Genomic DNA, 57,671 nt, shown 5'->3' on the forward strand with positions numbered 1-57,671 from the left:
TTACTCAAAGTTAAGTGACGATAGCCTAGGAGATACACCTGTACCCATGCCGAACACAGAAGTTAAGCCCTAGAACGCCGGAAGTAGTTGGGGGTTGCCCCCTGTGAGATAAGGAAGTCGCTTAGCTTTAATCCGCCATAGCTCAGTTGGTAGTAGCGCATGACTGTTAATCATGATGTCGTAGGTTCGAGTCCTACTGGCGGAGTATGTAGACGTTCCTTGGAACGTCTTTTTTTTATGTGACTTTCAGTCTGTCTTGCACCTCACGGAGCGAGACAAATAAACCACCCGCTATGCGGGTGCGCGTCGAAGGTTATACAAAAAAACTCCAAACGCGATACAATAAAGGTGTTCAAGCCAATTGTAAAGCGAAAGGAGAAAAATATGGCACAAAAGGCACATAGTTTATCGCACACAAAGTGGCACTGTAAGTATCATATTGTGTTCACCCCTAAGTATAGACGAAAAGTAATCTATAATCAATATCGAAGTAGTTTAGGCGAAATATTTCATCGCTTGTGTAGTTATAAAGGAGTTGAGATTATCGAGGGTCACTTAATGCCAGACCATGTACAATTGAGTGTAAAAGAATATGAGGATCCCTTTAGGGATAGTGGTAAGTAATACCAAGGCCTCTTTAAGAGGCGAGTGACGAGCCAGCTTGAATAAGGTGAAAGCCAGCGTCTTTAGGCGCTGGCTGGTAATTTGGGCTTATAGTCCTGGTTCAAACCACCTGTTAGACGGGTTGTCATTATTTATCTTTCAGAGGTCATTTTTGTCTTTTTATATTTGCCACTTTATTAATATTTAATATTTTTATAAGTTTGTTAGATTTGAGTGTTTTATTTTAAGTTTTTTTTAATAGGTCTTATAAGTAATTCTTTAGTGGATTGTGTGGTCTTGCCATCATAGTTTAGACAGTATTTGTTTCTCTTTCATTAGGAAAATTTTAGATCTTTTTTTGAAATGTAGTATTGTGCACCTGATCTGTTAGTTGTCTTTATCTGTTATTTATTTGAATATTCATTATAGTACATGATAGAAGTATCTTCCCTGGTTCTTCTATTTTTTTGTTATACTCATTTTATCAATAGAAATGGAGTCAAATAAAATGATTGAACAGATTTATGAACAATATCTTGATTTTTATGATGTTATTGAAAAGGAATATAGTTATTTAGTAGATAATGATTTAGAATGGGAAGTTTTTCATCTTAGATTTTTACTCTATTATTTAGCTCGGTACAAGTTTGATATTATGCATCCTTTATTTTCTTACCACTATAGAGCTTGCTACCGTTTGTACATTGAACAGTTATTGATTTCAAATGACTGGGTTGGGGGATAATTTATAATTTTCATATTTCCGAACGATTTTATAGTTTTTTCTTTTCATAATATAAATTTACAATATTTTTTTGATATTAATTTTCTAATTTTCTCTAATTCCCTAATGTTTCTGGTTTTTGGTCTTGAAAAAATTGAGAATCTTTATTATAATAAATTGTAAGATATAATTGCAGGTGAGATTCCTGCCATGTATGTGAGAAAGGAAGAGCCTAAGGGCTCAGACAAGATTATGACTTCAGTTGTTGTTGTAGGTACCCAGTGGGGTGATGAAGGTAAAGGGAAGATTACAGACTTCCTCTCAGCTAATGCAGAAGTGATTGCACGTTACCAAGGTGGTGATAATGCTGGTCACACAATTGTGATTGATGGAAAGAAATTTAAGCTGCACTTGATTCCTTCTGGAATTTTCTTCCCTGAAAAAATTTCTGTCATTGGGAATGGGATGGTTGTAAATCCTAAGTCACTTGTGAAAGAGTTGAGCTATCTTCATGATGAAGGTGTTACAACAGATAATCTACGTATTTCTGATCGTGCGCATGTTATTTTGCCGTATCACATCGAGTTAGACCGTCTGCAAGAAGAAGCTAAGGGTGAAAATAAGATTGGTACTACTATCAAGGGTATTGGTCCAGCTTATATGGATAAGGCTGCTCGTGTTGGAATCCGTATTGCAGATCTTTTGGATAAAGAGATTTTCCGTGAGCGTTTAGAACGTAACCTTGCTGAGAAGAATCGTTTGTTTGAAAAATTGTACGAAAGCAACCCTATTTCAATTGATGATATTTTTGAAGAATATTATGAATATGGTCAACAAATCAAGCAATATGTCACAGATACTTCTGTTATCTTGAATGATGCACTTGATAATGGCAAACGTGTTCTTTTTGAAGGTGCACAAGGGGTCATGTTAGATATTGACCAAGGAACTTATCCGTTTGTTACTTCTTCAAACCCTGTTGCTGGTGGTGTGACAATTGGTTCTGGTGTTGGTCCAAGCAAGATTGACAAGGTTGTAGGTGTATGTAAAGCTTACACAAGTCGTGTTGGTGATGGTCCATTCCCGACTGAATTGTTTGATGAAGTGGGAGAACGCATTCGTGAAGTAGGTCATGAGTATGGTACTACAACAGGTCGTCCACGTCGTGTAGGTTGGTTTGATTCAGTGGTTATGCGTCATAGTCGACGTGTTTCTGGAATTACGAATCTTTCTTTGAACTCTATCGACGTTTTGAGTGGTTTGGATACAGTTAAAATCTGTGTAGCCTATGATCTGGATGGTCAACGTATTGACTACTATCCAGCTAGTCTTGAGCAATTGAAACGTTGCAAACCTATCTACGAAGAATTGCCAGGTTGGTCAGAAGACATCACTGGAGTACGTACTTTGGAAGATCTTCCTGAAAATGCACGTAACTATGTTCGTCGTGTTAGCGAATTAGTTGGCGTTCGTATCTCTACTTTCTCAGTAGGTCCTGGTCGTGAACAAACAAATATTTTAGAAAGTGTTTGGTCATAAGAGATTTTTAAGATTTGTTTAAGATAGTTCAGCTATACTATAGACAGTTACAAGAAGACCTCCTAACTTGTTGTAACAAATATCCTAAACTTTTCTTTTTCATAATAATCTCCCTATAAAGTCACCGCATTCGGTGGCTTTTTTTATGTAGTGAAACATGGTATAATGATAAAATTGATGATAGTCAGTGAAAATTAAAGAGTAAATTAGTTATGAATCGATAAAAATATTATTTTGAAGTTGCAGATGTTAGTATTACATTATGCTAAGGGAATTCTGATATATTTGGAAGAGATTTTAAAAGATAATAAGCAGGAAAAGAGAGAAACTATGGATTATACAGTTGAAGAAAAAGAAGCATTTATGAGAGAGGCCTTGAAGGAGGCAGAGATTGCTTTAGAGCATAATGAAATCCCAATAGGTTGCGTAATTGTAAAGGATGGAGAAATCATTGGTAGGGGCCACAATGCACGTGAGGAGTTGCAACGTGCGGTCATGCATGCGGAAATTATGGCCATCGAGAATGCGAATCTGAGGGAAGAGAGCTGGCGTTTGTTGGACTGCACACTTTTTGTGACCATTGAGCCTTGTGTCATGTGCAGCGGGGCGATTGGGCTTGCCCGTATCCCAAAGGTAGTCTATGGGGCTAAAAATCAGAAATTTGGTGCAGCTGGAAGTCTGTATGATATCTTGACAGATGAGCGTCTTAATCATCGTGTGAATGTTGAGACGGGGATTTTAGAGAGTGAATGTGCAGGTATTATGCAGGAATTTTTTAGAAATCGACGGAAAAAATAATTTCTCTTTTAAAATCTTTGGGAATGTGGTATAATAACTAATGGAGCAACAGTTCTGCGTGAAGCGGGTCAGGGGAGGAATCCAGCAGCCCTAAGCGAAGTGAATTGTGTGCTCTTTTTTTGTGCTTTAAAGAAAATAGTTTAAGTGTGGCTAAAAAAGAATGAGTTTGTTAATAGAAGGGAAAATAAGTGACACTTGAAATATCTTTAAATTTTTTTGTATGATTTTATTGTTTGCTTTTTGATAGGACACTTTTCTTGCTAAATTCCCAAACTAAGTTCCACTGGTTTTAATAATGCTTGATTTCATCGTTTTTGTATCCGAAAAGAATCGAAAAAAAGAGCGCACAAAATCCCCACATCTGAAAGCGTTTCAAATTAAGTTCTGCTATGGTGGAAGTTAGTGTGAGACGTTTGAATGGGGTTGAAGGTTAGTTTTTAGATCTTATGTTGGAGTAATTTAGAAGACTGACAGACGTCTTCTGCAGGTATTTTAGAAATGCCGAGAAGCTTAGGAATTTCTTCTCCGTAAGTAAAAGCAAAGAGTTCATAGGCTGATTTTCCATTCAAAGCAGCGCGCTTGACGCTATTGACATGTGAACAAACGAGATTGATGTCCTCTTGAGTTAAATTGTTAAAGGAAGTTCCCTTAGGTAGAATGTCGCGAATCAACGTGTGATTTTTCTCAATTCTCCCTTTCTGGTCAGAGCGATTAGGGTCACAAAAGAAGAGTTTACTCTCTCCTCGGACATCCATTTCGATGCCATCGACCCTGGCAAACTCACCACCATTATCTGTGAGGATGACAGGAAAGAGTTGGAAGAAATCTTTGTCCGCTTGGTGAAGAGTGTTCTTGATTTTATAAAGGTGTTTGGTAACCTCAAGGGCAGTTTTATTCTCCAGAAGCCTAGCGAAGATAAAGTTACAGAAAGACAGGTTGAAGGTAAGTAGGACTTTACCTCCCATTATGCCCATAACTGTGTCCATTTCCAACCAAGAGTCTAGTTGATTAAGTGCTAAATAGTTTTGGAAATCCTCATAGGAACGGCCTTCTTTAGCTTCTTTAGGGATGGAAGGTAGCTTACTTTTTCTTCTTTCTTTAAATTTAACGGCTCTGGCTAGATCAATAGGAGCGATAGACAGGTATCCTTTTCGGATGTGTCTATAGACGGTTGAGGAGCTGACATTAAGGTTATGAGTCTTGAGGATATGATAGATGTGTTGGCCCTTTTTAACCCCATCAGAAATGACTTTGTCCATGTCCCAGAGAGTCTGAGAGTTGAGAGGAGTTCCTTCACGAGCTTCGACAAGAGTTTGTTCGTAGTGCTTTTGAGCTTGTTTAGCGAGGTAGAAGATTTTTTGATAGCCACAGTTTTGTCTTCTTTTAGAGCACCCATTACAGACAAAGGGAGCTTTATCAAGTAGAGGGCAAGGAAGGTTGTTAGAGGTAGAGTCTCTAATTTGTTTGTTTCGTTTGACTTCTTTAGAAACAGTAGTCGGGTCTTTTAGAATAAGTTGCCCAATAGCTTTGAAGGTTTCACTGCGCTCTAAACCTAGTTGGATATCATGACGGTCTGAAAGTGTAAGGTGTTTATGTTTTGTCATAGTGGACCTCATTTCTAACTCAAACGTCTCACACTTAATTCCACCATAAAAATCCGTTTTAGACTGATTTCCACTTTGGTCAGGAAAGTGGAAGTTACTTTGAGAAATTACCGGACGCTTTTCTTTATTTTATATAGAAGATTTTTCGTGCTTTTTTCGAATAAATAAGATAAAATAGCCTAGAATGAAAGATTAAAAAGAGGGAAAATATGAAAATTCGTGGTTTTGAATTAGTTTCTAGTTTTACAGATGAGAGTTTGCTACCGAAGCGTGAGACAGCACATGCAGCTGGTTACGACTTAAAGGTTGCTGTGCGTACGGTCATTGCTCCAGGTGAGATTGTCCTTGTTCCGACAGGGGTCAAGGCTTATATGCAACCGACAGAAGTGCTTTATCTCTATGATCGTTCTTCAAACCCTCGTAAGAAGGGCTTGGTTTTGATTAACTCTGTGGGTGTCATCGATGGGGATTACTATGGTAATCCTGGGAACGAGGGACATATCTTTGCACAGATGAAAAACATTACTGACCAAGAAGTGATTCTTGAAGTTGGGGAACGCGTGGTTCAGGCTGTCTTTGCTCCATTTTTGATTGCGGATGGCGATGCGGCAGATGGTGTTCGGACCGGTGGATTTGGATCAACTGGGCACTAAGATGAAGATTATCTTTGTACGTCACGGGGAGCCAGATTACCGTGAGTTAGAGGAGCGTTCCTATACTGGATTCGGGATGGATTTGGCGCCCTTATCAGAGGAGGGAAGACAGCAAGCTCAGGAACTGAGCAAAAATTCTTTGCTACACTCAGCTGATCTACTAGTTTCTTCTGCAGTCACAAGAGCTTTAGAGACTGCTAGCTATGTGGCTTGTGCTACTGGACTTCCTTTGAGAGTGGAGCCATTATTGCATGAATGGCAAGTCTATGAAAGTGGCGTAGAGAATTTTGAAAAAGCTCGTACTCTGTTTCTAGGAAATAATGGGGAGTTATCTCCTAATAGTCCTATTCAATATGAGACAGCTGAGGAAATGAGGTCTCGGTTTCTAGACTCTATGCGCAAGTATCGAGACTATCAGACAGTCGTTGTTGTCACTCATCGAATGCTCATGCGCCAGTTTGTGTCAAATGAGAAGATTGATTTTTGCCAAGTGATTGAGTGTGAGATAGAGATATAGAAAGAAGCACAATTAAATGAGCTATAAGGATTTTCAAGCTTTTACCGCAGAAAATTGTCAAGGGTATAAGAAGGTGTCTGAGATTAGTATTGGAGGTTTTCTTTACTTGGCTTTTCTTCCAGTAGACTATCAAAAAATCCTTTGCATTTCTTCAGAATATATGTCCATCATCGATAGTGAAAAAAGTCAAGTCACTCTAATAGATGGGGATTACGATGAGATAGAGTTAGTAGCTATGTGTGAAGGTTACGATTCTCCTATCCCTATCGCTGGACAATATGGTGGAAGCCTTCCTTTGTATAATGGTAAAGACATCCGAGTGACAATGGATAAAGACCAATCTGAAGAATATCCGATTTTAACCATTTATTGGGAAGAGAATAAAGAAACTAGGACTCAAATTTATAAAGGTTATTTACCCTATATTTTTGGATTTAGTCCTGATGGGGAGTATTATGTCCATGTGGATGATGGTGGACTGATTGTTCTGAAAAGAAATAGTTACTGATTTGGAAAATTAATAAGAGATTTTAAAAATGAAAGGATTAGAATCATCGCAAAGAAAAAAGCGACATTTATATGTCAGAATTGTGGATATAATTCCCCTAAATATTTAGGACGTTGTCCAAACTGTGGGTCTTGGTCTTCTTTTGTTGAGGAAGTCGAGGTTGCAGAAGTCAAGAATGCGCGTGTGTCCTTAACAGGTGAGAAAACCAAGCCCATGAAACTGGCTGAAGTGACCTCCATCAATGTCAATAGAACCAAGACTGAGATGGAGGAGTTCAACCGAGTTCTTGGTGGAGGTGTAGTACCAGGAAGTCTTGTCCTTATCGGTGGGGATCCTGGGATTGGGAAATCAACTCTGCTCTTACAAGTCTCAACCCAGCTGTCTCAAGTGGGGACAGTCCTCTATGTCAGTGGGGAGGAGTCTGCTCAGCAAATCAAGCTACGAGCAGAGCGCTTGGGTGATATTGATAGTGAGTTTTATCTCTATGCTGAGACCAATATGCAGAGCGTGCGGGCAGAAGTAGAGAGAATCCAGCCAGACTTCCTCATTATCGACTCTATCCAGACCATCATGTCTCCTGAGATTTCTGGAGTTCAGGGTTCTGTTTCCCAGGTACGTGAGGTGACTGCAGAACTCATGCAGCTGGCCAAAACCAATAACATTGCCATCTTTATTGTCGGGCATGTGACCAAGGAAGGAACCTTGGCGGGACCTCGTATGTTGGAGCATATGGTGGATACGGTGCTTTACTTTGAAGGGGAACGCCACCATACCTTCCGTATCTTGAGGGCGGTCAAAAACCGTTTTGGTTCGACAAATGAAATTGGGATTTTTGAGATGCAGTCAGGTGGCTTGGTTGAGGTGCTCAATCCTAGTCAAGTTTTCCTAGAAGAACGTTTGGATGGAGCGACTGGCTCATCAATCGTTGTGACCATGGAAGGAACCCGTCCTATTCTTGCGGAGGTTCAAGCCTTGGTAACACCGACTATGTTTGGTAATGCCAAGCGGACTACAACAGGCCTTGATTTCAATCGTGCTAGTCTGATTATGGCTGTTTTGGAGAAACGTGCAGGGCTTCTCTTGCAAAATCAGGATGCCTATCTCAAATCAGCTGGTGGTGTCAAATTGGATGAGCCTGCCATTGACTTGGCTGTTGCGGTTGCCATTGCTTCGAGTTACAAGGATAAACCAACCAACCCTCAGGAATGTTTTGTGGGAGAGTTGGGCTTGACTGGAGAGATTCGGCGTGTGAATCGTATCGAGCAGCGCATCAATGAAGCAGCAAAACTTGGATTTACAAAAATCTATGTACCAAAGAATTCTTTAACTGGAATCAAACCACCTAAAGAAATTCAGGTGATCGGAGTGACCACTATTGGAGAAGTCTTGAAGAAAGTATTTTCCTAATAGTCTTACTCAGTTTTAGATTGCAAAACACTTTATAGCCAATATTTATTAAAAACAAGGAGGAATTTCTGATGAAATTTTCTATGGACAGTCATATGCAATTTCCTTTGGTAGAGTTGTCACTCAATCAAGGAGAAACCGTCTATATCCAGCGAGGTAGTATGGTCTACCACACGCCTAACGTAAGCCTCAATACCCAGCTCAATGCCAGCGGTTCTGGTTTGGGACGTTTTGTCAAAGCTGTAGGACGTTCAATGGTTTCTGGCGAAAGCACCTTCATTACTCAAGCAGTTGCAGAGTCTGACAACGGCAACCTTGCTTTAGCACCAGATACTCCCGGTCAAGTGATTGCTCTTGAACTAGGTGAAAAACAATATCGACTGAATGATGGGGCTTTTCTAGCTCTTGATGGTACAGCTTCCTATACTATGGAGAGTCAGTCTATTGGTAAAGCTCTGTTCGGAGGGCAAGGAGGTCTCTTTGTGATGACTACCCAAGGTCAGGGAACTCTCTTGGCCAATGCTTTTGGCTCTATCAAGAAAATTGAGCTACAAAACCAAGAAATAACCATTGACAATGCCCATGTGGTGGCTTGGAGTCAATCTTTGGACTATAATATCCACTTAGAAAATAGCTTCTGGCAGTCTATTGGTACAGGCGAAGGAGTGGTGAATACCTTCCGAGGAACTGGTGAGGTCTACGTACAAAGTCTCAATCTTCAGAGCTTTGCAGGATCGCTCAATAAGTATATCCAAAAAGGTTCATAAAAATAAAACTAGGACAGAAGCCCAAGCTAGAAGCTGGATGTCTCTGTCCCAGTTTTTTTATATGAAGGTTGACAACTGACAAGACAAAGAAAAGATGGTAAGATAGGATATAAATAATTTGGTGTTCAAATTATCTTAAAAGTAAGAAAGTGTGTTGTCATGTCGTATTTTGAACAGTTTATGCAAGCCAATCAGGCTTATGTTGCCCTGCATGGGCAGTTAAATCTGCCAATCAAGCCAAAAACAAGAGTAGCCATTGTGACTTGTATGGACTCACGTCTGCACGTTGCACAAGCTTTGGGGTTGGCTCTGGGAGATGCTCATATTTTGCGGAATGCGGGTGGTCGAGTGACGGAGGATATGATTCGCTCGCTTGTGATTTCCCAGCAACAAATGGGAACAAGAGAGATTGTGGTTCTTCACCATACAGACTGTGGTGCTCAGACATTTCAAAACGAAGAGTTTCAAGAACATTTAAAAACAGAATTAGGGGTTGATGTCTCGGGTCAAGATTTTCTTCCCTTTCAAGATGTTGAGGAGAGTGTTCGTGAGGATATGCAGTTACTTCGAGAATACCCATTGATTCCAGATGATGTGGTTATTTCAGGGGCTGTTTATGATGTGGATACAGGTAGTATGAGAGAGGTCTACTAACGTTTCCTTTTTGAGTTCCTATCTTCCCATGAGATAGAATGTCTAAGTTGTCACATTTCAGCTTGAATATAAGGAATATAAATGAGCACAAGGCAAGGGTATAAATGTCTACTATTGTCTTATTTTTTATTGAAAAATCAAGAAAAAAGCGCTACAATGGTAGTTGGAAAAATGTTGTGAAAAAACACAAGTGATACATAAATACTGGAGGAAATCATGTCTTTTTCTGATTTAAAGCTGTTTGCCCTTTCTTCAAATAGAGAATTGGCAGAGCGTGTGGCGCAAGAGATTGGGATAGAGTTGGGAAAATCGACTGTACGTCAATTTTCAGATGGAGAAATTCAAGTTAATATCGAAGAATCGATCCGTGGGAAACACGTCTTTATCCTACAATCAACTAGCTCACCTGTAAATGACAATCTGCTAGAAATTTTGATTATGGTAGATGCTTTGAAACGCGCCAGTGCAGAATCTGTCAACGTTGTTATGCCTTACTATGGCTATGCACGTCAGGATAGAAAGGCGAGAGCGCGTGAGCCAATCACTTCAAAACTTGTGGCAAATATGCTTGAAGTGGCTGGAGTGGATCGTTTGTTGACGATTGACTTGCATGCTGCACAGATTCAGGGATTTTTTGATATTCCTGTCGATCACTTGATGGGTGCTCCTTTAATTGCAGACTACTTTGAGCGTCGTGGCATGGTTGGTTCTGACTATGTGGTTGTCAGTCCGGACCATGGTGGGGTGACTCGTGCTCGTAAATTGGCAGAGTTTTTGAAAACTCCGATTGCCATTATTGATAAACGTCGTAGCGTGGACAAGATGAATACCAGTGAAGTGATGAACATCATTGGTAAGGTAGAAGGTAAGACTTGTATTTTGATTGACGATATGATCGATACAGCTGGAACTATTTGCCATGCGGCGGATGCTCTTGCAGAAGCTGGTGCTGTCGAAGTTTACGCAAGCTGTACGCACCCAGTTCTTTCAGGGCCTGCTATGGACAATATCCAGAAATCAGCGATTAAAAAATTAGTTGTTTTGGATACCATCTACTTACCAGAAGAACGTTTGATTGATAAGATTGAGCAAATCTCTATTGCTCACCTTCTTGCGGATGCTATCGTCCGTATCCACGAAAAACGTCCTCTATCTCCATTATTTAGTATTGAGAAAAAAATCTAACGAATTCATTGGATAAGACAAAACTCCTAACAAAGTGATAGACCTTGTTGGGAGTTTTTTGGTAGCAGAATTCTGCAAACCCTTTCAAAATATGCTATACTGATGAAAAAGGAGGATTTTTATGACTCAAGAATTTATCAATCCAAGTGATGGTGTGATTCGTCAGTATCTAGCAACTAGTAAGACTCTAGCAGTAGTGGGCTTGTCTGATCGTGAAGAAACAACTAGCAATCGAGTGACAAAGGAAATGCAGGCTCGTGGCTATAAAATCATACCAGTAAACCCCAAGGCTGCAGGTGGTGAAATCTTGGGAGAAAAGGCTTATGCCAGCCTAGCTGAGATTCCTTTTCCTGTAGATATCGTTAATGTCTATCGTCGTAGTGAGTTTCTACCAGATGTGGCACGAGATTTTCTCAAGGCTGATGCTAAGATTTTCTGGGCGCAATTAGGACTTGAAAGTCTAGAAGCGGAAGAAATCTTGCGTGCTGGAGGTTGCGATGATATCGTGATGAATCGTTGTATTAAGAGAGAACATACACGCTTAATTCTTGAACAATAAAAAGGTAGCTTGCGGGCTACCTTTTGTGTTATACTCAATGAAAATCAAAGAGCAAACTAGGAAACTAGCCGCAGGCTGTACTTGAGTACGGCAAGGCGACGTTGACGTGGTTTGAAGAGATTTTCGAAGAGTATTAGAAAATATCGATAAGGGTCTGCATGCCAAGACTAGTCAGGATGATGGCAATCCAGCAGAGAGCTCCAAGCAGAATGGATTTACCGCTGGACTTAATCATAGCTACAAGATTGGTTTTTAGACCGATAGCACTCATGGCCATGATGATGAGGAATTTGGAGAGTTGTTTGAGAGGTGAAAAGAAGTTATTGCTAACACCGAATGATGTGAGAAGAGTAGTTAGCAGAGAAGCTAGGATAAAGTAGAGAATGAAAACGGGGAAGATTTTTTTGAGTTTTACTCCTTGGTTATCACCTTGTTGACGGCTTTGCCAATAGGAGAGGAAGAGAGTAATAGGGATAATAGCCAGAGTGCGGGTCAGTTTGACAATAGTAGCAGATTCGAGAGTATTGCTTTGGTAAAGGCTATCCCAGGCGCTAGCTGTGGCTGTTACAGAGGAAGTATCGTTGACCGCAGTACCCGCAAAGAGAGCAAAACCCTCGTTGGAGAGATGAAGCCAGGTTCCTAGCGTTGGAAAGATAAGAGCTGCTAAGAGATTAAAGAAAAAGATTACTGAGATGGCTTGGGCCACTTCTTTTTCCTTGGCGTGGATGACGGGAGCGGTCGCTGCAATGGCAGAACCGCCACAGATAGAAGAGCCTACACCAACCAAGGTAGCTAGCTTAGTATCCAGATTAAAAAAGCGTTGGAAAAAGAAAGCTATAATCAAAGCAATTGAAATAGTTGAGAGGATGACAGGAAGGGAAGATTTTCCTACTGCAAAAACTTGAGAGATATTGAGTCCAAACCCAAGCAAGATAACAGCATACTGAAGCAATTTCTTGGAGCTGTAAGTCAAACCAGCATCTAGTTGTTTATAGGAAGTGAGAAATGGGTGGAGAATCATGCCAATAAAGATGGCAAAAACAGGAGCTCCTACAACAGGCAGAAAGCCTCCTAAAACCCAAGAGATGATAGAAATGATCAGACAGGCTAACAGTCCTGCCCAATTTTTTGATAGAAATGACATAAAAACCTCCGAAAATAAATACTCCTTATTATAATCTTATCTCGGAAAAAAGTAAATAGAAAGCCTTTGGAAGGCTAATTCTAGATGTAATTTTGCGGTCAGAGATCTTTTGTAGTATAATAGACATATGTTCTTTGATCAAGGAGGGTATCTATGGACTTAACCAAACGCTTTAATAAACAATTAGATAAGATTCAAGTTTCCTTGATTCGTCAGTTTGATCAGGCCATCTCTGAGATTCCTGGGGTCTTGCGTTTGACCTTGGGAGAACCTGATTTTACAACGCCAGATCATGTCAAGGAGGCGGCCAAGCGAGCGATTGACCAGAACCAATCCTACTATACAGGGATGAGTGGTTTGCTGACTCTACGTCAGGCAGCCAGTGACTTTGTTAAGGAAAAATACCAACTGGACTATGCTCCTGAAAATGAAATCTTGGTTACAATTGGGGCGACAGAAGCTTTATCTGCTACTTTGACAGCTATTTTGGAAGAGGGAGACAAGGTGCTCTTGCCAGCTCCTGCCTATCCAGGTTATGAACCGATTGTCAATCTGGTTGGGGCAGAGGTTGTCGAGATTGATACGACTGAAAATAATTTTGTCTTGACTCCAGAGATGTTGGAAAAGGCCATTTTAGAGCAGGGTGACAAGCTCAAGGCGGTTATTCTCAACTATCCAGCAAATCCGACAGGAATTACCTACAGTCGGGAGCAGTTGGAGGCCTTGGCAGCTGTTTTACGCAAGTACGAGATTTTCGTTGTCTGTGATGAGGTTTACTCAGAATTGACCTATACAGGGGCAGCCCATGTATCTCTGGGAACTATGTTGAGGGACCAGGCTATTATTATCAATGGTTTGTCTAAATCACATGCTATGACCGGTTGGCGTTTGGGTCTGATTTTCGCTCCTGCGGCCTTTACAGCCCAGTTAATCAAGAGTCACCAATATTTGGTTACTGCTGCAAATACCATGGCCCAACATGCTGCGGTAGAAGCCTTGACGGCTGGTAAAAACGATGCGGAGTCTATGAAGAAGGAATACATCCAGCGTCGGGACTATATTATCGAAAAGATGACTGCTCTTGGTTTTGAGATTATTAAACCAGACGGTGCCTTCTATATCTTTGCTAAGATTCCAGCAGGATATAATCAAGATTCCTTTGCTTTTCTCAAGGATTTTGCTCAGAAGAAGGCTGTTGCCTTTATCCCTGGTGCATCCTTTGGGCGTTACGGAGAAGGTTATGTGCGCTTGTCTTATGCAGCTAGCATGGAAATCATCAGAGAAGCTATGAAACGTCTTGAGGAGTACATGAGAGAAGCATGATTCAGTCTATTACGAGTCAGGGGTTGGTGCTCTACAATCGTAATTTTCGTGAGGATGATAAGCTAGTCAAGATTTTTACAGAGCAGGTCGGCAAGCGGATGTTTTTTGTCAAACATGCCGGTCAGTCCAAACTGGCTCCAGTTATTCAACCTTTGGTGCTGGCTCGTTTTCTTTTGCGAATCAATGATGATGGACTTAGTTATATTGAAGACTATCATGAGGTGATGACCTTTCCAAAAATCAATAGTGATCTCTTTGTCATGGCCTATGCGACCTATGTGGCAGCTTTGGCAGATGCTAGTTTGCAGGACAATCACCAAGATGCTCCCTTGTTTGCTTTTTTACAAAAGACTTTAGAGTTGATGGAAGAGGGTTTAGATTATCAGGTCTTGACCAATATTTTTGAAATTCAGATCTTAACCCGTTTTGGGATTAGTCTTAATTTTAATGAGTGTGTTTTTTGCCATCGGGTGGGTCAGGCCTTTGATTTTTCTTTCAAATATGGTGCTTGCTTATGTCCTGATCATTACCATGAGGACGAGAAACGATGTCACTTAAATCCCAATATTCCTTATCTGCTCAATCAATTTCAAGCCATTGATTTTGAAACCTTGGAGACTATTTCTCTCAAGTCTGAAATCAAGCAAGAATTACGTCAGTTCATGGATCAAATTTATGAAGAGTACGTCGGAATTCACCTAAAATCAAAGAAATTTATTGATTCCCTAGCTGATTGGGGACAATTACTAAAAGAGGAAGACAAATGAAAAAAATCGCAGTAGATGCAATGGGTGGCGATTACGCACCTCAAGCCATCGTTGAGGGAGTCAATCAAGCCCTTGCTGACTTTTCAGATATTGAGATTCAACTTTACGGAGATGAAAGTAAAATTAAGCAATATCTAACAGCTACAGAGCGCGTTAGTATTATCCATACTGATGAAAAAATCGATTCAGACGATGAGCCTACAAGAGCCATCCGTAAGAAGAAAAATGCCAGTATGGTCTTGGCGGCTAAGGCTGTCAAAGATGGGGAGGCAGATGCAGTTCTTTCTGCAGGAAATACAGGTGCCTTGCTTGCGGCCGGATTTTTCATCGTAGGTCGCATCAAGAACATCGATCGACCTGGGCTTATGTCAACCCTACCAACAGTGGATGGAAAAGGCTTTGATATGCTAGACCTCGGTGCCAATGCAGAAAACACAGCCCATCACCTTCATCAATATGCCATCCTAGGTTCTTTCTACGCTAAAAATGTTCGTGGAATTGCAAAACCACGAGTTGGTTTGCTTAATAACGGGACAGAGAGCAGTAAGGGAGATCCACTCCGCAAGGAAACTTATGACTTGCTAGTAGCTGATGAGAGTTTGAACTTTATCGGTAATGTGGAAGCGCGTGATTTGATGGATGGCGTTGCTGATGTAGTCGTAACAGATGGTTTCACGGGAAACGCTGTGCTCAAATCCATTGAAGGTACAGCCATGGGGATCATGGGCTTGCTAAAAAATGCTATCACAGGTGGCGGTTTGCGAGCTAAATTAGGTGCTCTTCTTCTTAAGGATAGTCTTAGAGGTTTGAAAAAGCAACTCAACTATTCTGACGTTGGAGGTGCAGTCTTGTTTGGTGTCAAGGCGCCGGTTGTCAAGACTCATGGATCAAGTGATGCCAAGGCTGTGTACAGTACGATTCGTCAGATTCGTACCATGCTAGAAACAGACGTAGTTGCCCAAACTGCGCGTGAATTTTCAGGAGAATAATATATATATGACAGATAAAGAAATTTTTGACCGTATCGTGACTATCATCCAAGAACGTCAGGGTGAAGACTTTGTAGTAACAGAGGCCTTGAGTTTGAAGGATGATTTGGATGCTGATTCAGTAGATTTAATGGAATTTGTTCTAACCGTTGAGGATGAATTTGGAATCGAAATTAGTGATGAAGAAATCGACCACCTCCAAAGTGTGGCAGATGTATTAAAAACCATTAAAGATAAAATCTAACATATAGCAACATGCAAGTCATGTTGTTTTTTTATTTCTCGAAAAAAGATAATATTTTGAAGTTTTATAGTCGAGTTTACGAATAAAAAGATGAGAAGAAAAAAGGAGGATTGTTGATGTATGTGACATGTCTTTATCCGTGGTTGATCAAGTGGTTTTTAAAATAAATTTGACTTAGTTGTTTATTTTAAAATGATTTTATCGAATAGATAAGTAAGAAGGAAAAGGAAGGAGATTACTTCATGTTTATACCAAGCTTGTATCCATGGTTAATTAAGTGGTTTTTGAAATAAATAAATTTATTTTAAATTATTTTTCGAATAGATAAGTAAGAAGAAAAGGAAGGAGATTGGGAATGATTATTTCATTTATTTATCCAATTTGGCTTTTAAAATGGTTTAAAGGTTAGAAATCACAAATATAAAAATAAAGGAGAAAACAAATGACAAACTTTGATAAAAAGGAACAGAACTTTGCAGCTCTTACGGAAGAAGAGCTGATGGAAGTGGATGGGGGGTCGGTTACCGCTGTAGTTGTAGGAGGTGTCTTACTAATTGGTGGTATTGCTTGGGGCTATTTTATGTAATAATAAGGAGAGAAAAAATGAATTTAAATAAATGGACAGAATTGACAGAAGAAGAATTGATGAATACAGAAGGTGGATCAATTACCATAGCCACGGTTGGTGCAGGATTGGCAATTTTCCTTGGTGGTCGATTAATTGGTCAAGATTTAAAACGTAAATTTGGATAAAAGTGAACTTGTATGAAAAATCTAAAAAATGTAATGGGAGCCTTTTTAATTATTTTTGGAGTGCTTTGTATATTGGGGGATTTACATGTAATCACCTTTAATGTTGAAAAATATTTCCAAACAGAGTTATTTGTTCCGATGCTTATTTTGATGATGAGTTATTTAGATTCAGGTAAAGACAAGGTTTAAAGAGAACTATTATTAGTATGTGGCAAATGCTATAGAATAATCATCTTTTAGTTGTTATCAATGAAATAAGAACTAAAAAAATGGAGAAATAAATGAATATCTCAGAAGAATGTGCGGCTATAATTATATCAGCCTCAGGAATAGTAGGACTTTTGGTTGGAGTAGCTATTGGATTAGCTAGTATTATTTAAAAGGAGTAGATGAAAGATGAAGAAACTGGATGAAAAATTTGCTATTATGACAGAGGAAGACTTGGCTGTAACTAAGGGAGGTTTCATTGTTACTACTTCTACAGCAGTAGCTTGGGGTGTTTTAGGAGTCGTTACCTATATGTATGGGCGTCATTTGGGAAGTAGACGTTAATTTAAAAATTTGTGGCAAATCGTAAAAAAATTGAAAAAGATAAGAAATATTAATCATTATTTTTTCTAGGTAGGACCTTTGTTCTACCTATTTTCTTTGTCCAAAAGGTACATTTGATGTGTCTATTTGCATCGTTTATAGTTTATTTGGAATTTTACATGTATTTTTTGATAAAATGTGATAAAATAGGTGTAGAAATTAGGAAAGTTGAAGAAAAGAAATGAAGAAGATTTTAGGATATTTTTTAGTATTTGTTTTTCTATTTTTAATGAATATTTTCATCTTTAAGATACTAGCAACTCTGGGATTTCAGCTGACAATGAGTGAAAAGAGTTATATTGTACCACCGCTGTTTTCGATTATCGTTTTGTACATGATTGACAAAGGAATTAGGAAGAAAAAGAAATCTTTATAAATATATATTTTAGGTAGGACGTTTATCCTGCCTATTTTCTTTGTCCAAAAAGTGCTGTTCAGGTGCAGTTATTGTTTTTTTAGAAATAATTTTCTTTTTGCTTCTTTGTTTGGATAAAATAATCTTACAAAGTTTTCTTTGGAGATTGTTAGGAAAAGGAGTAGGATATGAAATTTGGGAAACGTCACTATCGTCCGCAGGTGGATCAGATGGACTGCGGTGTAGCTTCATTAGCCATGGTCTTTGGTTATTATGGTAGTTATTATTCTCTGGCTCACTTGCGAGAGTTGGCCAAGACGACCATGGATGGGACTACGGCTTTAGGCTTAGTCAAGGTTGCTGAGGAGATAGGTTTTGAGACGCGAGCAATAAAGGCGGACATGACCTTGTTTGATTTGCCGGATGTAACTTTTCCTTTTGTGGCTCATGTGCTTAAGGAAGGGAAATTGCTCCATTATTATGTGGTGACTGGCCAGGACAAGAACAACATTCATATTGCTGATCCAGATCCTAGTGTTAAGCTGACCAAGATTTCTCGTGAGCGCTTTGCCAAGGAGTGGACAGGAATCACTATTTTTATGGCACCATCTCCGAGTTATAAGCCTCATAAGGAACAAAAAAATGGTCTGCTTTCCTTTATCCCTATATTAGTGAAACAGCGAGGTTTGATTGTTAATATCGTTTTGGCGACCCTCTTGGTGACCTTGATTAACATTGTGGGTTCTTATTATCTGCAGTCTATCATTGATACTTATGTACCAGATCAGATGCGCTCGACACTGGGAATTATTTCGATAGGGCTAGTCATCGTTTATGTCCTTCAGCAAATCTTATCTTATGCTCAGGAGTATCTCTTACTTGTTTTGGGGCAACGCTTGTCTATTGATGTGATTTTGTCCTATATCAAGCATGTTTTTCACCTGCCTATGTCCTTCTTTGCGACACGTCGTACAGGGGAAATCGTATCTCGTTTCACGGATGCAAATAGTATCATCGATGCGCTGGCTTCGACCATTCTGTCAATCTTTTTGGATGTATCTACTGTCTTGATTATTTCAGTAGTTCTATTTTCGCAGAATAGCAATCTCTTTTTCATGAGTTTACTAGCCCTTCCTATCTACACAGTGATCATCTTTGCTTTTATGAAGCCCTTTGAAAAGATGAATCGGGAAACTATGGAAGCCAATGCGGTTCTGTCTTCTTCTATCATTGAGGACATCAATGGCATTGAGACCATCAAGTCCTTAACTAGTGAAAATTCACGCTACCAAAAGATTGACAAGGAATTTGTAGATTATCTGAAAAAATCTTTTACTTACAGTCGGGCAGAAAGTCAGCAAAAGGCTCTGAAAAAAGTTGCCCAGCTCTTACTCAATGTTGGTATTCTCTGGATGGGGGCTCTCCTAGTCATGGATAATAAGATGAGTTTGGGCCAGTTGATTACCTATAATACCTTGCTTATTTACTTTACAAATCCATTGGAAAATATCATCAACCTGCAAACCAAACTTCAGACAGCGCAGGTAGCCAATAACCGTCTCAATGAAGTTTATCTGGTTGCATCTGAGTTTGAGGAAAAGAAAACAGTCTCAGATTTGAGCTTGCTAGAAGGAGATATGGATTTCAAGCAGGTTCACTACAAATATGGCTATGGTCGAGATGTCTTGTCGGACATCAATCTAACCATTCCACAAGGCTCTAAAGTGGCTTTTGTAGGGATTTCAGGATCGGGTAAGACGACCTTGGCTAAGATGATGGTTAATTTTTATGATCCTAGTCAGGGGGAGATTAGTCTGGGTGGCGTCAACCTCAATCAGATTGATAAAAAGGCTCTACGCCAGTATATCAACTACCTGCCTCAGCAACCCTACGTCTTTAACGGGACGATTTTGGAGAATCTTCTCCTTGGAGCTAAGGAGGGGACGACCCAGGAGGATATCTTGAGAGCAGTGGAGTTGGCTGAGATTCGGGAGGATATCGAGCGGATGCCACTGAATTACCAGACAGAACTGACTTCGGATGGAGCGGGCATTTCAGGTGGGCAACGTCAGAGGATCGCTTTGGCGCGTGCTCTCTTGACCGATGCGCCTGTCTTGATCTTGGATGAGGCAACTAGCAGTCTAGATATTTTGACCGAGAAGCGAATTGTCGATAATCTAATGGCTTTGGATAAGACCTTGATTTTCATTGCTCACCGCTTGACCATTGCTGAGCGGACAGAGAAGGTGGTTGTTTTGGATCAGGGCAAGATTGTTGAAGAAGGAAAACATGCTGATTTGCTTGCACAGGGTGGCTTTTACGCCCATTTGGTGAATAGCTAGAAAGAGGAGAGGATGAAACCAGAATTTTTAGAAAGTGCGGAGTTTTATAACCGTCGTTATCATAATTTTTCCAGTCGGGTGATTGTACCCATGTCCCTTCTGCTCGTGTTCTTGTTTGGCTTTGCAACTCTTGCAGAGAAGGAGATGAGTTTATCCACTAGAGCGACTATCGAACCTAGTCGTATTCTTGCTAATATTCAGTCAACTAGCAGCAATCGCATTCTTGTCAATCATTTGGAAGAAAATAAGCTGGTCAAGAAGGGGGAGCTTCTTGTTCAATATCAGGAAGGGGCAGAGGGTGTCCAAGCGGAGTCTTATGCTAGTCAGTTGGAAATGCTCAAGGATCAGAAGGTTCAACTAGAGTATTTAAAAGCAAGCCTTCAATCAGGAAGTGATCAATTTCCTGAAACAGATAAATTTGGCTATCAGCATAGTTTTTTAGATTATCTGAATCAGGCTACTAGTCTGCGAAGTCAGGTTGAGCAACAAAATGCTAGTATATCATCCCAAAATGCAGCAGCCAGTGGTAGTCAGGCAGAGTTAGGGAATCTCATCGGAGAAACCCAGTCCAAAATTAAAGAATATCAGCAAGCAAAGTCTGCTATTCAAACTGATGGACTCTTAGAGAGTGGCCATCCAGCTTACGCAATTTATCAGTCTTATCAGTCAACAAAAGAGCAGGGATCGGAAGCCAAACAGCAGGCCTTATCTCAGCTAGATGCTCACATCACTCAGTTGGAGTCAACTCTTGCAGGTTATCGAGTACAGTATGCAGGTTCAGGAGCCCAGCAAGCTTATGCATCTGGATTAGGAAGTCAGTTGGAGTCATTAAAATCTCAGCAACTAGCCAAGGTAGGCCAGGAATTAACGCTCTTGGATCAGAAAATTCTTGAGGTGGAGTCAGGTAAAAAGATTCAAGGAAATCTTTTAGAGAAGGGGAAAATTACAGCAACAGAAGATGGTGTTCTACATTTGAATTCTGAGCATAGTCGATCTACCATTATTCCAGAAGGAACTATCCTTGCTTACCTTTTTCCACAGTTGGCTAGGGAGAGGAAGGCAAAACTGACAGCTTATATCAGTTCTAAGGAAGTGGCTGGTCTCAAGCATGGAAATGAGATACGATTTACAACGGTAACGGATGCCAATAAGCAGCTAGTGTTGACATCCAAGATTACCAATATCGATACCAGTGCGACTCAGACAGAAAAGGGCAATTTCTTTAAATTAGAGGCAGAGACGGATTTGAATGCTGAACAAGCAGAAAAACTTCGTTATGGACTTGAAGGTCGTTTGACTATGATTAGAGGTAGGAAGAGTTTTTTACGCTACTATCTTGACCGCTTTTTGAAACGAGAATAAGGTTCGCATTCTAACTCAAATCAATCTTAGAAAATCGCAAATGAAAATTCGTTTGCGATTTTTCTGTACTTTTTCAGATATGACATCAAATATAGTTCGTGAAATATTTGATTTTTAGTGTTTGTTGTGTTAGAATGATGTAAAGTAATGCGAAAGGCGAACAAGAAAATGTCCAGTAAACTTATTTATACGGGAAAAGCTAAAGATATCTATACTACAGAAGACGAAAATGTGATTAAGTCGGTCTACAAGGACCAGGCCACTATGCTGAATGGAGCTCGCAAAGAGACCATAGAGGGGAAAGGTGTGCTGAATAATCAGATTTCGTCTCTTATTTTTGAAAAATTGAATGCGGCTGGTGTGGCGACACACTTTATCGAACGTATTTCTGACACAGAACAACTCAATAAGAAGGTGACCATCATTCCTTTGGAGGTTGTTCTTCGTAACGTGACTGCAGGTTCTTTCTCAAAACGTTTTGGCGTGGAAGAAGGTTTGGACTTGAAAACTCCAATCGTTGAATTTTACTACAAAAACGATGATTTGGATGATCCATTTATCAATGATGAGCATGTGAAGTTCTTAGATATTGCTAACGATGAGCAAATTGCTTATATCAAGGAAGAAACGCGTCGTATCAATGAATTGTTGAAAGATTGGTTTGCACAAATTGGTCTTCGCTTGATTGACTTCAAATTGGAATTTGGCTTTGATAAGGATGGCAAGATCATCTTGGCAGATGAATTCTCACCAGACAATTGCCGCCTTTGGGATGCTGAAGGGCACCACATGGACAAGGATGTTTTCCGTAGGGACTTGGGCAGTTTGACAGATGTGTACAAGGTTGTGTTAGAGAAATTGCAGGGCTTGAAGTAACCTGTTTGAAACGGAAAAACTTCGTCTTCAATAACTTATTTGAATAGAAATAAAGGAACTAAAATGGATAAACGTATTTTCGTTGAGAAAAAAGCTGATTTTCGTGTCAAATCTGACTCTTTAGTAAAAGAATTACAGCATAATCTTCAGCTGAAAACCTTGAAGGATCTTCGGATTGTTCAGGTTTACGATGTCTTTAATTTGGCAGAGGACTTGTTTGCGCGTGCGGAAAAACATATTTTTTCTGAGCAGGTGACCGATACTGTTTTGGATGAAGCGTCTGTGCAAGCAGACCTTGCTAACTATGCTTTCTTTGCTATCGAAAGTTTGCCTGGTCAATTTGACCAACGTGCAGCATCTTCACAAGAAGCTTTGCTTTTGCTTGGTAGTTCAAATGATGTAACGGTGAATACAGCGCAATTGTACTTGGTCAATAAGGATATTGATGCGAATGAGTTGGTGGCTGTCAAAAACTATCTCTTGAACCCAGTGGATTCTCGTTTCAAAGATATCACTGTTGGTATTGCTAAACAGGATTTCTCTGAGTCTGACAAGACCATTCCAAACTTGGATTTCTTTAAAACTTATACAGCAGAAGATTTTGCACAGTATAAGGCAGAGCAAGGATTGGCAATGGAAGTGGATGACCTTCTCTTCATTCAAGATTACTTCAAGTCTATTGGACGTGTGCCAACTGAGACTGAGTTGAAGGTTTTGGATACTTACTGGTCTGACCACTGCCGTCATACAACTTTCGAGACTGAGTTGAAGAATATCGACTTCTCAGCTTCAAAATTCCAAAAACAATTGCAAGCGACTTATGACAAATATATCGCCATGCGTGATGAGTTGGGACGTACAGAAAAACCTCAAACCTTGATGGATATGGCGACTATTTTTGGTCGTTATGAGCGTGCTAATGGTCGTTTGGAAGACATGGAAGTGTCTGATGAAATCAATGCCTGCTCAGTTGAAATTGAAGTAGATGTCGATGGTGTCAAAGAACCATGGCTTCTCATGTTCAAAAACGAAACTCATAACCACCCAACTGAAATTGAACCATTTGGTGGTGCGGCTACTTGTATCGGTGGTGCCATTCGTGACCCATTGTCAGGGCGTTCATACGTTTACCAAGCAATGCGTATCTCAGGTGCTGGTGATATTACAGCTCCTATTTCAGAAACTCGTGCTGGTAAATTGCCACAACAAGTGATTTCTAAAACAGCAGCTCACGGTTATTCTTCATACGGTAACCAAATTGGTCTTGCAACAACTTATGTTCGTGAATACTTCCACCCAGGTTTTGTTGCTAAGCGTATGGAGCTAGGTGCAGTTGTCGGTGCGGCTCCTAAGGAAAATGTTGTCCGTGAAAAGCCTGAAGCTGGCGATGTGATTATCTTGCTTGGTGGTAAGACTGGACGTGACGGTGTCGGTGGTGCGACAGGTTCTTCTAAGGTTCAAACCGTTGAATCTGTTGAAACAGCTGGTGCTGAGGTTCAAAAAGGGAATGCCATCGAAGAACGTAAGATTCAACGTCTTTTCCGTAATGGGGATGTGACACGTCTGATCAAGAAATCAAATGACTTTGGTGCTGGTGGTGTCTGCGTGGCTATCGGTGAATTGGCAGATGGGCTTGAAATTGATCTAGACAAAGTGCCATTGAAATACCAAGGCTTGAACGGTACCGAAATTGCCATCTCTGAATCTCAAGAACGTATGGCGGTCGTGGTTCGTCCTAAAGATGTGGACGCCTTCATTGCAGCATGTAACAAAGAAAATATTGATGCAGTTGTCGTTGCAACAGTTACTGAAAAACCAAATCTTGTTATGCACTGGAATGGCGAAACCATCGTTGATTTGGAACGTCGTTTCCTTGATACAAACGGTGTACGTGTCGTTGTAGATGCTAAGGTAGTTGACAAGGATGTCAAGCTTCCAGAAGAACGTCAAACATCTGCTGAAACCCTTGAAGCTGATACTCTTGAAGTCTTGGCTGACCTTAACCATGCAAGTCAAAAAGGTTTACAAACCATCTTTGATAGCTCAGTTGGTCGTTCAACTGTAAACCACCCACTTGGTGGTCGCTACCAAATTACACCAACAGAAGCTTCTGTACAGAAATTGCCAGTCCAACATGGTGTGACGCATACGGCTTCTGTCATGGCACAAGGGTTCAACCCTTATGTAGCAGAATGGTCTCCGTATCATGGTGCTGCTTATGCGGTCATCGAAGCAACTGCTCGTTTGGTGGCTGCTGGTGCAAACTGGTCTAAGGCTCGTTTCTCTTATCAAGAATACTTCGAGCGTATGGACAAGCAAGCTGAGCGTTTTGGTCAGCCAGTAGCAGCTCTCCTAGGCTCTATCGAAGCTCAGATTCAGCTTGGGTTGCCATCTATCGGTGGGAAGGACTCTATGTCTGGTACCTTTGAAGAATTGACAGTACCACCAACCTTGGTTGCTTTTGGTGTGACCACAGCAGATAGCCGTAAGGTCCTTTCTCCGGAATTTAAAGCTGCTGGTGAAAATATCTATTATATCCCAGGTCAGGCTTTGGCACAGGAAATTGACTTCGATCTTATCAAGTCTAACTTTGCTAAGTTTGAAGCCATTCAAGCTGACCATAAAGTCACATCTGCATCAGCTGTCAAATATGGTGGTGTGGTTGAAGCTCTTGCCCTTGCAACATTTGGTAACCATATTGGTGCTACTGTAACCCTTGAAAATCTTGAGACTGCATTGACAGCTCAATTGGGTGGATTCGTCTTCACATCTCCTGAAGAAATTGCAGGTGTTGCCAAGATCGGACAAACAGTGGCTGGCTTTACACTTACTGTCAACGGTGTAACGCTTGATGGACACAAGCTTGGCAGTGCCTTCCAAGGTAAATTGGAAGAGGTTTACCCAACGGAATTTGCACAAGCAACTGAGCTGGAAGAAGTACCTGCTGTAACCTCAGATGCTGTGATCAAAGCTAAAGAAACAGTTGAGACACCAGTGGTTTACATCCCAGTATTCCCAGGTACGAACTCTGAGTACGATTCAGCTAAGGCCTTTGAAAAAGAAGGTGCTCAAGTTAACTTGGTACCATTTGTCACACTGAATGAAGAGGCGATTGTCAAGTCTGTTGACACCATGGTTGACAATATCGAAAAAGCCAACATTATCTTCTTTGCAGGTGGCTTCTCAGCGGCGGATGAACCAGATGGATCAGCTAAATTTATCGTTAACATCTTGCTCAATGAAAAAGTACGTGCAGCCATTGATAGCTTCATCGAAGGTGGTGGCTTAATTATCGGTATCTGTAACGGATTCCAAGCTCTTGTCAAATCAGGTCTTCTTCCATATGGTAACTTTGAAGATGCAAGCAGCACGAGTCCGACCCTCTTCTACAATGATGCCAACCAACACGTGGCTAAGATGGTGGAAACACGGATTGCCAATACCAACTCACCATGGCTTGCCGGAGTAGAAGTTGGTGACATCCACGCCATCCCAGTATCACACGGTGAAGGTAAATTTGTCGTGACAGCTGAAGAATTTGCAGAGCTTCGTGACAATGGTCAAATCTTTACCCAATATGTTGACTTCGAAGGGAAACCAAGCATGGATTCTAAATACAATCCTAACGGTTCTGTCAATGCGATTGAAGGTATCACAAGTAAGAACGGTCAAATTATTGGTAAGATGGGACACTCAGAACGTTTCGAAGACGGTCTCTTCCAAAATATTCCAGGAAATAAAGACCAACACCTGTTCGCGTCAGCGGTGAAATACTTTACTGGGAAATAAGATTTGCAGATTTTCTAATAGATAACCATTAGTGAATGTAAAATCAAGTAGATGTAACTTGCGATAATTGCAAATGATTTGTTGTTGCGAGTGAAACGAGCTTCTGCCGTATCATTCCGCTCTAGTATCGTTAAGGAATGATACACAAATAAAAATTAGGTATATAAAATGACATACGAAGTAAAATCTCTTAATGAAGAATGTGGTGTTTTTGGTATCTGGGGTCACCCAGACGCTGCCAAATTGACCTATTTTGGACTCCATAGTCTTCAGCACCGTGGTCAGGAGGGAGCAGGAATCCTCTCCAGTGACCAAGGGAAATTGAAGCGTCATCGTGATATGGGGCTTTTATCAGAAGTCTTCAAAAATCCTGCGAATTTGGATAAATTGACAGGAACTGGAGCGATTGGGCACGTGCGTTATGCGACTGCGGGAGAAGCTTCTGTAGACAATATCCAACCTTTCCTCTTCCGCTTTCACGACATGCAGTTTGGTTTGGCTCATAATGGGAATCTGACCAATGCAGAATCTCTCAAGAAAGAATTGGAACAAAGAGGAGCAATCTTTAGCTCGACTTCTGATTCAGAAATCTTGGCTCACTTGGTTCGCCGTAGCCACAATCCAAACCTGATGGGTAAAATCAAGGAAGCACTCAGTCTTGTTAAAGGTGGTTTTGCTTATCTCTTGATGTTTGAAGATAAGTTAATTGCAGCGCTTGATCCAAACGGCTTCCGTCCTCTGTCAATCGGGAAAATGGCTAATGGAGCAGTAGTGGTTTCATCTGAAACCTGTGCCTTTGAAGTCATCGGTGCTGAGTGGATTCGCGATGTGAAACCAGGTGAGATTGTCATTATTGATGACAATGGTATCCAGTATGACAGCTACACTAACGATACTCAGCTGGCTATCTGTTCCATGGAGTATATTTACTTTGCCCGTCCCGACTCTAACATCCACGGTGTCAATGTCCATACGGCACGTAAGCGAATGGGAGCTCAATTGGCACGTGAGTTCAAGCATGAAGCTGATATCGTAGTTGGGGTACCAAACTCCTCACTCAGTGCCGCTATGGGCTTTGCGGAAGAATCTGGGCTACCAAATGAAATGGGGCTCATCAAGAACCAATATACGCAACGGACCTTTATCCAACCGACTCAAGAATTGCGTGAGCAAGGGGTTCGGATGAAATTGTCTGCTGTTTCTGGTGTCGTGAGAGGCAAACGTGTGGTCATGATTGATGACTCGATTGTACGAGGCACGACATCTCGTCGTATTGTCCAACTTTTGAAAGAAGCGGGGGCATCAGAAGTGCATGTCGCCATTGGTAGTCCTGCTCTTGCCTATCCATGTTTTTACGGGATTGATATCCAGACACGTCAGGAGCTGATTGCGGCCAATCATACGGTCGAAGAGACTCGCCAAATCATTGGTGCGGATAGTCTGACTTATCTTTCGATTGATGGCTTAATTGATTCTATCGGCATCGAAACAGATGCGCCAAATGGCGGCCTCTGTGTGGCTTACTTTGATGGAAAATATCCAACTCCTCTCTATGACTATGAAGAAGAATATCGTAGAAGTTTGGAAGAAAAAACGAGTTTTTACAAATAAAATTCCCCATTGAAGGAAAGGAAAAGGAATAAACAAATGACAAATAAAAATGCTTATGCTCCACGTCTCACTACTGACTAAAAGCTAAAGCATTTGTCAGTAGACGCTTTCTCCTATGGGACCAAAGCTAGAGACCTAGCTAGTATTTTTAGATAAAATAATTGTTTATCTAAAAATACGTCGCAGTCTTTCTCAAAAAAAGAAAAGGATTAAAAAATGACAAATAAGAATGCTTATGCGCAGTCTGGTGTGGATGTTGAAGCGGGTTATGAGGTTGTTGAACGCATCAAAAAACACGTGGCACGTACGGAACGTGCAGGTGTTATGGGAGCTCTTGGTGGTTTCGGTGGCATGTTTGACCTTTCGAAAACAGGTGTCAAAGAACCAGTTTTGATTTCAGGAACTGATGGTGTTGGAACCAAGCTCATGCTTGCTATCAAGTACGACAAACACGATACTATCGGACAAGACTGTGTGGCTATGTGTGTCAACGATATCATCGCTGCAGGTGCTGAGCCCCTTTACTTCCTTGACTACGTCGCAACTGGTAAAAATGAACCAGCTAAGCTAGAACAAGTGGTTGCTGGTGTAGCCGAAGGTTGTGTGCAAGCTGGTGCAGCCCTCATCGGTGGTGAAACGGCTGAAATGCCTGGTATGTACGGTGAAGACGACTATGACTTGGCTGGTTTTGCGGTCGGTGTGGCAGAAAAATCTCAAATCATCGACGGTTCAAAAGTAGCAGAGGGAGATGTCCTTCTCGGACTTGCTTCAAGCGGAATCCACTCAAATGGTTACTCGCTCGTGCGTCGTGTCTTTGCTGATTACACAGGTGAAGAAGTTCTCCCAGAATTGGAAGGGAAGAAACTTAAAGACGTTCTTTTGGAACCAACACGTATCTACGTCAAAGCAGCTTTGCCACTCATCAAAGAAGAATTGGTTAACGGTATTGCCCACATCACAGGTGGTGGTTTTATCGAAAATGTACCACGTATGTTCGCTGATGACTTGGCTGCTGAAATTGACGAAAGCAAAGTGCCAGTCCTTCCAATTTTCAAAGCCCTTGAAAAATATGGCAAAATCAAACACGAAGAAATGTTTGAAATTTTCAACATGGGTATCGGTCTCATGCTTGCAGTAAAACCAGAGAATGTGGAACGTGTCAAAGAACTTCTTGACGAACCTGTTTATGAAATTGGTCGTATTGTGAAGAAAGATGGCGCAAGTGTGGTGATTAAATAATGACTAAAAGGATTGCTGTTTTTGCCTCTGGTAACGGCTCAAACTTTCAGGTGATTGTGGAACAATTTCCAGTAGAATTTGTCTTTTCAGATCATCGGGATGCCTACGTCCTTGAGCGTGCAGAGAATCTTGGGGTATTATCCTACGCTTTTGAACTCAAGGAGTTTGAAAACAAGGCAGACTATGAAGGAGCCATCGTCGAACTCTTGGATGAACACCAGATTGACCTCGTTTGTCTCGCAGGCTACATGAAAATCGTCGGTCCAACCTTGTTAGCAGCTTATGAAGGCCGTATTATCAATATTCACCCAGCTTATCTCCCTGAATTTCCAGGCGCTCATGGTATTGAGGATGCTTGGAATGCAGGTGTGGACCAGTCTGGCGTGACTATTCACTGGGTGGACTCTGGTGTTGATACCGGTAAGGTCATCAAACAAGTCCGCGTGCCAAGACTAGCTGATGATACCATTCACAGTTTTGAAGCTCGTATTCATGAGGCGGAGTATAAACTGTATCCAGAGGTGTTGGATAGTTTGGGAGTGGAGAGAAGATAAAAACGAAATCAGAGCTGATTTTATGACAGCCCAACATCAAAAAAGGAGGATTCTATGGGTCTATTTGATTTTTTCAAGAAGAAATCTTCTGATGAAGAGAAGTCAACGAAAGATGAAGACAAGATTGTTATTAAAGTTGAAAATACAGACGATAACGCTCCAGGATGGGAAGTGATTGATGCAGAGTTTAATCGTTTATATCCGGAACAGCCTAAACCACTTCATTATGGGACAGTTATCAAGTATATGCTAGGCGGTCCAGATCCGCTTGATGGCATCAGTGTTTATGATGGGGGAGATTTTTGGCATTTTGTCAGCTATGGTCTGTCAGAATTATATACAAAAGAATGTGAAGATCCTGAATACAGTGGTTATGGGATAGAATTAACGTTTAAGTTAAAGAAATCAAATAATGACGAAGAAGAAATCAAAAATGGCTGTGGTTTACTACAATATGTGGCAAGATATATTTTTCAAACAGGTAAAGTGGTTTTACCAGAAGAATACATTTATACCAAGCAAACAGTAGGAATTGATGCCCAGCAGAAATCTAGTCTGACAGGATTTTTGACTGCTGCTGATGATTTAGCTAAGCCTCTTGATACTCCGCATGGAAAAGTGGAATTTGTAACCCTGATTGGTGCGACAGATGCAGAACTGCGAAGTGTGTACGAAAGTGAAACTAGTAAGCTTGAGGTCATAAAATTGTTAGAAGAACTTGGAAATCAGGTTACAGACTATGATCGCCAGTCTTTAGTGTAAATGATGGGAAAGCACCTCTTGATACAAAGAAAGGAACAAAAATGACTAAACGCGCCTTAATCAGCGTCTCAGACAAAGCGGGCATTGTTGAATTTGCCCAAGAACTAAAAAAACTTGGTTGGGATATCATCTCAACAGGTGGTACCAAAGTGGCCCTTGATAATGCCAGTGTTGATACCATTGCCATTGACGATGTGACTGGTTTCCCAGAAATGATGGACGGTCGTGTCAAGACTCTCCATCCAAATATCCATGGCGGTCTCCTCGCTCGTCGCGACTTGGATAGTCATTTAGAAGCAGCCAAGGATAACAAAATCGAATTGATTGACCTTGTTGTGGTCAACCTTTACCCATTCAAGGAAACCATTCTTAAACCAGATGTGACTTATGCGGATGCCGTTGAAAACATCGATATCGGCGGTCCATCCATGCTTCGTTCAGCAGCTAAAAACCATGCCAGCGTAACGGTTGTGGTAGACCCTTCTGACTATGCTGTGGTTTTGGGAGAATTGGAAGCTAATGGCGAAACAAGCTATGAAACTCGCCAACGTTTGGCAGCCAAAGTATTTCGTCACACAGCGGCTTATGACGCCTTGATTGCAGAATACTTCACAGCTCAAGTCGGAGAAAGCAAACCTGAAAAACTCACTCTGACTTATGACCTTAAACAACCAATGCGTTACGGTGAAAACCCTCAACAAGACGCAGACTTCTACCAAAAAGCCTTGCCGACTGACTACTCCATTGCTTCAGCTAAACAACTCAACGGTAAGGAATTGTCCTTTAACAATATCCGCGATGCTGATGCTGCTATCCGTATTATCCGCGATTTCAAAGAACGTCCAACGGTTGTAGCTCTCAAACATATGAATCCATGTGGGATTGGTCAAGCTGACGATATCGAAACTGCTTGGGATTACGCTTATGAGTCTGACCCAGTGTCTATCTTCGGTGGAATTGTCGTCCTTAACCGTGAGGTGGATGCTGCGACAGCTGAGAAGATGCACGGCGTTTTCCTTGAAATCATCATCGCACCAAGCTATACGGATGAAGCGCTAGCTATTTTGACCAACAAAAAGAAAAACTTGCGCATTCTTGCCTTGCCATTTGATGCTCAAGACGCTAGCGAAGTAGAAGCAGAATACACAGGTGTTGTCGGTGGACTCCTCGTTCAAAACCAAGACGTGGTCAAAGAAAGCCCAGCTGACTGGCAAGTGGTAACCAAACGCCAACCAACTGAGACAGAAGCGACTGCCCTTGAGTTTGCTTGGAAAGCTATCAAGTATGTCAAATCAAACGGAATCATCGTAACCAACGACCACATGACACTTGGTGTTGGCCCAGGTCAAACCAATCGTGTGGCTTCAGTGCGTATCGCCATTGACCAAGCTAAAGACCGCCTTGATGGTGCTGTCCTTGCTTCGGATGCCTTCTTCCCATTTGCGGATAACGTGGAAGAAATTGCTAAGGCAGGTATCAAGGCCATCATTCAACCAGGTGGGTCAGTACGTGACCAAGAGTCTATCGAAGCTGCTGATAAATACGGCTTGACTATGGTCTTCACAGGCGTGAGACATTTTAGACATTAAGAAAATAAGGCGCACATTGATGGATGGGTGCCTTTAATAATGAGGTCAACAATTGGAGATTTATTAATGATTAAAAAATCATTATTTTATTAAGTTTTGACTATAAATGAATAAACGTTTTCATAAAAATGGTATAATAAAAAGTAAAAAGATAAAAAGAGTACGAATTTAAATGAAAGCTAAAATACAATATATAGATCTATTCGCCGGAGCGGGGGGGTTGTCGGAAGGATTCAAACGAACAGGGAATTATAAACCATTAGCTCACGTAGAAATGAATTTACATGCTTGCAATACATTAAAAACCAGATTGTCATATTACTATTTAAAAGAAAATAGGAAGATTGATTTCTATTATCAATACCTTCGTAGAGAAATATCTAGAGAAGAGTTATGGGGAAAGGTCCCTAAGGAAATTTTGGAAAGTGTTATCAATACAGAACTTAATGATAATAGTATATATGAAGTTTTTAAGCAGGTAGATAAATATGTTAGATTGACAGAAACCAAAAAAGTAGATTTAGTAATTGGAGGACCGCCATGTCAAGCATACTCTGTAATGGGACGATCTGTAAGTGTTACAGGTATGAAAGATGATCCTAGGAACTACTTATATAAACTGTATGTAAAATTTATTACTCATTACTCTCCCAAAATGTTTATTTTTGAAAACGTTCCAGGAATTTTAACTGCTGGAAATGGTAAAATTTTAAATGATATTATAGAATCTTTTTCGAAATCAGGATATAAAGTAGAATACCAGGTTTTAAATGCGGAAGATTTTGGTGTTTTACAGAAACGTAAAAGAGTAATTTTAATCGGATGGAAAGAAGAGTTTAATTTTTCTTACCCTGTTTTTAAAAAAATAAATTTTCCGAATGCAAGTGTAAAATGTATTTTGAATGATTTAGCTAAATTAGATATTGATACTGAAGATAATACGTATGTGTCTAGAACGAATGATTATTTAGTTAAGAGTTTTATAAGAGATAGTGATGCTCCATTGACATGGCATGTTTCAAGATATACGAATAACAGAGATAGAGAAATTTATGCTAGAGCTATTGATTTGTGGGATAAAAATAGAGTAAGATTGAGGTATGATTTATTACCTGCTAATCTTGTGACGCACAAAAATCAAAAATCATTTTTAGATAGGTTTAAGGTGTTAGCTTCAAATTTACCATCCTCTCACACTATGATTGCACATATTGCAAAGGATGGGCATTATTTTATACATCCTGATATTAAGCAATGCCGTTCCATAAGTGTTAGAGAAGCTGCTAGGATCCAATCTTTCCCTGATGATTACTTTTTTGAAGGTTCAAGAACAGCAGCATTTACCCAAATTGGTAATGCCGTACCTCCTCTAATGGCTTATTATATTGCAAAAAAATTAGAGGAATATTTTATTGACGAGGACTAAGAGATGGCAGAAATTAAATTTAGACCGAAAGCTCAAATTTTAATTCAATTGGGAGATCAATTAATTAAAAATGAGGGTATCGCATTATTGGAGTTAATAAAAAATTCATACGATGCTGATGCTACAGAATGTGAGGTAAATTTATCTGATTTAGATTCAGAAATGCTTGGGGAAATCGTTGTCGAAGATAACGGAGTAGGAATGTCTTTTGAAACGATTAGAGATGTCTGGATGCAACCGGGAAATACTCATAAAAAGAATCAAGTTGATGAAAAAAAGAAGACTAGGTTGGGGCGTTTACCGATTGGAGAGAAAGGAATTGGCCGATTTGGAATTCATAAACTAGGTAAAGAAATTGAAATTATTACTAGATCTAAGGGGAATCTTGAAGTATATTTTAAAATTGATTGGAGTGAGTTTGATTCAAATCAGTTTTTAGATGAAATACCAATAACTATTGAGGAACGGGAACCTCAGAAATTTATAAATAGTACTGGAACAAGGATTCAAATTAGAAATATAGAGGAGTGGAATAAACGTAAATTTCGTGAAACATATAGACAAATTGTTTCTTTGAATTCTCCTTTTGAGTCCCAAGAATCGTTTAAAGTTAATATAAAAAGTACACATGATGATTGGCTCGAAGGGATGTTAGATTTCGGTCAGATTAAACAATTTGCTTTATACCATTCGACAGCGAAGTTTAAAGATGGCAATATTGAAGATTTTAAGTATGAATTTTTACCATATGACAATATGTCGGTTAAATCTCGTAGGATAGAAAAAGATATAATTCCACTTGATTTTTTCAGTGATAGCAAACGTAAAGACCCAGCTAAATTCTTTCAAGGGAAATCTAAAAATTTTATGAAACAGCAAGGGATAAATGATTTTTCTATTGAACTGTATGTTTTTGATAAATCATCAGATGTTACTCGCTTTATTGTAAAAGATAAGAAATCTTTTAAAGATTACTTGACTGAAAATGGGGGTATACGAATTTTCCGTGATAATATGCGCGTTTTAGATTATGGTGAAAAGGGGAATGATTGGCTCAACCTTGATTCAAAACGTGTGAATAATCCAGCTAGCTCATTGAGTAACAATATAATTTTAGGAGCTATATCTCTAAAACGTAACGAGAGTAAGGGATTGGTTGAAAAAGCAAATCGAGAAGGTTTTATTGACAACAAGAGCTATGAATTGTTTGTAAATATAATCGAGAAATATTTATTTGAATTCACTAAGGAACGGAATATTGATAAAGATCGGTTACGTCAATCTTTAAAAGAAGACAATAAAGATTTGGTTGATATTATTGATGATGTGGCTAAGGAGATTATATCTTTAAATGTTGAAACACAACTAAAGAAACAAATTTCAAATAAACTAAATCGAGTGAAGTCAGAGTATAAATTTATTAAAGAAACTTACGTGAAAACTTCATCGGCTACAAGCAGTTATGCAATTGTTATCCATGAAATGGAAAAAATTGTAAAGGAACTTTCTGTTATTTCATGGAATTCTGCAGAGATTCAAAGAATTGATCAGTTAACGCATAGATTACGGGATGTAATTGAAGGATATACATCGGTATTACGAAATAGAAGAAAATCTAACTACTCTATTATAGAGATTATTAATAATGCTTTATTTAATGTTGAGTTTAGGCTAGAAGCCCATGAAGTTTCGATTGATAGCTTTTATAAAGATAAGAATTTTAAGGTATTGTGTGACAAAGGTTTAATTGTGTCTGCTATTATGAATATCATTGATAATTCAATATACTGGACACATAAATCAGGAAAAAAACAAAAAAAAATCTTAATAGATACGGTGCTAACTGATAGGGATCGTGTTGAGATAATATTAGCAGATAACGGGACAGGATTTCAAGGAAATCCAGAGGATATGATTCGTCCTTTTGTCGGAGAAAAACAAGGTGGACTGGGTCTAGGATTAAATATTGTTAACGAAATTATGAATTCACAAAAAGGACAATTGCTTTTTCCAGAAAATAAAGATTTGGATTTACCGAAAGAATATCAATCAGGTGCAACTATAATACTAAGTTTACCATTGTCGGAGGAATAAGATAGAATATGAATAATTTACCTAATAATGGATCTATTGTGATCTTAGATGATAAATATATGGAAGCTGAACCTTTAATTAAACTTTTATCAAAAAATAATAAGTCTTTTCGCTACTATGATGCTAATTCTGAAAATTTACCTTTGGAAGGAATTGAAAAAGAAGCTACCAGACTAGTTTTTTTAGATTATAATTTGATTCCTGGTGCGACAGGGAACCCGATTGATACTATTATTAGATTTCTTAGTAGTATTATTCCTAAAAATAATGGGCCTTATTTTATTTTTCTTTGGAGTCAGACCGAGAGCGATGCGAGTCAATTTAAAGAAGATTTAAAAGGGCGTTTATCTGATATCGACGGTAAATTAAGAGAGGATAAAAAACATTTATTTCCATGGGGAGTTCAAAGTTTAGATAAAATAGACTTTTTTGAAACAAAAGAAGGGGAAGACTCCTATAAATTTATTGAAGGGAAAGATCAGGAGCTTGAAAGAAAACTTGAACAAGTAACTAGAGAAGTTCCCATGTTAGAGTACTTCTCTCATTGGGAAAACATGATTTTATATAAAGAACAGAAACTAATTTCAGATATTGCAGGTCTATTAAAAATTGGAAATATAAGACGAGAACCGCCGACAAAGAAAATTGTAGAGTTGTTAGCTTATTTAGAATTAGAAAAATCGATGGTAAGCCAGAATAATATTGGAAAAATAAATGCATCATATAAAAGTTTAAATAATTTTTTAAAAATTTATTTGAATCATGGGATGGAAGGGGAAATCGAGTTAACTTCAGCAGGTTTAAACCATTTAGAAAATCATCTTCCAGATGGATTTGAGATTCAAGAGTTAAATCGGTGGTTGAATATAAATTACTTAGCAAATGAACAACATATGGGTAAAGTAATTGTTGATGACAATACATTTTTAGCATATAATCTAGTGGATGAAATTGAAGATGAAGAACAGTTTAAAAGAGCTATTGATAAATATTCTGATTCTGAAACTTTCTATAAAGAAATTATGTTAGAAATTAGTCCAGAATGTGATATAGCACAAAATAAAAGACGTTATTATAAGTTCATTCGTGGATGCGTTATCTCTAAAAACTTAATTGAAAAAATTTTATCCGATACGTTTTACGAGAATAAATTCAAATTCAAGAAAGAAGATGGGAAGGTAGTTTTTAAGTTTAATGATACTATATTTAACGCACTAGAGTTTAAGCATAAAAGTTATCAAAATAGTTCAGTCTATTTGATTTTGGATTTTTCACAAATTACTACAATTCCTGTTACTGATACTACAATTACTGAAAAGGAAGTTCTGTTTTCTATTAATTCAGATATGCTTAGTACAATAAAAAATAAGCTGGCGGCAGTCATTTACAAAAAAGGTTACCAACATTTATAGTTAAGGGATATCTTGTTTCTGAGAATAATTATCATCCAGCTAGGTGGGTCAGTACGTGACCAAGAGTCTATCGAAGCTGCTGACAAATATGGCTTGACCATGGTCTTCACGGGTGTGAGACATTTTAGACATTAAGAAAATAAAAGGGAAGAAAACAGTTTCTTTCCTTTTTTTGATTAAAAAGCTGAACGAAATAAGATTAAAACGAACGTTTATGGTATAATGTTAGTAAATAATTCGTAAAAGAGGTTGAGAGATGAAACTGTTAGTTGTCGGCTTAGGTGGTCGTGAGCATGCGATTGCCAAAAAGTTGTTGGAGTCTAAAGACGTTGAGCAAGTTTTTGTGGCTCCTGGGAATGACGGGATGACCTTAGATGGTTTGGATTTGGTAAATATCTCTATTTCCGAACATTCTAAGCTGATTGACTTCGCAAAAGCCAACGATATTGCTTGGACCTTTATCGGTCCAGATGATGCCCTTGCGGCTGGGATCGTAGATGATTTCAATGCAGCTGGACTCAAAGCTTTTGGTCCGACAAAGGCTGCTGCTGAGCTTGAGTGGTCCAAGGATTTTGCTAAGGAAATCATGGTCAAATACGACGTTCCGACAGCAGCCTATGGCACATTCTCAGATTTCGAGGAAGCCAAGGCCTACATCGAGGAAAAAGGCGCTCCAATCGTCGTCAAGGCAGACGGTTTGGCCCTTGGGAAAGGTGTCGTCGTTGCAGAGACAGTGGAGCAAGCCGTCGAAGCTGCTCACGAGATGCTTTTGGACAATAAATTCGGTGATTCAGGTGCGCGAGTGGTCATCGAGGAATTCCTTGACGGGGAAGAGTTCTCTCTCTTTGCCTTTGTTAATGGGGACAAGTTCTACATCATGCCTACAGCACAGGACCACAAACGTGCCTACGATGGCGACAAAGGTCCTAACACTGGTGGGATGGGTGCCTATGCGCCAGTTCCACACTTGCCACAAAGTGTGATTAACACAACGGTTGACACCATTGTCAAGCCAGTTCTTGAAGGTATGATCAAAGAAGGTCGTCCGTATCTTGGTGTCCTTTACGCAGGGCTTATCCTGACATCAGATGGACCGAAAGTTATCGAGTTCAACGCTCGTTTTGGAGATCCTGAAACTCAAATTATCCTACCTCGCTTGACATCTGACTTTGCGCAAAACATTACTGACATTTTGGAAGGCAAAGAGCCAGCCATCACTTGGACGGACAAGGGTGTGACACTAGGCGTTGTTGTAGCCTCAAACGGATACCCACTCGCTTATGAGAAGGGGGTCAAACTTCCAGCCAAGACAGAGGGTGACATCATCACTTACTATGCCGGTGCCAAATTCGCTGAAAATGGACAAGACCTTCTTTCAAACGGCGGACGTGTCTACATGCTGGTCACAACAGCAGACACCGTCAAAGACGGCCAAAACATTATCTACAGCCAACTCAACAAACAAAACACAGAAGGCCTCTTTTACCGAACCGATATCGGAAGCAAGGCAATTAGATAAAGATATAAGAAAAGGCGACGCAGTCGCCAAACCCGATAATGGTCGTTTGATTGCGAGCATGAGCGAGCTAGTATAGGATAATCGTCGCAGTAGTGGAACTCCTAGTGGCAGAGCTACTAGGAGCGGAAAACTGGAGACTTAGGCTCCAGTTTTAGTAATGGAACGCCCTAGGCGGTCGCTTACGTCCGCACTACAATAGACGATTATAAAAAAGAAAAAATAAAAATTCACCACCTAAGACCATTATCAAAAAAGAAAAGGATATTAACTATGACACCAGTAATTTCCATCATCATGGGCTCCAAATCCGACTGGACAACCATGCAAAAAACAGCAGAAGTCCTAGACCGCTTCGGTGTAGCCTACGAAAAGAAAGTTGTTTCCGCACACCGTACACCAGACCTCATGTTCAAACATGCGGAAGAAGCACGTAGCCGTGGCATAAAGGTCATTATCGCGGGTGCTGGCGGCGCTGCTCACTTGCCAGGGATGGTAGCAGCCAAGACTACACTTCCAGTCATTGGTGTGCCCGTCAAATCACGTGCCCTTAGCGGTGTGGATTCTCTCTACTCTATCGTTCAGATGCCGGGAGGCGTACCTGTCGCAACCATGGCTATCGGTGAGGCTGGAGCGACTAACGCTGCCCTCTTTGCCCTCCGTCTCCTCTCAGTAGAGGACCAGGCTATTGCGACAGCACTTGCTAATTTTGCTGAAGAACAAGGAAAAATCGCAGAGGAGTCTACAAATGAGCTCATCTAAAACAATCGGAATTATTGGGGGCGGTCAGCTTGGTCAGATGATAGCCATTTCTGCTATCTACATGGGTCACAAGGTTATCGCGCTGGATCCTGCAGTGGATTGTCCGGCCTCTCGTGTAGCGGAAATCATCGTGGCTCCCTATAACGATGTGAACGCCCTACGTCAGCTAGCTGAGCGATGCGATGTCCTTACCTATGAGTTTGAAAATGTCGATGCTGATGGTTTGGACGCTGTTATCAAAGACGGTCAGCTTCCTCAAGGGACCGACCTACTTCGCATCTCCCAAAACCGAATCTTTGAGAAGGACTTTCTTTCCAACAAGGCACAAGTCACTGTGGCCCCTTACAAGGTCGTAACTTCTAGCAAAGATTTGGCAGATACCGACCTCTCGAAAAACTATGTCCTCAAGACAGCAACCGGTGGTTACGATGGCCATGGTCAAAAGGTTATTCGTTCAGAAGCAGACTTGGAAGAAGCCTATGCGCTAGCCGATTCAGCAGACTGTGTCTTGGAAGAATTTGTCAACTTCGACCTTGAAATTTCTGTCATCGTGTCAGGAAATGGTAAGGATGTGACAGTCTTTCCTGTTCAGGAAAATATCCATCGCAATAATATCCTGTCTAAGACCATCGTGCCAGCCCGCATTTCAGAAAGTCTAGTTGAAAAAGCCAAAGCCATGTCGGTGCGAATTGCAGAACAACTGAACCTTTCTGGAACTCTCTGCGTGGAAATGTTTGCGACAGCTGATGACATCATCGTCAACGAAATCGCACCACGCCCACACAACTCAGGGCATTATTCGATTGAGGCTTGTGACTTCTCGCAGTTTGATACCCATATTCTCGGTGTTCTCGCAGCACCATTACCTACTATCAGACTACATGCGCCAGCCGTCATGCTCAATGTTCTTGGCCAGCATGTCGAGGCTGCTGAAAAATATGTGACAGAAAATCCAAGCGCCCACCTCCACATGTATGGTAAAATAGAAGCGAAGCACAACCGCAAGATAGGACATGTGACTTTGTTTAGTGATGTGCCGGATGAGGTAGAGGAATTTGGGAAAGGGATTGATTTTTAAGTGAAAATAGCGATTCTAGGACTTGGAGTCATCGGGACCACCTATGCCTACGCCTTTCAAAAAGCCGGCCATCAAGTGGAACATGTACTGAGAGACAGTAAGAAAAGCACAGCTCCGAAGGAGTTGTCGGTTGATCTGCTAGATGGTCGCTATCATTCCAAAGGTGAAAACAAACACGACACCTATGAGGTTCGTGTGGCAGAAGTTGATTCGGAATATGATTTTATTTTTCTCAGTGTGCGCCATGGGTTTGTCAAAGAAGCTGTGGAGACCTTGCGAAAAAATAATATCAAAGGCACTCTCGTTTTCTTCTGCAATTTCTGGGATACTCAAAAAGAGGTCCAAGAGTGGGCAGGGGATTACGACTATATTCTGGCCTTTCCGACAGCGGGTGGTCATATGCAGGATGACCATTTAGATGGTGTCTTGTTCGACCATTTAATGCTAGAAGGTGAGCAAAAAGCACACATTTCTAACTATGCTGATTTGACGGATTTACTGACTTCTGCAGATTTGAAGTGGGAAGTGCCTCATGATATGGTCGAGTGGATTTGGATTCACATGGCGATTAATGCAGGTGTCACTTCGACAGCTGCTCGCTCAGGAAATTTGGAAAATCCAGAAGAACTGGCTTTAAACTTGATGAATAGTTCATCGGAATTATCATTGGCCATCAAGGCCATTCGAGAAGCTTTGAAAGTCGTAGAAGCGCGTGGCGTGAATTTGAAGCTTTACAAAGCAGAACTATTGCCATACAAAATACCGGCTTGGATAGCAGGTAAAGCCATGAAAGTCATGTTTGCGAAAAATGAGCTGACCCGAAAAATTATGACTTTGCACAATGATAAACAGGACATCTTCTATTGTTGTCAAAGTGTTTATCAGACCGGTCAGGAGTTAGATGTAAAGATGCCTATTCTGGAAGCAAATATGAAGGGGATTTCGATTTAGGTGGTTTTATGATACAACTCATTGTCAACGCATTTGTTGAAAAAGATAAAACTAGAGCAGTCGTCGAAGTCTTGTATGCTAGTAGCGATCACGAAAAAGTGAAAGCTAAGTATGAAGAGTTAGTTGCACGATACCCTGAAAACTATTTAGCCATCTATGATTTGCCGATGGATACTGATTTGAATACACTCGATCACTACCCATCTGTGTGGATTGGGAAAGAAGAGTTTGAGGAGGAGTGAGGTTATGAATTTAACTAATGAAGCTATTGAAAATCTCAAAAAGAGATTTAGCATTGATGAAATTTTGGAATCTAATAATTTTAGTTTTATTCGAATTCTAGGTCAGGGTGGTCAGGGTGTAGTAGTTTTAGCAACTGATAATACTGGGATAGAAAAAGCTGTAAAAATTATGCAACTACCAACTTCTGGAGGTCGAGCAAATAAAGTTAAAATTGATAGATTAAAGCAAGATCTTGATTTTTGTTTAAACAACAATCATCCTAATATTATTCGTTATGATAATTATGGAGAATTTCCTAAAGACGAAGAAGCTAAAACAAAATTCTTTTATGCAGTCATGGATTATTATCCCCAAACTCTGAGAGATGTAATTAATCATCGTGAAGATTATTCTCCTTTACAAAGATTGGATTTATTAATTCAATTAATAAAAGCAGTGAATGCTGCACATGACAAGAGGATTATCCATAGAGATATTAAACCAGAAAATGTATTAATTAATGGATATCACCTTGTTTTAAGTGACTTTGGTATTGCACATTTTGAGGACGCTGGACTGACAGTCGCAGATGACCTACTAGTTAATAGAAATTACCTTTCTCCTGAACAAAAAATAGAGGGTGATGCTCTCACTATTACTTTTGCCTCGGATATCTATTCTTTAGGTTTAATTATTAATGAGTGTTTTACTGGCGAAAATCCAGCAGGTTCTGACTATCGGCATATTGAACAATATTATCCATATTTATTTGAGTTGGACAATCTAGTTGATATGATGATGAGCTATAGAGCTGATGAACGACCAACGGCTGATAGTGTAAGAATTAAATTGAAGATTTATAACCATGATATAAGAAATCAACTTGATGAAATTAAAGACAGTCTTAGAACTGAGATGATAGATGAAGATTCTATTTTACAAACTGCAGCTGAAGATTTGATATTTAGTGATCATGCATTGAAAGATTTAAACGATGGTGCATTGCAAAAATTAAATCCGAATTACCATTGTTCGTTATCATATAGTGTAACTGAAGATTTATATTCAAATTTTATACAGCATCGTTTGCTGGCTGAATGTGAAAAGAAATTTACATATGAAAGTCATAATTACTTAGATGGTGCATACTACGAACCACTTAATATTAATCATAAAGGTGAGCATAAGTATCTTTATGACCGTATGAAAGAAATTCTGATAAATATTGGTGGGAATAAAATTCTTTCAGGTAAGATTTTAAAATTATTTATTTCTTGTCAAGACAATCATTGTGAAAAAATTTTAAGAGAAGTTGATCAAATAATTATGGATTCTGAAGACAACATAATTGATGTTCCAGTGCTTTGGTTAGTTAAATATTTAAGAAGCAATGCTTTTACTTTCGACTCTAACTTCAATGGTGATAAATTGTTTGAGCATGTTAAACTAGTTGAATTTCGTGAGAAAAAAGTAGGGACGCCACTAGAATTAGCACTGTTTGAAAATCAGTTAGATTCTTTCAAAAAAAGGGATGAGAAACTTTTAACGATTCTTAATACAGTTAAGAAACAGTATCATATAGAATTTGATCAGATTAGTCGAGAAAATTACTCTTTGAAGTTCGATAATGCATTTAATGCTGGTAGTTTTGACAAATTTAAAGAATACTGTATTTCAAAGACAGAACCAGGTTCAACATTTGAAGCAGATGTACATGATATGTTAAGTAATTTAAAGGAAAATATAAATGAAGGGGTTATTGAATTGATTGTCTCTAAGGATTGGGATGTAGAAGTTACATTAAGAAAGATTTTTATTAATTTAATTAGGGAAGGAGAAACAAAATGATCGAACGTTACTCTCGCCCTGAGATGGCGAATATTTGGAGTGAAGAAAATAAATACCGTGCTTGGCTTGAGGTGGAAATCTTGGCTGACGAGGCATGGGCTGAGTTGGGGGAAATCCCTAAGGAAGATGTGGCTTTGATTCGCGAGAAGGCAGACTTTGACATCGACCGTATTTTGGAGATTGAGCAGGAGACTCGCCACGATGTGGTTGCTTTCACACGTGCGGTTTCTGAGACTCTTGGTGAGGAGCGCAAGTGGGTCCACTATGGTTTGACTTCTACCGACGTGGTGGATACGGCCTACGGTTACCTCTACAAGCAGGCCAACGACATCATCCGTCGTGACCTTGAAAACTTCACCAACATCATCGCTGATAAGGCTAAGGAGCACAAGTTCACCATCATGATGGGTCGTACCCACGGGGTGCATGCGGAGCCTACAACCTTTGGTCTTAAATTGGCAACTTGGTACAGTGAAATGAAGCGCAACATCGAGCGTTTCGACCATGCGGCTGCTGGAGTGGAAGCTGGTAAAATCTCTGGTGCGGTTGGGAACTTTGCCAACATCCCACCATTTGTAGAGCAATACGTCTGCGATAAGCTTGGTATCCGTGCACAAGAAATCTCGACACAGGTCCTTCCTCGTGACCTTCACGCTGAGTACTTTGCGGTTCTTGCTAGCATCGCAACTTCTATTGAGCGTATGGCAACGGAGATCCGTGGTCTGCAAAAATCTGAGCAACGCGAAGTAGAAGAGTTCTTTGCCAAAGGTCAAAAAGGTTCTTCAGCGATGCCTCACAAACGCAACCCTATCGGTTCTGAAAACATGACAGGTCTTGCACGTGTCATCCGTGGACACATGATTACAGCTTATGAGAACGTAGCTCTCTGGCACGAACGTGACATCTCTCACTCATCAGCTGAGCGTATCATTACACCAGATACGACCATCTTGATTGACTACATGCTCAACCGTTTTGGAAATATTGTCAAGAACTTGACAGTCTTCCCAGAAAACATGATTCGCAACATGAACTCTACGTTTGGTCTCATCTTCAGTCAACGTGCTATGTTGACCTTGATTGAAAAAGGCATGACGCGTGAACAAGCTTACGACCTTGTTCAACCAAAGACTGCTCAATCATGGGATAACCAGGTCGACTTCAAACCACTTCTTGAAGCAGATCCAGAAGTGACTTCACGCCTGACTCAAGAAGAAATCGACGAGATCTTCAACCCAGCTTACTACACTAAACGAGTGGATGATATCTTTGACCGCCTCGGACTCGGTGACTAATATGCAGTGATAGGTTCACAAGTAAAACAGTACTTATATTCAACACAAAAAAGCGAGACTTTTGTCCCGCTTTTTATCTTATATCAAAAGATTCATCTTTAATCTTTTTTCTTGCTAAGTCCGTAAGCTGTGAGAGCAGTCATAAGACCAGTAGCAATCAACCATTCTGAGCCTTGAGTTCCTGTTTCAGGTAGTTTTTTCTCTTTTGCTACAGGAGCTGGACCTTGAGGAAGAGCTTTATTTTCCTCAGCAGGAACAGTTGCTGGAGCTGGCTCGCTTGGGATTTCTAGTGTTGGTTTTTCTTCAGCGATAGCTGCTTGACCATGTTCATCGCCGACGTGAGTGACAGGGTTGCCCACTTCAATCACTTGAGCGACAGGTTCTTGCGCTACAACACTTGTAACTAATGTTCTAACTTCAGTTCCGTCTGCAGCCGTAGTGACAGAATAGAAATGACTTAGACGACCGTTTACACCTTCGGTCACGATACGAGATTGTCCTTTAGGTAATTGATTGGTTTCGCGAGTGATGGTTGTGAATGGAATTTCTTCATTTTGGATGTCAACTCTTGGTTTGTTTTCAGCAATAGTAGCTTGTCCTTTTTCATCGCCGACGTGAGTGACAGGGTTGCCAATTTCTAACACTTGAGCGACAGGTTCTTGCGCCACGACACTTGTAACTAATGTTCTAACTTCAGTTCCGTCAGCAGCAGTAGTCACAGAGTAGAAATGGCTACGACGACCGTTTACACCTTCAGTCACGATACGAGATTGTCCTTTAGGTAATTGATTAGTTTCACGAGTGATGGTTGTAAATGGAATTTCTTCATTTTGGATGTCAACTCTTGGTTTGTTTTCAGCAATAGTAGCTTGTCCTTTTTCATCACCAAGGTGAGTGACAGGGTTCCCCACCTCTACCACTTGGGTGATAGGCTCTAGGCTTACTTCACTGCTAACTAGAGTCTTAACTTCAGATCCATCCGCAGCAGTAGTCACAGAGTAGAAATGGCTGCGACGACCGTTTACACCTTCAGTCACGATACGAGATTGTCCTTTAGGTAATTGATTAGTTTCACGAGTGATGGTTGTAAATGGAATTTCTTCATTTTGAATGTCAACTCTTGGTTTGTTTTCAGAAATAGCAGCTTGCCCATGTTCATCACCAACATGAGTGACAGGGTTCCCCACTTCCACCACTTGGGTGATAGGTTCTAGGCTCACTTCACTGCTAACTAGAGTCTTAACTTCAGTTCCGTCCGTAGCCGTAGTTACAGAATAGAAATGACTTAGACGACCGTTTACACCTTCAGTTACGATACGAGATTGTCCCTTAGGCAACTGATCGGTTTCACGAGTAATAGTTGTAAACGGAATTTCTTCGTCTTCAATCACAACACGTGGTTTTGCATCTGCCACAGGAGCAACTCCTTCTTCGTCGCCGACATGAGTGACAGGGTTCCCTACCTCTACCACTTGAGCGACAGGTTCTACTGTTACCTTAGAATCAAGGAGAGTTTCATGTGCTTCACCATTTTCAGTCGCAACGGAAAGATAGATAGTCCGTTCACCTTTGACACCTTCAGTGATGACTTTCTCTTGTCCTACTGGAAGGTTAGGATTTTCTTTCTTAACAATCTCAAACGGAATTTCTTCTGTCTTAACTAGAAGCTCTGGTCGGTTTTCAACTGTAGCAGCAGTTTCACTCTCATCGAGGCTTCCTGAGTGAGTGGCAGCTGGTTTAAGACCAAGTCTAGCAGCTTTGAGATTAGCTACAAGTGTGTCCAATTCAGCTTGTTTGTTACGATTGAGGTTGTAGTTAAGAGCGTCTTTAGCAGCTTTGAGAGCGTCGAGACTTTCAGTGCTATATCCTTCTAAGTTTTCAGGGATTTGAGCAAGTTCTTCGCGTAGAGCCTTGTAGTCAGCACGGAAGTAGTCCTTGTTGTGGTCTGCAAAAGCAGTCATGAGTTCAAAGATTTCTTCTTCCTTGTATTCTGCGCTTGGTCTATCAGCCCAGATAGCTAACATACTACCAACAGTAGGTAGGTCAACTTCAGGATATTTAGTTGATGCTAGTTGGTTAAATGGAGTTTTTTCAGTATTTTCAATAGCTTTCTTGAGGAAGCCACCGCCATCTTCTGGTTTTTGACCGAGAATGTAGTACCAATCTCCATTCGTGTTAAGGAATTTATAGCCTTTGCTTGCTAGGTATTGAGGAGACGCAAGGTTGTAACCCCACCAGCCTTTAGACCAGTAAGAGATGATAACGTCCTTATCAAACTCAACATCATCCTTGTCTTCGTAGTAGAAGCCATCGTTAAAGGCCATTGGTTGAAGCCCTTTTTCTTTAGCCATGGCAGCTAAGCTATTAGCGTATTCAGCAAACTTACCGTAGAGACCATACCACTTGAGGTAGTACCAACCTTGAGCATTGGTAGCGTCGTTAGCATACTCATCTGTACCATAGTTGAAGATCTTAGTTTTACCTGCAAAGAAGTCCATGTACTTGCCGATAAGGGCTTTTGTAAAGTTCATTGCTTCTTCGTTTTCAAGGTCCATAGTTGTTTTTGAAACCTTGTCAAAGTTAGCTTGAGGGTTTGCGATGCCTAGTTTTTCCATAGCGACAAGCATAGCATCCATGTGGCCAGGACTGTTGATAGCAGGGATTAGTCCAATACCTTTGTCCTTAGCATACTGGATAAGTTCAGTAATTTCAGCCTGATTCAAAGTTGTTCCGTTTGGATCGTCGTAGTAAGATTTTGTTCCTTCAATGATGGCATTTTTCACATCGTCACTAGCATAGGTCTTGCCGTTTGCAGTGATCGTCATGTCATCCAAGAGGAAGCGAAGTCCATCATTTCCAAGGAGGAGATGAAGGTCAGAGTAACCAAGTTCGCTGGCTTTATCTACGATACGTTTGAGTTGGTCTAGAGTGAAGTATTTACGACCAGCATCGATAGAGATGACCTTGTTCTTAGCTAGTTTTTCAACTTCGCGTTTAGCATCTTCTTCTTTTTGAGCTTCTGGAGTGAAGGTCAAGTTGCTAACAGCTTCCTGGAGTTTTGCGATCGCTTGATCAATAGTATCTTGTTGAGCACGGCTGAGGTTGCTATCGAGAGCACGGATGGCTTTTTCAGCTTCTTTAACGGCTGTAATACTTTCTTCTGTGTAGCGAGTAAGGTCTGTTGGAACTTCTTTCAAAGCTTGTTCAGCAGACTCGTAATCAGCAGCGAAGTATTCAGCATTTGAGTTTGCGAATTGACGCATAAGCTTGAATAGACGAGATGGAGAGTAGCGAGCAGATGGAGTATCAGCCCAAGCAGCTACCATACCACCGATAATAGGAACATCAGCTCCTTCTGTTTTTGGTACAGAAGTGATCGGTGTACTCTTAATGCCGTTCAATCCTTGATCAAGGTTGTACCAACCTTGTCCGTCAGCATTACGGCCGAGAACGTAGTACCATGCATCATTAGTGTTAAGGATTTCGTGTCCTTTTTCAGCTAGTAATTTAGAAGAAGCGACATCGTAACCGCCCCAGCCACCAGTCCACATAGAGACGATGATGTCCTTGTCAAAGGTACCAAAACTTGTATCGCTATTATAGTAGATACCGTCGTTGAAGGCCATAGGTTTTAGACCGTGAGATTTGACGATACGAGCTAGGTCATTAGCATAGGCGATGAATTTGTCATAGCCCTTGTCTGGGAATCCATCTTCTGGATACCATTTATAGGCTTGAAGAACGCTCCATCCTTTAGCATCCGTAGCATCATTAGCGTACTCATCCAAACCGATGTTGAAGATTTCAGACTTACCAGCAAAGTAGCCTGCATACTTATCAATTAAAGCTTTTGTGAAGGCAACAGCTTTTTCATTGTCAAGGTCGACAGTACGTGCTGATTCTTTACCAAAATAGTTAAAGTTAGGCTTTTCAATACCAAGTTCTTTCATGGCATTGAGTATAGCATCCATGTGACCAGGGCTGTTAACTGTTGGGATAAGGCCGATACCTTTATCTTTAGCATAGTTAATCAAATCGGTCATTTGGCTTTCAGTTAGATGATTGCCGTTTGGATCGTTGTAGTAGGCGTTTGTTCCGTTTTCAACAGCGCGTTTGACATCGTCGCTCGCATAGGTCTTGTCCCCTACAGTTAGAGACATATCATCAAGCATAAAGCGCAAGCCGTCATTTCCGACTAGGAGATGAAGATCAGTGTAACCATAGTGTTTAGCTTTGTCGATGATTTCTTTCAATTGTTCAGGAGAGAAGTATTTACGCCCTGCATCGATTGAAACGATTTTCTTTTTAGCTAGTTTTTCATTGACTTGAGCTGCTTTCTCTGTAGTGACTACAGGAGCTTCAACTTTAGCAACTTCTTTGTTTTCTGCCTTTTCTGGTTCTGGCTGCTTAGCTTCTTCAGTTACTTCTGGTTTTGCTGGAGTTTCTTCGGTTGTAACAGTCTTTTCTACGATAGGAGCAGGAGTAGCTTCAACTTTTGGTGCTTCAGTGTTTGTTACAGGTGTCACTGGAGCTGCAGGAGCTACGGCTTCTGGTGTAGGACTAGTTTCAAGTTTTTCTTCGCTGGCCTGTGGAGACGATTCTCCTGCGGCTTGGATAGTAGGTTGATTCTCTGTTGTAGTAGGTACGACTCCATCAGCGGCAACAGCTTGTGCATGAAAGGCAAAGCCGATCAAGACAGAAGCTGCTCCGATTGCGTATTTACGAATAGAGAAACGCTGTTTATTTTCTGGTTTCATTAAATAACCTCCTAATTTATTATTTTGGCAGCGTTTTCACAAACTGATTCCATTGTATTATCTGAATCTAGTAAAGTCAAGTATTTTAATAAAATACCTATAAAAAATATAAGAAGTTATTTAATTTGAACTGATTTTAATTTTTACTCTGTTTTTAGTAAAATTTCTCCAAATTATAGTTTAAAGTCATTTGATATTTCCTACTAAAAGCTGGCGTGCTATAATAAAAAATAGAAAAGCCTGAAACAATTGTCTCAGACTTTTTAATGTTTAGTGATCGCGATCACATGAGATAAATTTAATCTTATAGAAATCAGAACGTTTGTAAGTTTCAATGTATTCCAACACTTGGCCAGTTGACTCAAGTTTAGTTGTCTTGGTTTGGAGAACAGTTGGGAACTGAGAGTCGATTCCTAGGATAGAAGCAGCATGTTCTGGAGTTGGAAATACAATTTCATTGATTTCTTCAAAATGCTCGTCATTCATGTGAATGTGGTAGTCCAATTTGAAACGATTATAGATAGAACTATAGTATTCAAGATTTGGATAGTTTGCATTGATGTATTGTTCAGGGATATAAGATGTGTGGTAGATATAAGTAACACCGTTAGATTCACGGATACGTTCGATTTTGTAATAAAATTGATCGCCACGCAAACCCAATTTTTCTAAGTAGTTAAGATCGTTACCACGTTCAATAGAAAGAACAGTGACTTTATCATCTTTTGTTTCGAAAATTTCTACATCAGAAAATTCTACGAGTTTGTGCTTGCGAGCGCGAGCCACAAAGGTTCCTTTTCCTTGTTGGCGGACAATATAACCGTCTTTAGCAAGGTCGTTTAAGGCGCGAACAACAGTGATTGAACTTACGTCATACATTGCAATCAATTCTGCTTCAGTGTAGAACTTGTCGCCACTTGCAAATTGACCTGAAATGATTTTGTTTTTTAATTCATCTTTGATATATTGATACTTTGGAATTGCCATATTTTCACCTCATTTTTTCCTTCTCCATCTTCGATTTTATCATAAATGGTTTGGAAATGATAGTAAATAATGTAAAAAAAATAAAATAATAGGCTAAGTGATTGACTTACATATTATTTGAGGTTATAAACTTATATATTTATGCTATCTGGATCGAGAATATTTAAGAAAAAAATTTTTTACAAGAATTTTAGAAAACAATTCAGTAAAAAAAAAAGAAAAATTTTAAATAATTTTCGAAAAATCTATTGACAAGATGGATTCATTAGTTTATCATTTAATATAACAACAAATGAAAGCGCAAACGAAAAGTATGAGGTGGTAAAATGACAAGGTTTAAAATTGAGGATGATTTTTACCTAGATGGGAAACCATTCAAAATTTTATCGGGTGCCATTCATTATTTTAGAATTCCTGAAGAAGACTGGTATCATTCATTGTACAATCTCAAGGCTTTAGGTTTTAACACTGTTGAAACCTATGTCGCTTGGAATTTACATGAACCAACTGAGGGAAACTTCAATTTTGAAGGCAATCTTGATATTGAAAAATTTCTTCAGACAGCTCAGGACTTAGGCTTGTATGCTATTGTTCGACCATCTCCCTTTATCTGTGCAGAGTGGGAATTCGGTGGTTTACCAGCATGGCTTTTAAATAAAGACATGCGAATCCGTTCCTCTGATCCAGCCTTTGTTGAAATGGTAGGACGTTACTATGATCATTTACTTCCACGTCTTGTTTCAAGATTGTTGGATAATGGTGGTAACATCCTCATGATGCAGGTTGAAAATGAGTACGGTTCATACGGTGAGGACAAAACCTACTTGCGTGAGATTCGTCGATTGATGGAAGAACGTTCAGTGACTTGTCCGCTCTTTACATCTGATGGTCCATGGCGAGCAACTCTGAAAGCTGGTACCTTGATTGAAGATGATCTCTTTGTGACAGGAAACTTTGGTTCAAAAGCTAACTTTAACTTCTCGCAAATGCAAGAGTTCTTTGATGAGTATGGCAAGAAATGGCCACTCATGTGTATGGAATTCTGGGATGGATGGTTTAACAGATGGAAAGAACCAGTCATCACGCGTGAGCCAGAGGAGCTAGCAGAAGCCGTACACGAGGTATTAGAGCAAGGCTCTATCAACCTTTACATGTTCCACGGTGGAACCAACTTTGGTTTTATGAATGGTTGTTCAGCTCGAGGAACTATTGATTTACCACAAGTAACATCTTATGATTATGACGCTCTCCTTAATGAAGCTGGGAATCCAACTGCTAAATACATGGCAGTTAAGGAAATGATGGCGACTTACTATCCTGAGTATCCACAATTAGAACCGCTTTACAAAGAGAGCATGGAAGTTGAAAACATTCCACTGGTTGAGAAAGTTTCTCTGTTCGAAACCTTGGATAGCCTAACAAGTCCTATCGAGAGTCTCTATCCTAAGAAAATGGAAGAGTTGGGACAAAGTTACGGTTATCTACTCTATCGTACAGAAGCTAGTTGGGATGCAGAAGAAGAACGTATCCGTATCATTGACGGTCGAGACAGAGCTCAGCTATTTGTAGATGGTAAATGGGTTACAACTCAGTACCAGACAGAAATTGGTGAGGACATCTTCTATCAAGGAGAAAAGAAAGCGCTCTCTCGTTTTGATGTCCTGGTAGAAAATATGGGGCGTGTCAATTACGGGCATAAGTTCCTAGCAGATACACAACGAAAAGGGATTCGTACAGGTGTCTGCAAAGACCTACACTTCATGCTGAACTGGGAACACTATCCGCTTCCACTAGATAATCCTGAAAAGATTGATTTCTCAAAAGGATGGACAGAAGGACAACCTGCCTTTTACGCCTATGACTTTGAAGTTGAGGCTCCGAAGGACACCTACTTAGAACTATCTAAGTTTGGTAAAGGGATTGCCTATGTCAATGGCCGTCATCTAGGTCGTTTCTGGAATGTTGGTCCAACCTTATCGCTTTATATTCCGCACAGCTATCTCAAGGAAGGTGCTAACCGCATCATTATCTTTGAAACTGAAGGGGAGTATAGAGATCACATACACTTAACTCGTAAACCTACACTAAAACATATAAAGGGGGAAAATTTATGACAATTGTAGGATGCCGTATTGATGGACGTTTGATCCACGGACAAGTAGCAAACCTTTGGTCTGCTAAACTGAATGTTTCACGTATCATGGTCGTTGACAATGAAGTTGTTAACAACGATGTTGAAAAGAGCGGATTGAAACTTGCAACACCACCAGGTGTGAAATTGAGTATTTTGCCAATTGAGAAAGCGGCAGCCAATATCCTTGCTGGTAAATACGATAGCCAACGTTTGTTTATCGTTGCTCGTAAACCAGACCGCTTCCTTGGATTAGTGGAAGCAGGGGTACCGCTTGAAGCAGTCAATGTTGGTAATATGTCTCAAACACCAGAAACTCGTTCTATCACACGTTCAATCAACGTTGTAGATAAAGACGTAGAAGATTTCCACAAATTGGCGGAAAAAGGTGTTAAACTTACTGCTCAAATGGTTCCAAATGATCCAGTTTCAGACTTTTTGAGCTTATTAAAATAGGAAAAAATTTTTAGGAGGTCATTGTTATGATACAATGGTGGCAAATTTTACTTCTCACTCTGTACTCAGCTTATCAAATCTGTGATGAGTTGACGATCGTTTCTTCTGCAGGTTCCCCTGTATTCGCTGGTTTCATTACTGGTTTGATCATGGGAGATTTGACAACTGGTTTGCTTATCGGTGGTAACTTGCAGTTGTTTGTCCTTGGGGTTGGTACCTTCGGTGGTGCTTCTCGTATCGACGCAACTTCTGGTGCGGTTCTTGCAACAGCATTCTCAGTTTCACAAGGGATTGACGCACCTCTTGCAATTACAACAATTGCGGTTCCGGTAGCGGCACTTTTAACTTACTTCGACGTACTTGGTCGTATGACTACTACATTCTTCGCACACCGTATTGATGCTGCGATCGAACGCTTTGACTACAAAGGAATCGAACGTAACTACCTTCTTGGTGCGCTTCCATGGGCTGCTTCTCGTGCCCTTCCAGTATTCTTCGCCCTAGCTTTCGGTGGAGAATTCGTACAAGCAGTTGTCAACTTTGTTAAAGAATTCCAATGGGTTGCAGACGGTTTGACTCTTGCAGGTCGTATGCTTCCAGGTCTTGGATTCGCTATCTTGCTTCGTTACCTTCCAGTTAAACGTAACCTTCACTACCTTGCTATGGGATTCGGTTTGACAGCTATGTTGACTGTTCTTTACTCATACGTAACAGGTCTTGGTGGAGCAGTTGCTGGTATCATTGGCACTCTTCCTGCTGAAGTTGCAGAAACTATCGGTTTCGCTAACAACTTCAAAGGATTGTCTATGATCGGTATCTCTATCGTAGGTATCTTCCTTGCAGTTGTTCACTTCAAGAACAGCCAGAAAGTTGCTGTAGCAGCACCTTCTACACCGTCAGAAAGTGGGGAAATTGAAGATGACGAATTCTAATTACAAATTAACAAAAGAAGATTTTAATCAAATTAACAAACGTAGCTTGTTCACTTTCCAATTGGGATGGAACTATGAGCGTATGCAAGCATCAGGTTACCTTTACATGATCTTGCCACAATTGCGTAAAATGTATGGAGATGGAACTCCTGAGTTGAAAGAAATGATGAAAGTTCATACTCAATTCTTCAACACTTCACCATTCTTCCACACAATCATCGCTGGTTTTGACCTTGCCATGGAAGAAAAAGATGGCGTTGGCTCAAAAGATGCGGTTAACGGTATCAAGACAGGTTTGATGGGACCATTCGCTCCTCTTGGAGATACAATTTTTGGTTCACTTGTACCTGCTATCATGGGATCTATCGCTGCAACAATGGCTATCGCTGGTCAACCTTGGGGTATCTTCCTTTGGATCGCAGTTGCAGTAGCGTATGACATCTTCCGTTGGAAACAATTGGAATTTGCATACAAAGAAGGGGTTAACCTTATCAACAACATGCAAAGCACTTTGACAGCTTTGATTGAAGCTGCATCTGTACTTGGTGTGTTCATGATGGGTGCTCTTGTAGCAACAATGATCAACTTTGAAATTTCATACAAATTGCCAATCGGTGAAAAGATGATTGATTTCCAAGATATCTTGAACTCAATCTTCCCACGCTTGCTTCCAGCAATCTTCACAGCATTCATCTTCTGGTTGCTTGGTAAGAAAGGTATGAACTCAACTAAAGCAATCGGTATCATCATTGCTCTTGCAGTTGGACTTTCATTCATCGGTAAATTTGTACTTGGAATGGGCGCATAATTTATGAGTAAATCATTAATTTTAGTGAGCCATGGCCGTTTTTGTGAAGAACTTAAAGGTAGCACAGAAATGATTATGGGTCCACAGGACAACATTCATGCGGTAGCTCTTCTTCCAGAAGATGGACCAGAAGATTTCACTGCGAAATTTGAAGCTGCTGTCGAAGGTTTGGATGATTTCCTAGTCTTTGCTGACCTCCTTGGTGGAACACCATGTAACGTGGTGAGTCGCTTGATTATGGAAGGTCGTGACATCGAACTTTATGCAGGAATGAATCTTCCAATGGTGATTGAATTTATCAATGCAAGCCTTACAGGCGCAGATGCAGATTATAAAAATCGTGCATCAGAAAGCATTGTCAAAGTTAATGATCTATTGGCTGGCTTCGATGACGATGAAGACGAATAAGGTGTAATAACAGAAATACTGTTAGAACACATTTCATAGAATATAAATGGGAATGGGGCTTACTCCCATTCCCATATTTTAAATAAAAAACAATATAATAATAGATTAGAGGAACTCAATGCTAGATTATACAAAAGAAGAATTGCTTGAGTTGGGAGCAGAAATCACAACTCGCGAAATTTACCAACAACCAGACGTTTGGAAAGAAGCTTTTGAAGCTTATCAAGCACGACGTGATGAAATTGCAGCCTTCTTACAAGGAATTGCTGACAAACATGACTACATCAAAGTTATCCTGACTGGTGCTGGAACTTCTGCTTATGTAGGTGATACTCTGGTTCCTTACTTTAAAGAAGTTTATGATGAACGTAAATGGAATTTTAATGCTATCGCGACAACTGATATCGTAGCAAACCCACAAACTTATTTGAAAAAAGATGTGGCGACTGTTTTGGTATCATTCGCGCGTAGCGGGAACTCACCTGAGAGTGTGGCAACAGTTGACTTGGCCAAGGCTTTGGTTGATGAGCTTTATCAAGTGACCATCACATGTGCGGCTGAAGGGAAATTGGCTCTTCAAGCGCATGGTGATGACCGCAACCTATTGTTGCTACAACCAGCTGCTTCTAACGATGCTGGCTTTGCTATGACTTCAAGCTTCACTTCAATGATGTTGACAGCGCTCTTGGTATTTGATCCGACAGACTTTGCTGTTAAAACTGAACGTTTTGAAGTGCTATCTAGTTTAGCTCGCAAAGTTCTTGAAAATGTGGCAGATGTCAAAGAGTTGGTTGACCTAGAATTTAACCGTGTCATCTACTTAGGTGCGGGCCCATTCTTCGGACTTGCTCATGAAGCGCAACTGAAGATTTTGGAATTGACTGCTGGTCAGGTTGCGACTATGTATGAAAGCCCAGTTGGCTTCCGTCACGGTCCAAAATCTCTTATCAACGAAGATACAGTCGTTTTGGTATTTGGTACTACAACAGATTACACTCGTAAATATGACTTAGACTTGGTTCGTGAAGTTGCAGGCGACCAAATTGCTCGATGTGTTGTTCTCTTGAGCGACCAAGCCTTCGGACTTGAAAATGTTAAGGAAGTCGCGCTTGGGTGCGGTGGGGTTCTGAATGATGTTTACCGTGTCTTCCCTTACATCGTTTATGGTCAGTTATTTGCTCTCTTGACTTCACTTAAAGTTGGTAACAGACCAGATACACCATCACCTACAGGTACAGTGAACCGTGTTGTTCAAGGTGTCATTATTCACGAATTTGAAAAATAAGGAAGAATCTATGAGTAAATTAACATTAAGCCCAAATAAACTTGCTTGCTTGCAAAAACTCTCAGACGAAAATGGGATCATCTCAGCTCTTGCTTTTGACCAACGTGGTGCTTTGAAACGCCTCATGGCTCAATACCAAACAGAAGAGCCAACAGTAACTCAAATGGAAGAACTCAAAGTATTGGTAGCGGATGAATTGACTAAATACGCTTCATCTATGCTTCTTGACCCTGAGTATGGACTTCCAGCTACAAAAGCTCTTGATCCAAAAGCTGGTCTTCTCCTTGCTTATGAGAAAACTGGATACGACACAACAAGTACAAAACGCTTGCCAGACTGCTTGGATGTTTGGTCTGCAAAACGTATCAAAGAACAAGGGGCAGATGCTGTTAAGTTCTTGCTTTACTATGACGTAGATAGCTCTGACGAACTTAATCAACAAAAACAAGCCTACATCGAACGCATTGGTTCTGAGTGTGTGGCTGAAGATATTCCATTCTTCCTTGAAATTCTTGCTTACGATGAAAAGATTGCTGACGCTGGTTCTGCAGAATACGCTAAAGTAAAACCACACAAGGTTATCGGCGCTATGAAAGTCTTCTCAGATCCACGTTTCAACATCGATGTCTTGAAAGTAGAAGTTCCAGTTAACGTGAAATACGTTGAAGGCTTTGGTGATGGAGAAATCGTTCATACACGTGAAGAAGCTGCTACCTTCTTTAAAGCCCAAGACGAAGCTACTAACCTTCCTTACATCTACTTGAGTGCAGGTGTATCAGCTAAACTTTTCCAAGAAACTCTTGTCTTTGCTCACGAATCAGGCGCAAACTTCAATGGTGTTCTTTGTGGACGTGCAACATGGGCTGGATCTGTTGAAGCTTACATCAAAGATGGAGAAGCAGCAGCTCGCGAATGGCTTTGTACAACTGGATTTGAAAACATTGATGAACTCAATAAAGTACTTCAAACAACAGCTACTTCATGGACTGAACGTGTAGAAGCATAGATCAGAAATAGAAGAAACGACTTTTGTTAATAAAATATCTATGGTTTCTTGACAAAGGTGTCTGTAAATCATAAAATGAAACCATAGAAAGTGAATGCGCTTTCTATGGTTTGTTTACTTAATTGAATTAGAAAAAGGAGAGAAGGATGAAAGCATACACAGAACGTGTATTTGGGAAAGTTGATGGCAAGGATGTCCTCGCTTACCGTTTTGAAACGGAGGCAGGATACCAACTGGAAATCATGACTTATGGAGCAACAATTTTACGCTATGTAACTCCAGATAAGACTGGCAATTTTGCCAATGTTATCCTAGGTTTTGACGATTTCGAAAGCTATGTGGGCAATAGCCCTAAACATGGAGCAAGTGTAGGTCCAGTTGCGGGTCGTATCGCAGGAGCGACTTTCGAACTTAATGGTAAGACCTATGATCTTGAAGTCAACAACGCTAGCAACTGTAACCACAGTGGCTCAACTGGTTGGGATTCTA

The 57,671-nt window shown here is 40.3% G+C and carries 51 protein-coding genes, 1 tRNA gene, 1 rRNA gene, 1 other RNA gene and 2 pseudogenes (1 of these 56 running past the window's edge); 52 read left to right on the plus strand and 4 right to left on the minus strand.

The genetic code is table 11. The features are described from left to right. The first annotated feature begins 10 nt into the window (after window positions 1-10). From rrf to ffs, 7 genes and pseudogenes are all read left to right on the plus strand, one after another. Window positions 11-126: ribosomal RNA gene (gene rrf / locus QM928_RS05960) — 5S ribosomal RNA — on the plus strand. Between the two features lie 5 nt (window positions 127-131). After that, window positions 132-205: transfer RNA gene (locus QM928_RS05965), tRNA-Asn, on the plus strand. A 179-nt stretch (window positions 206-384) separates the two neighbouring features. Then, window positions 385-585 (plus strand): annotated as a pseudogene (gene tnpA / locus QM928_RS05970) (IS200/IS605 family transposase); the annotation flags it as partial. 526 nt (window positions 586-1,111) lie between these two features. Then, the gene (comW, locus tag QM928_RS05975) at window positions 1,112-1,348 is read left to right on the plus strand and encodes a sigma(X)-activator ComW (protein WP_414285123.1); all 237 of its coding nucleotides are present in this window, start codon (window positions 1,112-1,114) and stop codon (window positions 1,346-1,348) included. Window positions 1,349-1,579: 231 nt separating this feature from the next. Continuing rightward, entirely contained in the window at window positions 1,580-2,866 is a 1,287-nt protein-coding gene (locus QM928_RS05980) for an adenylosuccinate synthase (protein ID WP_075226975.1), read from the plus strand. Window positions 2,867-3,196: 330 nt separating this feature from the next. Continuing rightward, window positions 3,197-3,664, plus strand: a complete 468-nt coding sequence (tadA, locus tag QM928_RS05985) for a tRNA adenosine(34) deaminase TadA (protein ID WP_414285130.1) — start codon at window positions 3,197-3,199, stop codon at window positions 3,662-3,664. 32 nt (window positions 3,665-3,696) lie between these two features. Next, window positions 3,697-3,794, plus strand: an RNA gene (gene ffs / locus QM928_RS05990) — signal recognition particle sRNA small type. A 307-nt stretch (window positions 3,795-4,101) separates the two neighbouring features. On the opposite strand, the gene QM928_RS05995 is transcribed toward ffs, so the two are convergent. Next, complete coding sequence (locus QM928_RS05995) at window positions 4,102-5,268, minus strand: IS30 family transposase (protein ID WP_315640232.1); 1,167 nt, start codon at window positions 5,266-5,268, stop codon at window positions 4,102-4,104. A gap of 209 nt (window positions 5,269-5,477) precedes the next feature. Here QM928_RS05995 and QM928_RS06000 point away from each other — a divergent pair, with 209 nt between their 5' ends. The 8 genes from QM928_RS06000 to QM928_RS06035 all read left to right on the plus strand — a co-directional run bounded on the left by QM928_RS06000 (window position 5,478) and on the right by QM928_RS06035 (window position 11,518). After that, window positions 5,478-5,921: a dUTP diphosphatase gene (locus tag QM928_RS06000; RefSeq protein ID WP_000701995.1), complete on the plus strand. Its 444-nt coding sequence runs from the start codon at window positions 5,478-5,480 to the stop codon at window positions 5,919-5,921. Further along, window positions 5,881-6,438, plus strand: coding sequence for a histidine phosphatase family protein (locus QM928_RS06005; protein ID WP_248034528.1), 558 nt, complete (start codon window positions 5,881-5,883; stop codon window positions 6,436-6,438). Before QM928_RS06000 ends, QM928_RS06005 begins: the two co-directional genes overlap by 41 nt. Before the next feature lie 16 nt (window positions 6,439-6,454). Then, on the plus strand, window positions 6,455-6,946 hold the full coding sequence (locus QM928_RS06010; RefSeq protein WP_248034527.1) for a hypothetical protein: 492 nt from the start codon (window positions 6,455-6,457) through the stop codon (window positions 6,944-6,946). A 36-nt stretch (window positions 6,947-6,982) separates the two neighbouring features. Continuing rightward, complete coding sequence (gene radA / locus QM928_RS06015; RefSeq protein WP_414273136.1) at window positions 6,983-8,353, plus strand: DNA repair protein RadA; 1,371 nt, start codon at window positions 6,983-6,985, stop codon at window positions 8,351-8,353. Between the two features lie 71 nt (window positions 8,354-8,424). Next, window positions 8,425-9,120, plus strand: coding sequence for a TIGR00266 family protein (locus tag QM928_RS06020; protein WP_000672726.1), 696 nt, complete (start codon window positions 8,425-8,427; stop codon window positions 9,118-9,120). A gap of 159 nt (window positions 9,121-9,279) precedes the next feature. Further along, window positions 9,280-9,774 (plus strand): beta-class carbonic anhydrase, encoded by a 495-nt coding sequence (locus tag QM928_RS06025; protein ID WP_414273053.1) that lies wholly within the window; start codon window positions 9,280-9,282, stop codon window positions 9,772-9,774. A 216-nt stretch (window positions 9,775-9,990) separates the two neighbouring features. After that, complete coding sequence (locus tag QM928_RS06030) at window positions 9,991-10,959, plus strand: ribose-phosphate diphosphokinase (RefSeq protein ID WP_075231173.1); 969 nt, start codon at window positions 9,991-9,993, stop codon at window positions 10,957-10,959. Between the two features lie 121 nt (window positions 10,960-11,080). Then, the gene (locus QM928_RS06035; protein WP_153225593.1) at window positions 11,081-11,518 is read left to right on the plus strand and encodes a CoA-binding protein; all 438 of its coding nucleotides are present in this window, start codon (window positions 11,081-11,083) and stop codon (window positions 11,516-11,518) included. A gap of 133 nt (window positions 11,519-11,651) precedes the next feature. Here QM928_RS06035 and QM928_RS06040 read toward each other — a convergent pair whose 3' ends face one another. Beyond that, window positions 11,652-12,662: a YeiH family protein gene (locus QM928_RS06040; protein ID WP_414294799.1), complete on the minus strand. Its 1,011-nt coding sequence runs from the start codon at window positions 12,660-12,662 to the stop codon at window positions 11,652-11,654. A gap of 153 nt (window positions 12,663-12,815) precedes the next feature. Between QM928_RS06040 and QM928_RS06045 the strand changes: the two genes are divergently transcribed. From QM928_RS06045 to purB, 29 genes and pseudogenes are all read left to right on the plus strand, one after another. Further along, window positions 12,816-13,985, plus strand: coding sequence for a pyridoxal phosphate-dependent aminotransferase (locus tag QM928_RS06045; RefSeq protein WP_414294798.1), 1,170 nt, complete (start codon window positions 12,816-12,818; stop codon window positions 13,983-13,985). Further along, window positions 13,982-14,752 carry a DNA repair protein RecO gene (gene recO, locus QM928_RS06050; RefSeq protein WP_414294797.1) on the plus strand — a complete coding sequence of 257 codons (771 nt, stop codon included), beginning with the start codon at window positions 13,982-13,984 and terminating at the stop codon, window positions 14,750-14,752. Before QM928_RS06045 ends, recO begins: the two co-directional genes overlap by 4 nt. Next, window positions 14,749-15,741 carry a phosphate acyltransferase PlsX gene (gene plsX / locus QM928_RS06055; RefSeq protein WP_414294796.1) on the plus strand — a complete coding sequence of 331 codons (993 nt, stop codon included), beginning with the start codon at window positions 14,749-14,751 and terminating at the stop codon, window positions 15,739-15,741. The genes recO and plsX overlap by 4 nt, the downstream gene beginning before the upstream one ends. A 7-nt stretch (window positions 15,742-15,748) precedes the next feature. Then, a complete protein-coding gene (locus tag QM928_RS06060) occupies window positions 15,749-15,985 on the plus strand; it encodes a phosphopantetheine-binding protein (RefSeq protein ID WP_414294795.1) in 237 nt (78 codons plus the stop codon). Between the two features lie 442 nt (window positions 15,986-16,427). Beyond that, on the plus strand, window positions 16,428-16,571 hold the full coding sequence (locus tag QM928_RS06065; protein ID WP_414294794.1) for a class IIb bacteriocin, lactobin A/cerein 7B family: 144 nt from the start codon (window positions 16,428-16,430) through the stop codon (window positions 16,569-16,571). 17 nt (window positions 16,572-16,588) lie between these two features. After that, window positions 16,589-16,738 (plus strand): class IIb bacteriocin, lactobin A/cerein 7B family, encoded by a 150-nt coding sequence (locus tag QM928_RS06070; RefSeq protein WP_311522410.1) that lies wholly within the window; start codon window positions 16,589-16,591, stop codon window positions 16,736-16,738. A 12-nt stretch (window positions 16,739-16,750) separates the two neighbouring features. Next, a complete protein-coding gene (locus tag QM928_RS06075; protein WP_000793176.1) occupies window positions 16,751-16,927 on the plus strand; it encodes a hypothetical protein in 177 nt (58 codons plus the stop codon). Window positions 16,928-17,134: 207 nt separating this feature from the next. Beyond that, complete coding sequence (locus QM928_RS06080) at window positions 17,135-17,290, plus strand: hypothetical protein (RefSeq protein WP_162837517.1); 156 nt, start codon at window positions 17,135-17,137, stop codon at window positions 17,288-17,290. Between the two features lie 220 nt (window positions 17,291-17,510). Next, complete coding sequence (locus QM928_RS06085; RefSeq protein WP_414294793.1) at window positions 17,511-17,705, plus strand: hypothetical protein; 195 nt, start codon at window positions 17,511-17,513, stop codon at window positions 17,703-17,705. A 167-nt stretch (window positions 17,706-17,872) separates the two neighbouring features. Next, window positions 17,873-20,026, plus strand: a complete 2,154-nt coding sequence (gene comA / locus QM928_RS06090; protein ID WP_414294792.1) for a peptide cleavage/export ABC transporter ComA — start codon at window positions 17,873-17,875, stop codon at window positions 20,024-20,026. Window positions 20,027-20,038: 12 nt separating this feature from the next. Further along, window positions 20,039-21,388 (plus strand): HlyD family secretion protein, encoded by a 1,350-nt coding sequence (locus QM928_RS06095; protein WP_414294791.1) that lies wholly within the window; start codon window positions 20,039-20,041, stop codon window positions 21,386-21,388. Between the two features lie 168 nt (window positions 21,389-21,556). Beyond that, a complete protein-coding gene (gene purC / locus QM928_RS06100) occupies window positions 21,557-22,264 on the plus strand; it encodes a phosphoribosylaminoimidazolesuccinocarboxamide synthase (RefSeq protein WP_414294790.1) in 708 nt (235 codons plus the stop codon). A gap of 63 nt (window positions 22,265-22,327) precedes the next feature. Beyond that, a complete protein-coding gene (locus QM928_RS06105) occupies window positions 22,328-26,053 on the plus strand; it encodes a phosphoribosylformylglycinamidine synthase (protein WP_414294789.1) in 3,726 nt (1,241 codons plus the stop codon). Window positions 26,054-26,221: 168 nt separating this feature from the next. Next, the gene (gene purF, locus QM928_RS06110) at window positions 26,222-27,664 is read left to right on the plus strand and encodes an amidophosphoribosyltransferase (RefSeq protein ID WP_414294788.1); all 1,443 of its coding nucleotides are present in this window, start codon (window positions 26,222-26,224) and stop codon (window positions 27,662-27,664) included. Window positions 27,665-27,880: 216 nt separating this feature from the next. After that, a complete protein-coding gene (gene purM, locus QM928_RS06115) occupies window positions 27,881-28,903 on the plus strand; it encodes a phosphoribosylformylglycinamidine cyclo-ligase (RefSeq protein ID WP_414294787.1) in 1,023 nt (340 codons plus the stop codon). Further along, a complete protein-coding gene (gene purN / locus QM928_RS06120; protein WP_414294786.1) occupies window positions 28,903-29,457 on the plus strand; it encodes a phosphoribosylglycinamide formyltransferase in 555 nt (184 codons plus the stop codon). The genes purM and purN overlap by 1 nt, the downstream gene beginning before the upstream one ends. A 54-nt stretch (window positions 29,458-29,511) precedes the next feature. After that, window positions 29,512-30,219 carry a suppressor of fused domain protein gene (locus QM928_RS06125; protein WP_414294785.1) on the plus strand — a complete coding sequence of 236 codons (708 nt, stop codon included), beginning with the start codon at window positions 29,512-29,514 and terminating at the stop codon, window positions 30,217-30,219. Between the two features lie 41 nt (window positions 30,220-30,260). Further along, window positions 30,261-31,808: a bifunctional phosphoribosylaminoimidazolecarboxamide formyltransferase/IMP cyclohydrolase gene (gene purH, locus QM928_RS06130; RefSeq protein ID WP_414294784.1), complete on the plus strand. Its 1,548-nt coding sequence runs from the start codon at window positions 30,261-30,263 to the stop codon at window positions 31,806-31,808. Between the two features lie 172 nt (window positions 31,809-31,980). Further along, a complete protein-coding gene (locus QM928_RS06135) occupies window positions 31,981-33,234 on the plus strand; it encodes a DNA cytosine methyltransferase (protein WP_414294783.1) in 1,254 nt (417 codons plus the stop codon). Between the two features lie 3 nt (window positions 33,235-33,237). Further along, the gene (locus QM928_RS06140) at window positions 33,238-35,328 is read left to right on the plus strand and encodes an ATP-binding protein (RefSeq protein ID WP_414294782.1); all 2,091 of its coding nucleotides are present in this window, start codon (window positions 33,238-33,240) and stop codon (window positions 35,326-35,328) included. 8 nt (window positions 35,329-35,336) lie between these two features. Beyond that, window positions 35,337-36,740, plus strand: coding sequence for a hypothetical protein (locus QM928_RS06145; RefSeq protein ID WP_414294781.1), 1,404 nt, complete (start codon window positions 35,337-35,339; stop codon window positions 36,738-36,740). 30 nt (window positions 36,741-36,770) lie between these two features. Continuing rightward, a pseudogene (locus tag QM928_RS06150) lies at window positions 36,771-36,875 on the plus strand (IMP cyclohydrolase); the annotation flags it as partial. A 121-nt stretch (window positions 36,876-36,996) separates the two neighbouring features. Then, window positions 36,997-38,259: a phosphoribosylamine--glycine ligase gene (gene purD, locus QM928_RS06155; RefSeq protein ID WP_414294780.1), complete on the plus strand. Its 1,263-nt coding sequence runs from the start codon at window positions 36,997-36,999 to the stop codon at window positions 38,257-38,259. A gap of 270 nt (window positions 38,260-38,529) precedes the next feature. After that, complete coding sequence (purE, locus tag QM928_RS06160) at window positions 38,530-39,018, plus strand: 5-(carboxyamino)imidazole ribonucleotide mutase (RefSeq protein WP_414294779.1); 489 nt, start codon at window positions 38,530-38,532, stop codon at window positions 39,016-39,018. Further along, window positions 39,005-40,096, plus strand: a complete 1,092-nt coding sequence (purK, locus tag QM928_RS06165) for a 5-(carboxyamino)imidazole ribonucleotide synthase (RefSeq protein WP_414294778.1) — start codon at window positions 39,005-39,007, stop codon at window positions 40,094-40,096. The genes purE and purK overlap by 14 nt, the downstream gene beginning before the upstream one ends. Beyond that, window positions 40,097-41,047, plus strand: a complete 951-nt coding sequence (locus tag QM928_RS06170) for a ketopantoate reductase family protein (RefSeq protein WP_414294777.1) — start codon at window positions 40,097-40,099, stop codon at window positions 41,045-41,047. 8 nt (window positions 41,048-41,055) lie between these two features. After that, window positions 41,056-41,289, plus strand: a complete 234-nt coding sequence (locus QM928_RS06175) for a phosphoribosylaminoimidazole carboxylase (RefSeq protein WP_414294776.1) — start codon at window positions 41,056-41,058, stop codon at window positions 41,287-41,289. A 4-nt stretch (window positions 41,290-41,293) separates the two neighbouring features. Next, on the plus strand, window positions 41,294-43,117 hold the full coding sequence (locus QM928_RS06180) for a serine/threonine-protein kinase (RefSeq protein WP_414294775.1): 1,824 nt from the start codon (window positions 41,294-41,296) through the stop codon (window positions 43,115-43,117). Next, window positions 43,114-44,412: an adenylosuccinate lyase gene (purB, locus tag QM928_RS06185; RefSeq protein ID WP_414294774.1), complete on the plus strand. Its 1,299-nt coding sequence runs from the start codon at window positions 43,114-43,116 to the stop codon at window positions 44,410-44,412. The genes QM928_RS06180 and purB overlap by 4 nt, the downstream gene beginning before the upstream one ends. 98 nt (window positions 44,413-44,510) lie before the next feature. On the opposite strand, the gene QM928_RS06190 is transcribed toward purB, so the two are convergent. After that, complete coding sequence (locus QM928_RS06190; protein ID WP_414294773.1) at window positions 44,511-49,169, minus strand: G5 domain-containing protein; 4,659 nt, start codon at window positions 49,167-49,169, stop codon at window positions 44,511-44,513. A 270-nt stretch (window positions 49,170-49,439) separates the two neighbouring features. Next, on the minus strand, window positions 49,440-50,156 hold the full coding sequence (locus QM928_RS06195) for a GntR family transcriptional regulator (protein ID WP_045762517.1): 717 nt from the start codon (window positions 50,154-50,156) through the stop codon (window positions 49,440-49,442). A 326-nt stretch (window positions 50,157-50,482) separates the two neighbouring features. On the opposite strand from QM928_RS06195, the gene QM928_RS06200 reads away from it, so the two are divergent. The 8 genes from QM928_RS06200 to QM928_RS06235 form a co-directional block, all read left to right on the plus strand. Further along, the gene (locus tag QM928_RS06200) at window positions 50,483-52,270 is read left to right on the plus strand and encodes a glycoside hydrolase family 35 protein (RefSeq protein WP_414294772.1); all 1,788 of its coding nucleotides are present in this window, start codon (window positions 50,483-50,485) and stop codon (window positions 52,268-52,270) included. Beyond that, the gene (locus tag QM928_RS06205; RefSeq protein ID WP_414294771.1) at window positions 52,267-52,743 is read left to right on the plus strand and encodes a PTS system mannose/fructose/N-acetylgalactosamine-transporter subunit IIB; all 477 of its coding nucleotides are present in this window, start codon (window positions 52,267-52,269) and stop codon (window positions 52,741-52,743) included. Before QM928_RS06200 ends, QM928_RS06205 begins: the two co-directional genes overlap by 4 nt. A gap of 26 nt (window positions 52,744-52,769) precedes the next feature. Then, a complete protein-coding gene (locus QM928_RS06210) occupies window positions 52,770-53,675 on the plus strand; it encodes a PTS mannose/fructose/sorbose/N-acetylgalactosamine transporter subunit IIC (protein WP_414294770.1) in 906 nt (301 codons plus the stop codon). Then, window positions 53,662-54,483 carry a PTS system mannose/fructose/sorbose family transporter subunit IID gene (locus QM928_RS06215; RefSeq protein ID WP_049509363.1) on the plus strand — a complete coding sequence of 274 codons (822 nt, stop codon included), beginning with the start codon at window positions 53,662-53,664 and terminating at the stop codon, window positions 54,481-54,483. The genes QM928_RS06210 and QM928_RS06215 overlap by 14 nt, the downstream gene beginning before the upstream one ends. Before the next feature lie 3 nt (window positions 54,484-54,486). Beyond that, complete coding sequence (locus QM928_RS06220; RefSeq protein ID WP_075229687.1) at window positions 54,487-54,891, plus strand: PTS sugar transporter subunit IIA; 405 nt, start codon at window positions 54,487-54,489, stop codon at window positions 54,889-54,891. 118 nt (window positions 54,892-55,009) lie between these two features. Continuing rightward, on the plus strand, window positions 55,010-56,176 hold the full coding sequence (locus QM928_RS06225; protein WP_414294769.1) for an SIS domain-containing protein: 1,167 nt from the start codon (window positions 55,010-55,012) through the stop codon (window positions 56,174-56,176). Window positions 56,177-56,186: 10 nt separating this feature from the next. After that, window positions 56,187-57,182, plus strand: coding sequence for a tagatose-bisphosphate aldolase (lacD, locus tag QM928_RS06230; protein ID WP_248034502.1), 996 nt, complete (start codon window positions 56,187-56,189; stop codon window positions 57,180-57,182). A gap of 146 nt (window positions 57,183-57,328) precedes the next feature. Next, window positions 57,329-57,671: the 5' end (the start) of an aldose epimerase family protein gene (locus QM928_RS06235; protein WP_414294768.1), read on the plus strand. The gene runs 695 nt beyond the window's last position; only the first 343 of its 1,038 coding nucleotides appear in the window; its start codon is at window positions 57,329-57,331; the stop codon falls past the right edge of the window.

The sequence above is a fragment of the Streptococcus infantis genome (assembly GCF_047460405.1).
Lineage (GTDB): Bacteria > Bacillota > Bacilli > Lactobacillales > Streptococcaceae > Streptococcus > Streptococcus infantis_Q.

Coding starts and splice junctions, on each gene's coding strand:
- QM928_RS06010 (WP_248034527.1), top strand. CDS start 6,455: ATGAGCTATAAGGATTTTCAAGCTTTTACCGCAGAAAATTGTCAAGGG.
- purF (WP_414294788.1), top strand. CDS start 26,222: ATGACATACGAAGTAAAATCTCTTAATGAAGAATGTGGTGTTTTTGGT.
- purM (WP_414294787.1), top strand. CDS start 27,881: ATGACAAATAAGAATGCTTATGCGCAGTCTGGTGTGGATGTTGAAGCG.
- purH (WP_414294784.1), top strand. CDS start 30,261: ATGACTAAACGCGCCTTAATCAGCGTCTCAGACAAAGCGGGCATTGTT.
- QM928_RS06200 (WP_414294772.1), top strand. CDS start 50,483: ATGACAAGGTTTAAAATTGAGGATGATTTTTACCTAGATGGGAAACCA.
- tadA (WP_414285130.1), top strand. CDS start 3,197: ATGGATTATACAGTTGAAGAAAAAGAAGCATTTATGAGAGAGGCCTTG.
- QM928_RS05980 (WP_075226975.1), top strand. CDS start 1,580: ATGACTTCAGTTGTTGTTGTAGGTACCCAGTGGGGTGATGAAGGTAAA.
- QM928_RS06075 (WP_000793176.1), top strand. CDS start 16,751: ATGAAAAATCTAAAAAATGTAATGGGAGCCTTTTTAATTATTTTTGGA.
- purB (WP_414294774.1), top strand. CDS start 43,114: ATGATCGAACGTTACTCTCGCCCTGAGATGGCGAATATTTGGAGTGAA.
- QM928_RS06205 (WP_414294771.1), top strand. CDS start 52,267: ATGACAATTGTAGGATGCCGTATTGATGGACGTTTGATCCACGGACAA.
- QM928_RS06000 (WP_000701995.1), top strand. CDS start 5,478: ATGAAAATTCGTGGTTTTGAATTAGTTTCTAGTTTTACAGATGAGAGT.
- lacD (WP_248034502.1), top strand. CDS start 56,187: ATGAGTAAATTAACATTAAGCCCAAATAAACTTGCTTGCTTGCAAAAA.
- QM928_RS06040 (WP_414294799.1), bottom strand. CDS start 12,662: ATGTCATTTCTATCAAAAAATTGGGCAGGACTGTTAGCCTGTCTGATC.
- QM928_RS06030 (WP_075231173.1), top strand. CDS start 9,991: ATGTCTTTTTCTGATTTAAAGCTGTTTGCCCTTTCTTCAAATAGAGAA.
- QM928_RS06070 (WP_311522410.1), top strand. CDS start 16,589: ATGAATTTAAATAAATGGACAGAATTGACAGAAGAAGAATTGATGAAT.
- comA (WP_414294792.1), top strand. CDS start 17,873: ATGAAATTTGGGAAACGTCACTATCGTCCGCAGGTGGATCAGATGGAC.
- recO (WP_414294797.1), top strand. CDS start 13,982: ATGATTCAGTCTATTACGAGTCAGGGGTTGGTGCTCTACAATCGTAAT.
- purD (WP_414294780.1), top strand. CDS start 36,997: ATGAAACTGTTAGTTGTCGGCTTAGGTGGTCGTGAGCATGCGATTGCC.
- purN (WP_414294786.1), top strand. CDS start 28,903: ATGACTAAAAGGATTGCTGTTTTTGCCTCTGGTAACGGCTCAAACTTT.
- plsX (WP_414294796.1), top strand. CDS start 14,749: ATGAAAAAAATCGCAGTAGATGCAATGGGTGGCGATTACGCACCTCAA.
- QM928_RS06105 (WP_414294789.1), top strand. CDS start 22,328: ATGGATAAACGTATTTTCGTTGAGAAAAAAGCTGATTTTCGTGTCAAA.
- QM928_RS06095 (WP_414294791.1), top strand. CDS start 20,039: ATGAAACCAGAATTTTTAGAAAGTGCGGAGTTTTATAACCGTCGTTAT.
- purC (WP_414294790.1), top strand. CDS start 21,557: ATGTCCAGTAAACTTATTTATACGGGAAAAGCTAAAGATATCTATACT.
- QM928_RS06065 (WP_414294794.1), top strand. CDS start 16,428: ATGACAAACTTTGATAAAAAGGAACAGAACTTTGCAGCTCTTACGGAA.
- QM928_RS06005 (WP_248034528.1), top strand. CDS start 5,881: ATGGTGTTCGGACCGGTGGATTTGGATCAACTGGGCACTAAGATGAAG.
- QM928_RS06020 (WP_000672726.1), top strand. CDS start 8,425: ATGAAATTTTCTATGGACAGTCATATGCAATTTCCTTTGGTAGAGTTG.
- QM928_RS06025 (WP_414273053.1), top strand. CDS start 9,280: ATGTCGTATTTTGAACAGTTTATGCAAGCCAATCAGGCTTATGTTGCC.
- QM928_RS06195 (WP_045762517.1), bottom strand. CDS start 50,156: ATGGCAATTCCAAAGTATCAATATATCAAAGATGAATTAAAAAACAAA.
- QM928_RS06045 (WP_414294798.1), top strand. CDS start 12,816: ATGGACTTAACCAAACGCTTTAATAAACAATTAGATAAGATTCAAGTT.
- QM928_RS06180 (WP_414294775.1), top strand. CDS start 41,294: ATGAATTTAACTAATGAAGCTATTGAAAATCTCAAAAAGAGATTTAGC.
- QM928_RS06085 (WP_414294793.1), top strand. CDS start 17,511: ATGAAGAAGATTTTAGGATATTTTTTAGTATTTGTTTTTCTATTTTTA.
- QM928_RS06225 (WP_414294769.1), top strand. CDS start 55,010: ATGCTAGATTATACAAAAGAAGAATTGCTTGAGTTGGGAGCAGAAATC.
- QM928_RS06220 (WP_075229687.1), top strand. CDS start 54,487: ATGAGTAAATCATTAATTTTAGTGAGCCATGGCCGTTTTTGTGAAGAA.
- QM928_RS06215 (WP_049509363.1), top strand. CDS start 53,662: ATGACGAATTCTAATTACAAATTAACAAAAGAAGATTTTAATCAAATT.
- QM928_RS06140 (WP_414294782.1), top strand. CDS start 33,238: ATGGCAGAAATTAAATTTAGACCGAAAGCTCAAATTTTAATTCAATTG.
- QM928_RS06210 (WP_414294770.1), top strand. CDS start 52,770: ATGATACAATGGTGGCAAATTTTACTTCTCACTCTGTACTCAGCTTAT.
- QM928_RS06125 (WP_414294785.1), top strand. CDS start 29,512: ATGGGTCTATTTGATTTTTTCAAGAAGAAATCTTCTGATGAAGAGAAG.
- QM928_RS06060 (WP_414294795.1), top strand. CDS start 15,749: ATGACAGATAAAGAAATTTTTGACCGTATCGTGACTATCATCCAAGAA.
- QM928_RS06080 (WP_162837517.1), top strand. CDS start 17,135: ATGAAGAAACTGGATGAAAAATTTGCTATTATGACAGAGGAAGACTTG.
- comW (WP_414285123.1), top strand. CDS start 1,112: ATGATTGAACAGATTTATGAACAATATCTTGATTTTTATGATGTTATT.
- QM928_RS06190 (WP_414294773.1), bottom strand. CDS start 49,169: ATGAAACCAGAAAATAAACAGCGTTTCTCTATTCGTAAATACGCAATC.
- purK (WP_414294778.1), top strand. CDS start 39,005: ATGAGCTCATCTAAAACAATCGGAATTATTGGGGGCGGTCAGCTTGGT.
- QM928_RS06175 (WP_414294776.1), top strand. CDS start 41,056: ATGATACAACTCATTGTCAACGCATTTGTTGAAAAAGATAAAACTAGA.
- purE (WP_414294779.1), top strand. CDS start 38,530: ATGACACCAGTAATTTCCATCATCATGGGCTCCAAATCCGACTGGACA.
- QM928_RS05995 (WP_315640232.1), bottom strand. CDS start 5,268: ATGACAAAACATAAACACCTTACACTTTCAGACCGTCATGATATCCAA.
- QM928_RS06135 (WP_414294783.1), top strand. CDS start 31,981: ATGAAAGCTAAAATACAATATATAGATCTATTCGCCGGAGCGGGGGGG.
- QM928_RS06145 (WP_414294781.1), top strand. CDS start 35,337: ATGAATAATTTACCTAATAATGGATCTATTGTGATCTTAGATGATAAA.
- QM928_RS06035 (WP_153225593.1), top strand. CDS start 11,081: ATGACTCAAGAATTTATCAATCCAAGTGATGGTGTGATTCGTCAGTAT.